At 63.7% G+C, this 53,797-nt stretch carries 60 protein-coding genes, 1 tRNA gene, 2 pseudogenes and 1 riboswitch (2 of these 64 running past the window's edge); of the genes and pseudogenes, 43 read left to right on the plus strand and 20 right to left on the minus strand.

The genetic code is table 11. The annotated features are described in order from the left end of the window. Both FGK64_RS10560 and FGK64_RS10565 read right to left on the minus strand, forming a co-directional pair. Positions 1 to 216: the start of a homoserine dehydrogenase gene (locus tag FGK64_RS10560; protein WP_138863752.1), read on the minus strand. The gene continues 1,071 nt to the left of window position 1, outside the view; only the first 216 of its 1,287 coding nucleotides appear in the window; the start codon lies at positions 214 to 216; its stop codon lies beyond the left edge, outside the window. 83 nt (positions 217 to 299) lie between these two features. Beyond that, positions 300 to 608 carry a hypothetical protein gene (locus tag FGK64_RS10565; RefSeq protein ID WP_138863753.1) on the minus strand — a complete coding sequence of 103 codons (309 nt, stop codon included), beginning with the start codon at positions 606 to 608 and terminating at the stop codon, positions 300 to 302. Between the two features lie 125 nt (positions 609 to 733). Between FGK64_RS10565 and FGK64_RS10570 the strand changes: the two genes are divergently transcribed. Then, positions 734 to 1,324, plus strand: a complete 591-nt coding sequence (locus FGK64_RS10570; RefSeq protein WP_138863754.1) for a TetR/AcrR family transcriptional regulator — start codon at positions 734 to 736, stop codon at positions 1,322 to 1,324. Positions 1,325 to 1,355: 31 nt separating this feature from the next. On the opposite strand, the gene FGK64_RS10575 is transcribed toward FGK64_RS10570, so the two are convergent. After that, positions 1,356 to 2,267 (minus strand): pirin family protein, encoded by a 912-nt coding sequence (locus FGK64_RS10575; protein ID WP_138863755.1) that lies wholly within the window; start codon positions 2,265 to 2,267, stop codon positions 1,356 to 1,358. Positions 2,268 to 2,462: 195 nt separating this feature from the next. Beyond that, complete coding sequence (locus FGK64_RS10580) at positions 2,463 to 3,185, minus strand: Hint domain-containing protein (protein WP_171054032.1); 723 nt, start codon at positions 3,183 to 3,185, stop codon at positions 2,463 to 2,465. Positions 3,186 to 3,523: 338 nt separating this feature from the next. Between FGK64_RS10580 and FGK64_RS10585 the strand changes: the two genes are divergently transcribed. Beyond that, positions 3,524 to 4,003 carry a hypothetical protein gene (locus FGK64_RS10585; RefSeq protein WP_138863757.1) on the plus strand — a complete coding sequence of 160 codons (480 nt, stop codon included), beginning with the start codon at positions 3,524 to 3,526 and terminating at the stop codon, positions 4,001 to 4,003. Here the strand turns inward: FGK64_RS10585 and FGK64_RS10590 are convergent. The 3 genes from FGK64_RS10590 to FGK64_RS10600 are packed head-to-tail and all read right to left on the minus strand — an operon-like array spanning position 4,000 to position 6,725. After that, on the minus strand, positions 4,000 to 4,593 hold the full coding sequence (locus tag FGK64_RS10590) for a TadE/TadG family type IV pilus assembly protein (protein ID WP_246057727.1): 594 nt from the start codon (positions 4,591 to 4,593) through the stop codon (positions 4,000 to 4,002). The two genes, FGK64_RS10585 and FGK64_RS10590, sit on opposite strands and share 4 nt — an antisense overlap. A 3-nt stretch (positions 4,594 to 4,596) precedes the next feature. Beyond that, a complete protein-coding gene (locus tag FGK64_RS10595; RefSeq protein ID WP_138863758.1) occupies positions 4,597 to 5,139 on the minus strand; it encodes a TadE/TadG family type IV pilus assembly protein in 543 nt (180 codons plus the stop codon). After that, the gene (locus FGK64_RS10600) at positions 5,136 to 6,725 is read right to left on the minus strand and encodes a pilus assembly protein (RefSeq protein WP_246057728.1); all 1,590 of its coding nucleotides are present in this window, start codon (positions 6,723 to 6,725) and stop codon (positions 5,136 to 5,138) included. Before FGK64_RS10600 ends, FGK64_RS10595 begins: the two co-directional genes overlap by 4 nt. A 319-nt stretch (positions 6,726 to 7,044) precedes the next feature. Here FGK64_RS10600 and FGK64_RS10605 point away from each other — a divergent pair, with 319 nt between their 5' ends. The 13 genes from FGK64_RS10605 (at position 7,045) to ribD (ending at position 21,273) form a co-directional block, all read left to right on the plus strand. Continuing rightward, positions 7,045 to 8,475 (plus strand): Glu/Leu/Phe/Val family dehydrogenase, encoded by a 1,431-nt coding sequence (locus tag FGK64_RS10605; protein ID WP_138863760.1) that lies wholly within the window; start codon positions 7,045 to 7,047, stop codon positions 8,473 to 8,475. 221 nt (positions 8,476 to 8,696) lie between these two features. After that, positions 8,697 to 9,950 (plus strand): sarcosine oxidase subunit beta family protein, encoded by a 1,254-nt coding sequence (locus tag FGK64_RS10610; protein WP_138863761.1) that lies wholly within the window; start codon positions 8,697 to 8,699, stop codon positions 9,948 to 9,950. Between the two features lie 42 nt (positions 9,951 to 9,992). After that, positions 9,993 to 10,256 carry a sarcosine oxidase subunit delta gene (locus FGK64_RS10615; protein ID WP_138863762.1) on the plus strand — a complete coding sequence of 88 codons (264 nt, stop codon included), beginning with the start codon at positions 9,993 to 9,995 and terminating at the stop codon, positions 10,254 to 10,256. Continuing rightward, positions 10,253 to 13,198 (plus strand): sarcosine oxidase subunit alpha family protein, encoded by a 2,946-nt coding sequence (locus tag FGK64_RS10620; RefSeq protein WP_138863763.1) that lies wholly within the window; start codon positions 10,253 to 10,255, stop codon positions 13,196 to 13,198. Before FGK64_RS10615 ends, FGK64_RS10620 begins: the two co-directional genes overlap by 4 nt. Next, positions 13,191 to 13,721 carry a sarcosine oxidase subunit gamma gene (locus tag FGK64_RS10625; protein WP_138863764.1) on the plus strand — a complete coding sequence of 177 codons (531 nt, stop codon included), beginning with the start codon at positions 13,191 to 13,193 and terminating at the stop codon, positions 13,719 to 13,721. Before FGK64_RS10620 ends, FGK64_RS10625 begins: the two co-directional genes overlap by 8 nt. A gap of 35 nt (positions 13,722 to 13,756) precedes the next feature. Beyond that, complete coding sequence (locus tag FGK64_RS10630; protein WP_138863765.1) at positions 13,757 to 14,053, plus strand: hypothetical protein; 297 nt, start codon at positions 13,757 to 13,759, stop codon at positions 14,051 to 14,053. Positions 14,054 to 14,106: 53 nt separating this feature from the next. Then, positions 14,107 to 16,062, plus strand: coding sequence for a DNA primase (dnaG, locus tag FGK64_RS10635; protein ID WP_138863766.1), 1,956 nt, complete (start codon positions 14,107 to 14,109; stop codon positions 16,060 to 16,062). Between the two features lie 113 nt (positions 16,063 to 16,175). After that, complete coding sequence (gene rpoD, locus FGK64_RS10640; RefSeq protein WP_138863767.1) at positions 16,176 to 18,164, plus strand: RNA polymerase sigma factor RpoD; 1,989 nt, start codon at positions 16,176 to 16,178, stop codon at positions 18,162 to 18,164. 121 nt (positions 18,165 to 18,285) lie between these two features. After that, positions 18,286 to 18,696 (plus strand): hypothetical protein, encoded by a 411-nt coding sequence (locus FGK64_RS10645; RefSeq protein ID WP_138863768.1) that lies wholly within the window; start codon positions 18,286 to 18,288, stop codon positions 18,694 to 18,696. A gap of 20 nt (positions 18,697 to 18,716) precedes the next feature. After that, complete coding sequence (locus FGK64_RS10650; RefSeq protein WP_138863769.1) at positions 18,717 to 19,121, plus strand: hypothetical protein; 405 nt, start codon at positions 18,717 to 18,719, stop codon at positions 19,119 to 19,121. A gap of 6 nt (positions 19,122 to 19,127) precedes the next feature. Then, positions 19,128 to 19,568 carry a secondary thiamine-phosphate synthase enzyme YjbQ gene (locus FGK64_RS10655; protein ID WP_138863770.1) on the plus strand — a complete coding sequence of 147 codons (441 nt, stop codon included), beginning with the start codon at positions 19,128 to 19,130 and terminating at the stop codon, positions 19,566 to 19,568. Between the two features lie 140 nt (positions 19,569 to 19,708). Next, the gene (gene nrdR / locus FGK64_RS10660) at positions 19,709 to 20,176 is read left to right on the plus strand and encodes a transcriptional regulator NrdR (protein WP_138863771.1); all 468 of its coding nucleotides are present in this window, start codon (positions 19,709 to 19,711) and stop codon (positions 20,174 to 20,176) included. Beyond that, positions 20,173 to 21,273 (plus strand): bifunctional diaminohydroxyphosphoribosylaminopyrimidine deaminase/5-amino-6-(5-phosphoribosylamino)uracil reductase RibD, encoded by a 1,101-nt coding sequence (gene ribD, locus FGK64_RS10665; RefSeq protein WP_281280402.1) that lies wholly within the window; start codon positions 20,173 to 20,175, stop codon positions 21,271 to 21,273. Before nrdR ends, ribD begins: the two co-directional genes overlap by 4 nt. A gap of 3 nt (positions 21,274 to 21,276) precedes the next feature. Here the strand turns inward: ribD and FGK64_RS10670 are convergent, their stop codons facing one another. The 3 genes from FGK64_RS10670 to FGK64_RS10680 all read right to left on the minus strand — a co-directional run bounded on the left by FGK64_RS10670 (position 21,277) and on the right by FGK64_RS10680 (position 25,785). Next, a complete protein-coding gene (locus FGK64_RS10670) occupies positions 21,277 to 23,262 on the minus strand; it encodes a capsular polysaccharide biosynthesis protein (RefSeq protein ID WP_138863772.1) in 1,986 nt (661 codons plus the stop codon). A gap of 1 nt (position 23,263) precedes the next feature. Then, positions 23,264 to 24,397, minus strand: a complete 1,134-nt coding sequence (locus FGK64_RS10675) for a polysaccharide biosynthesis/export family protein (RefSeq protein WP_138863773.1) — start codon at positions 24,395 to 24,397, stop codon at positions 23,264 to 23,266. An 86-nt stretch (positions 24,398 to 24,483) separates the two neighbouring features. Beyond that, on the minus strand, positions 24,484 to 25,785 hold the full coding sequence (locus FGK64_RS10680; RefSeq protein WP_138863774.1) for a capsule biosynthesis protein: 1,302 nt from the start codon (positions 25,783 to 25,785) through the stop codon (positions 24,484 to 24,486). 154 nt (positions 25,786 to 25,939) lie between these two features. Here FGK64_RS10680 and FGK64_RS10685 point away from each other — a divergent pair, with 154 nt between their 5' ends. The 5 genes from FGK64_RS10685 to nusB all read left to right on the plus strand — a co-directional run bounded on the left by FGK64_RS10685 (position 25,940) and on the right by nusB (position 29,343). Next, entirely contained in the window at positions 25,940 to 26,527 is a 588-nt protein-coding gene (locus FGK64_RS10685; RefSeq protein WP_138863775.1) for a riboflavin synthase, read from the plus strand. Next, complete coding sequence (locus FGK64_RS10690; protein WP_138863776.1) at positions 26,527 to 27,102, plus strand: hypothetical protein; 576 nt, start codon at positions 26,527 to 26,529, stop codon at positions 27,100 to 27,102. The genes FGK64_RS10685 and FGK64_RS10690 overlap by 1 nt, the downstream gene beginning before the upstream one ends. 90 nt (positions 27,103 to 27,192) lie before the next feature. Continuing rightward, positions 27,193 to 28,314 carry a 3,4-dihydroxy-2-butanone-4-phosphate synthase gene (gene ribB / locus FGK64_RS10695; protein WP_138863777.1) on the plus strand — a complete coding sequence of 374 codons (1,122 nt, stop codon included), beginning with the start codon at positions 27,193 to 27,195 and terminating at the stop codon, positions 28,312 to 28,314. Position 28,315: 1 nt separating this feature from the next. Beyond that, positions 28,316 to 28,867 (plus strand): 6,7-dimethyl-8-ribityllumazine synthase, encoded by a 552-nt coding sequence (locus FGK64_RS10700; RefSeq protein ID WP_138863778.1) that lies wholly within the window; start codon positions 28,316 to 28,318, stop codon positions 28,865 to 28,867. Then, positions 28,864 to 29,343: a transcription antitermination factor NusB gene (gene nusB / locus FGK64_RS10705; protein ID WP_138863779.1), complete on the plus strand. Its 480-nt coding sequence runs from the start codon at positions 28,864 to 28,866 to the stop codon at positions 29,341 to 29,343. Before FGK64_RS10700 ends, nusB begins: the two co-directional genes overlap by 4 nt. Positions 29,344 to 29,350: 7 nt before the next feature. Here nusB and FGK64_RS10710 read toward each other — a convergent pair whose 3' ends face one another. Both FGK64_RS10710 and FGK64_RS10715 read right to left on the minus strand, forming a co-directional pair. Next, a complete protein-coding gene (locus FGK64_RS10710) occupies positions 29,351 to 30,031 on the minus strand; it encodes an anti-sigma factor (RefSeq protein ID WP_138863780.1) in 681 nt (226 codons plus the stop codon). After that, positions 30,028 to 30,567 carry a sigma-70 family RNA polymerase sigma factor gene (locus FGK64_RS10715; RefSeq protein WP_138863781.1) on the minus strand — a complete coding sequence of 180 codons (540 nt, stop codon included), beginning with the start codon at positions 30,565 to 30,567 and terminating at the stop codon, positions 30,028 to 30,030. Before FGK64_RS10715 ends, FGK64_RS10710 begins: the two co-directional genes overlap by 4 nt. 403 nt (positions 30,568 to 30,970) lie before the next feature. On the opposite strand from FGK64_RS10715, the gene FGK64_RS10720 reads away from it, so the two are divergent. Beyond that, positions 30,971 to 31,447: an MmcB family DNA repair protein gene (locus FGK64_RS10720; RefSeq protein WP_138863782.1), complete on the plus strand. Its 477-nt coding sequence runs from the start codon at positions 30,971 to 30,973 to the stop codon at positions 31,445 to 31,447. A 6-nt stretch (positions 31,448 to 31,453) separates the two neighbouring features. Here FGK64_RS10720 and FGK64_RS10725 read toward each other — a convergent pair whose 3' ends face one another. Next, complete coding sequence (locus tag FGK64_RS10725) at positions 31,454 to 31,642, minus strand: DUF6324 family protein (protein WP_138863783.1); 189 nt, start codon at positions 31,640 to 31,642, stop codon at positions 31,454 to 31,456. A gap of 66 nt (positions 31,643 to 31,708) precedes the next feature. On the opposite strand from FGK64_RS10725, the gene FGK64_RS10730 reads away from it, so the two are divergent. Then, the gene (locus FGK64_RS10730) at positions 31,709 to 32,206 is read left to right on the plus strand and encodes a GNAT family N-acetyltransferase (RefSeq protein ID WP_138863784.1); all 498 of its coding nucleotides are present in this window, start codon (positions 31,709 to 31,711) and stop codon (positions 32,204 to 32,206) included. A 90-nt stretch (positions 32,207 to 32,296) separates the two neighbouring features. Next, positions 32,297 to 32,373, plus strand: a tRNA-His gene (locus FGK64_RS10735). 197 nt (positions 32,374 to 32,570) lie between these two features. On the opposite strand, the gene FGK64_RS10740 is transcribed toward FGK64_RS10735, so the two are convergent. Next, positions 32,571 to 32,873, minus strand: a complete 303-nt coding sequence (locus FGK64_RS10740) for a DUF6476 family protein (protein ID WP_171054033.1) — start codon at positions 32,871 to 32,873, stop codon at positions 32,571 to 32,573. Here FGK64_RS10740 and FGK64_RS10745 point away from each other — a divergent pair. From FGK64_RS10745 to FGK64_RS10775, 7 genes are all read left to right on the plus strand, one after another. Then, positions 32,872 to 33,906, plus strand: a complete 1,035-nt coding sequence (locus FGK64_RS10745; RefSeq protein WP_138863785.1) for an RluA family pseudouridine synthase — start codon at positions 32,872 to 32,874, stop codon at positions 33,904 to 33,906. The two genes, FGK64_RS10740 and FGK64_RS10745, sit on opposite strands and share 2 nt — an antisense overlap. A gap of 200 nt (positions 33,907 to 34,106) precedes the next feature. Continuing rightward, entirely contained in the window at positions 34,107 to 35,003 is an 897-nt protein-coding gene (rpoH, locus tag FGK64_RS10750) for an RNA polymerase sigma factor RpoH (protein WP_138863786.1), read from the plus strand. A gap of 146 nt (positions 35,004 to 35,149) precedes the next feature. After that, positions 35,150 to 35,842: a phosphatidylserine decarboxylase gene (locus FGK64_RS10755; protein WP_138863787.1), complete on the plus strand. Its 693-nt coding sequence runs from the start codon at positions 35,150 to 35,152 to the stop codon at positions 35,840 to 35,842. Positions 35,843 to 35,886: 44 nt separating this feature from the next. Further along, positions 35,887 to 36,591 (plus strand): CDP-diacylglycerol--serine O-phosphatidyltransferase, encoded by a 705-nt coding sequence (pssA, locus tag FGK64_RS10760; RefSeq protein ID WP_246057730.1) that lies wholly within the window; start codon positions 35,887 to 35,889, stop codon positions 36,589 to 36,591. A gap of 3 nt (positions 36,592 to 36,594) precedes the next feature. Further along, on the plus strand, positions 36,595 to 37,212 hold the full coding sequence (locus FGK64_RS10765) for a class I SAM-dependent methyltransferase (RefSeq protein ID WP_138863789.1): 618 nt from the start codon (positions 36,595 to 36,597) through the stop codon (positions 37,210 to 37,212). 38 nt (positions 37,213 to 37,250) lie between these two features. Continuing rightward, the gene (locus tag FGK64_RS10770; RefSeq protein ID WP_138863790.1) at positions 37,251 to 38,219 is read left to right on the plus strand and encodes a Gfo/Idh/MocA family protein; all 969 of its coding nucleotides are present in this window, start codon (positions 37,251 to 37,253) and stop codon (positions 38,217 to 38,219) included. A gap of 1 nt (position 38,220) precedes the next feature. After that, on the plus strand, positions 38,221 to 38,490 hold the full coding sequence (locus FGK64_RS10775; protein ID WP_138863791.1) for a DksA/TraR family C4-type zinc finger protein: 270 nt from the start codon (positions 38,221 to 38,223) through the stop codon (positions 38,488 to 38,490). Positions 38,491 to 38,498: 8 nt separating this feature from the next. Here FGK64_RS10775 and thiD read toward each other — a convergent pair whose 3' ends face one another. Further along, positions 38,499 to 39,347, minus strand: a complete 849-nt coding sequence (gene thiD / locus FGK64_RS10780; RefSeq protein ID WP_138863792.1) for a bifunctional hydroxymethylpyrimidine kinase/phosphomethylpyrimidine kinase — start codon at positions 39,345 to 39,347, stop codon at positions 38,499 to 38,501. Positions 39,348 to 39,381: 34 nt separating this feature from the next. Further along, positions 39,382 to 39,508: riboswitch (TPP riboswitch) on the minus strand. A 274-nt stretch (positions 39,509 to 39,782) separates the two neighbouring features. On the opposite strand from thiD, the gene FGK64_RS10785 reads away from it, so the two are divergent. Genes FGK64_RS10785 through FGK64_RS10815 form a run of 7 tightly spaced genes read left to right on the plus strand, consistent with a single transcriptional unit; the run spans position 39,783 to position 46,930 of the window. Further along, positions 39,783 to 40,700 (plus strand): NAD(P)/FAD-dependent oxidoreductase, encoded by a 918-nt coding sequence (locus tag FGK64_RS10785; protein ID WP_138863793.1) that lies wholly within the window; start codon positions 39,783 to 39,785, stop codon positions 40,698 to 40,700. Then, on the plus strand, positions 40,697 to 41,911 hold the full coding sequence (locus tag FGK64_RS10790) for a GTP-binding protein (RefSeq protein WP_138863794.1): 1,215 nt from the start codon (positions 40,697 to 40,699) through the stop codon (positions 41,909 to 41,911). Before FGK64_RS10785 ends, FGK64_RS10790 begins: the two co-directional genes overlap by 4 nt. A 58-nt stretch (positions 41,912 to 41,969) precedes the next feature. Next, positions 41,970 to 42,206, plus strand: a complete 237-nt coding sequence (locus tag FGK64_RS10795) for a DUF6525 family protein (RefSeq protein ID WP_138863795.1) — start codon at positions 41,970 to 41,972, stop codon at positions 42,204 to 42,206. A gap of 50 nt (positions 42,207 to 42,256) precedes the next feature. Continuing rightward, entirely contained in the window at positions 42,257 to 43,756 is a 1,500-nt protein-coding gene (locus FGK64_RS10800; protein ID WP_138863796.1) for an ABC transporter substrate-binding protein, read from the plus strand. After that, a complete protein-coding gene (locus tag FGK64_RS10805) occupies positions 43,753 to 44,682 on the plus strand; it encodes an ABC transporter permease (protein ID WP_138863797.1) in 930 nt (309 codons plus the stop codon). The genes FGK64_RS10800 and FGK64_RS10805 overlap by 4 nt, the downstream gene beginning before the upstream one ends. Beyond that, on the plus strand, positions 44,679 to 45,491 hold the full coding sequence (locus tag FGK64_RS10810; RefSeq protein WP_210236562.1) for an ABC transporter permease: 813 nt from the start codon (positions 44,679 to 44,681) through the stop codon (positions 45,489 to 45,491). Before FGK64_RS10805 ends, FGK64_RS10810 begins: the two co-directional genes overlap by 4 nt. Further along, on the plus strand, positions 45,488 to 46,930 hold the full coding sequence (locus FGK64_RS10815) for an ABC transporter ATP-binding protein (RefSeq protein WP_138863798.1): 1,443 nt from the start codon (positions 45,488 to 45,490) through the stop codon (positions 46,928 to 46,930). The genes FGK64_RS10810 and FGK64_RS10815 overlap by 4 nt, the downstream gene beginning before the upstream one ends. A gap of 163 nt (positions 46,931 to 47,093) precedes the next feature. Here FGK64_RS10815 and FGK64_RS10820 read toward each other — a convergent pair whose 3' ends face one another. From FGK64_RS10820 to FGK64_RS22150, 4 genes are read right to left on the minus strand one after another with little or no spacing between them, the layout of a single operon-like run. Continuing rightward, the gene (locus tag FGK64_RS10820) at positions 47,094 to 47,459 is read right to left on the minus strand and encodes a DoxX family protein (protein WP_138863799.1); all 366 of its coding nucleotides are present in this window, start codon (positions 47,457 to 47,459) and stop codon (positions 47,094 to 47,096) included. 37 nt (positions 47,460 to 47,496) lie between these two features. Further along, complete coding sequence (locus tag FGK64_RS10825) at positions 47,497 to 48,012, minus strand: flavin reductase family protein (protein ID WP_138863800.1); 516 nt, start codon at positions 48,010 to 48,012, stop codon at positions 47,497 to 47,499. Next, positions 48,009 to 48,353 carry a ferredoxin FdxA gene (gene fdxA / locus FGK64_RS10830; protein ID WP_138863801.1) on the minus strand — a complete coding sequence of 115 codons (345 nt, stop codon included), beginning with the start codon at positions 48,351 to 48,353 and terminating at the stop codon, positions 48,009 to 48,011. Before fdxA ends, FGK64_RS10825 begins: the two co-directional genes overlap by 4 nt. A gap of 51 nt (positions 48,354 to 48,404) precedes the next feature. Next, a complete protein-coding gene (locus tag FGK64_RS22150) occupies positions 48,405 to 48,554 on the minus strand; it encodes a hypothetical protein (protein WP_171054034.1) in 150 nt (49 codons plus the stop codon). An 89-nt stretch (positions 48,555 to 48,643) separates the two neighbouring features. Between FGK64_RS22150 and FGK64_RS10835 the strand changes: the two genes are divergently transcribed. From FGK64_RS10835 to dusA, 5 genes and pseudogenes are all read left to right on the plus strand, one after another. Further along, positions 48,644 to 49,309: a helix-turn-helix transcriptional regulator gene (locus FGK64_RS10835; protein WP_138863802.1), complete on the plus strand. Its 666-nt coding sequence runs from the start codon at positions 48,644 to 48,646 to the stop codon at positions 49,307 to 49,309. Next, a complete protein-coding gene (locus tag FGK64_RS10840) occupies positions 49,306 to 49,767 on the plus strand; it encodes a group III truncated hemoglobin (RefSeq protein WP_210236563.1) in 462 nt (153 codons plus the stop codon). The genes FGK64_RS10835 and FGK64_RS10840 overlap by 4 nt, the downstream gene beginning before the upstream one ends. Before the next feature lie 40 nt (positions 49,768 to 49,807). Beyond that, positions 49,808 to 50,013, plus strand: a pseudogene (locus FGK64_RS22825) (FAD-binding protein); the annotation flags it as partial. A 352-nt stretch (positions 50,014 to 50,365) separates the two neighbouring features. Then, positions 50,366 to 50,644 (plus strand): annotated as a pseudogene (locus tag FGK64_RS10850) (hypothetical protein); the annotation flags it as partial. Between the two features lie 352 nt (positions 50,645 to 50,996). Next, positions 50,997 to 52,043: a tRNA dihydrouridine(20/20a) synthase DusA gene (gene dusA / locus FGK64_RS10855; RefSeq protein WP_171054036.1), complete on the plus strand. Its 1,047-nt coding sequence runs from the start codon at positions 50,997 to 50,999 to the stop codon at positions 52,041 to 52,043. 111 nt (positions 52,044 to 52,154) lie between these two features. Here the strand turns inward: dusA and FGK64_RS10860 are convergent, their stop codons facing one another. After that, the gene (locus FGK64_RS10860) at positions 52,155 to 53,342 is read right to left on the minus strand and encodes a multidrug effflux MFS transporter (RefSeq protein WP_138863805.1); all 1,188 of its coding nucleotides are present in this window, start codon (positions 53,340 to 53,342) and stop codon (positions 52,155 to 52,157) included. A 164-nt stretch (positions 53,343 to 53,506) separates the two neighbouring features. On the opposite strand from FGK64_RS10860, the gene FGK64_RS10865 reads away from it, so the two are divergent. After that, on the plus strand, positions 53,507 to 53,797 hold the 5' portion of the coding sequence (locus FGK64_RS10865; protein ID WP_138864293.1) for a sulfite exporter TauE/SafE family protein. Its footprint extends 534 nt past the window's final position; 291 of the gene's 825 nt are visible here — the first part of the coding sequence; it begins with the start codon at positions 53,507 to 53,509; its stop codon lies off the right edge, out of view.

Raw genomic sequence — 53,797 nt, forward strand, 5'->3', positions numbered from 1 at the left:
GTCGCGGCGGGCGAGGGCGACGGGGTCGTCTTCCCATTCGTAGCCCGTCAAAGACACGCCGCGATCCTTGTCACGGTTGCGGGCAGAAACGGCGGTGATGGTGATCTCGCGCCCGGTGCGGGCGCTCAGCATCGCAGCATGGGTTCGCACGATCCGCACAACCCCCGCGCCAACCGTGCCCAAGCCTGCAATCCCAAGGCGCAAAGGTGCCGCCATCTGCCTGTCCTTCCAAAACGTTTTCGGTTTGCCGTGCCTTAGCCGTTTCGCCCGAGCGGCGCAACGCGTCAAAGAACCTTGGGTCAGTTGTCGGTGACGGATGTATTCAACCGCGCGCGGTCATCGGCTGACAGGGGCGGGGCGCCGGCCTGCAGGCGACGGGCCCGGGCCTGCAAAGCGGCGCGGCGGGCGTCAAGCTGACGGGCCAGTTGCGCGCCATCTTCCTTGGGGGTGGCCGGCGTGGTCAGGCTGGCATCAAGGGGAATCAGGGTTGGGAACGGTGCATCGCGCAGATCAGGGGCGATCCGCTCTCCGAGGTCGGGCACATCGATACAGCCCGCGACACTGGCGACCAGCGCCGTACTGGCAAGAACTGCGCGAATCCGGGGCAATGTCTGGGCTCCTTGCGGTGTGCGATGGCATCCTGCACTGCGCCGCGCGGCGGTGCAACCGCGTGGTGCGAAGGGTGGATGATCTTGGGCTTCTATTTGAACGGGTGTTCAGATAGCGTTTGGCCATGGCTCGCACGCAAGGATCCTCGTCTGACATTACCGGCCCGCGCATTCGCCGGGTGGCCGAACGGCTGTTCGCGCAGGCGGGGTACGCAGCCGTGTCGATGCGCCAGATCGCGGCAGAGGTCGGCGTGCAGGCGGGGGCCCTGTATAACTATACGCCGGACAAGCAGTCGCTGCTGTTCTCTCTGATGGAACGCCATCTGCACGAGGTGCTGGAGGGCTGGGACACGCTGAAGAGCACAGGCACGCCGCAAGAGCAGTTGGCGGCGTTTGTGCGGTTCCACATCGGGTTTCACCTTGAACGGCCCGATGCGGTGTTCATCGCCTACATGGAGCTGCGCAATCTCACACCCGAGAATTTCGCCCGCGTCGAGGGCCTGCGTCGCCGGTATGAGACCATTCCGGAGCGAATCCTTCAGGCCGGGATTGACGCAGGGGAATTTGCCGTGCCCGACCCGCGTGTGGCGACACTGGCGGTGATTGCAATGTTGAACGGGGTCAATACCTGGTACAGGCCGGGTGGCCGTCTGACGTTGGAACAGGTGGAAGACCTGTATCTGGACATGGTGCGCAAGTCGCTTTCGGCGGGTTAAAAGCGCCGCCCCGAAGGGCGGCACCAAAGTGTCAATGGGCGGGCTTGATGAAGGTGCCGCTGCGCAACTCGGTCATGGCCTGCATCAGCTCGGCTTTGGTATTCATCACGATCGGACCGTGCCAGGCCACCGGCTCGGCAATCGGCGCGCCCGAGATCAGCAGGAACCGCACGCCCTCTGGCCCGGCCTGCACTGTCACCTCGTCCCCGGTGCCAAAGCGGATCAGAGTGCGGTTGCCCGACATATCGCGAATGTTCACCTCTTGCCCGGCGACTTCCTTTTCCAGCAGCACGCCGGTCGGGGCCGAGGCATCGGCAAAGGCGGCGGCCCCTTCGAAGACATAGGCAAACGCCCGGCGATAGGTGTCGATCCGAAACGTCTTGCGCACCCCGGCGGGGATCGAGATATCAAGATACTGCGGATCGGCGGCGATGCCATCGACCGGGCCCGTCTTGCCCCAGAAGCTGCCCACGATCACGCGCACGCGGGTGCCGTCATCGTCCACGACCTCGGGGATCTCACCCGACGACACATCCTGATAGCGCGGCGCGGTCATTTTCTGCGCGGCGGGCAGGTTGCCCCACAGCTGAAACCCATGCATCTGGCCCTGCGCGTTCCCTTGCGGCATTTCCTGGTGCATGATGCCCGACCCTGCGGTCATCCACTGCACATCTCCGGCGCCAAGCGTGCCGGTGTTGCCAAGGGAATCCCCGTGTTCGACGGTGCCCGACAGCACATAGGTGATGGTCTCGATCCCGCGATGGGGATGCCAGGGAAAACCGCGGAGGAAATCCTCGGGGCGTTCGTTGCGGAAATCGTCGAACAGCAGGAAAGGGTCCAGCTCGGTCGGGTCCTGAAACCCGAAGGCACGGTGCAGTTTGACTCCGGCGCCCTCCATGGTGGGCTGAGCGTGGCGGGTTTCGGTAACGGGACGGATCGACATGGTGTCAGCCTCCTGATGAATGGTTGCTACCAATATAACCGTGCGTGTGTGCAGAACAATGCGCCGCTGCACACGTTTCATGTGCAGCGGCGCGCGGTAAACAGGGTACTCTTTACAAACAACACGTGCGGGAAACAGTCCGCACCGGGGCGAAAACCACGCCCCGAACTCATGCCCCGAACGAGGGGCTCTTATTCAGCCCCTGTCAGGTCCGACGCAAAACCATGCGCCGTCGATACTGATCTTTTCGTCGTTTCCGGTGTGGAACCGATAGTAGGTGATGTCGCCGCGCGGCAGCGTCTGAACGCCCGGCAGCCCGACAAGTCGCGCGGCGGGAACTGCGGTGAACTGGCCCGACACATTCGGCGACCAGATCATTTGTCCCGGCGACACCAGCATGGTGCGCGCAGGATAGGTGCCGCCGATGGCCTTGGCCCGAATGTGGACCGGATGGGCAGCGTGGTGGCGGGCCATGAAATCGGCATCCAGTCGGATTTTGTCGATCCACAGGATCTCGCGGTAGGCGCCGGTGATCGTTTTCACCTTGTCGCGGCGGCGCAGCGCCTCGATCGGCAGGTCGCCAAAGATGGTGGCGATACGGCACTTGCCATCGAAGCCGGGAAGCGTCCATTTGACGGGCGCTGTCCGGTCGGAAGCGGCACGCGTTTCGTCGCGTGTCGGCGCAGCGGATTTCGCCATGACCGAGGCAAGCAGCGCGTCTTCGGCTTTGAGATCAAGGGCGGTGCCACATAGCGGAGCCGGGGCGGCCGGAGTTTCGGCCGCCTCGGTTAGCGGACGCGCCCGGGCCGGAACAGAGGCCGGAACGGAAGCATGGTCCGGCCCAGATAGCGCAACATGCGCCATGGCCGGTGCGGTATCGACACGGCGGAAACGGGATGCGCCGAATGTCTTGAACATGGGGAACTCGTTAAGGTGTTTCATAAAATTGTAGGTATCCCCAGCAGTGTCTCCGCACCAGAAATTTGCCCGATTCAGGTTAATTCGCACGTTTTTCGGGGTGATTTTGGAAACAGTCCTGCAACCAGAGGCTGCGAAATTGCCACTGGGAAAACAGTGACAAAGTTTTGCCGCATTCCGGGTGTGCGACTCGGCCGACTCACTTGGGGGTTGCAGGCGAGAGCGATGCGACGGCTCGGGGGTTGCGCGGCGGCGCGGGGCCGCGCAGAAAGGCCTTTCAGGTGCGTCGATAGGCGGCGACACAGGCAGGCGCGCGCGCAACAAGGGGCAGGGCTGACATGGATGATGAAATTCTGGCCGTGGTCGAAGCCTCGGCGATCCGGCGGTGGATGGGGATCGCGATGCTGGCGTTCGTGGCCTTCCTTGTGCTGTATGTCGCCTTTGCCACGCCGCCCGACCTGCTGTGGCAGATCTTCCTGATGCTGGTGGGCGGCATCGCTTTGTGGACGGCGGAACGTATGCGCCGTGCCACGACCGCGCGTCTGGAGCTGACGCGGACCGAACTGCGCGACAGTGTCGCCGGGACCATCGTGGCGCTGGACGACATCGCCACCGTGGATCGCGGCACATTTGCCTTCAAACCGTCAAACGGGTTTCTGATCCGCACGAAAAAACCCGGCGCGCGTGGGTGGCGGCCGGGTTTGTGGTGGCGCATGGGGCGCCGGATCGGGGTGGGCGGGGTTGCCGCCGCGCATCAGACAAAGGCAATGGCCGAAGCGCTGAGCATGCACCTTCTGGCCCGAGATGGCGCGCCCTAGACGGGATCGTCGGGCGAATTGTCCTCGGGGTAGTCGTCGGGCGTTTCCCAGACCAGCTGCGACACGAAGCGTGGCCGCGTGAAGACGAAGTTGTCGAGGTTGATGTTGTCGAGCCCGACGTTGAACAGCGGCACGAAGACATTGTTGGTTTCCACCAGGATCACGCGCTCGTTGTCGGGCATCACCGGCAGTTGCGATTCAATGTCCGAGATGTTGGCATCGGTCAGTTCGGCCGGGTAACCGCGATTGGCGGACCAGTCGAGGTAATACCGTTCTTCGCCTTCGTCCCAGCGGATCACCGAAATTCGCACATCCACCCGCGAGGTTGCCCGCGTCATCAGGCGCATAACCTCGACCATGCTGTCGATGTAGGCGTCGTTGATGCCTTCGGTCTCGCGCGAGATAAGGTCCGAGATTGTATAGGCGGCCTTCAGGTTCAGCGAGCTTTGCCGGTAGCCATCGAAGAAGACGTAACAGGCCATGAACGTCCAGAACAGGATCGGCATTGCCAGCACGAATTCGATGGTGACGTTGCCCGAGGTGTCACGGGCAAACAGGGACAGGCGGCGTTTCAGGGCGTGCATCAACATGGCTTACCTCGGTTCCTGAACGAAGGCCGAAATCGCGACGAGCGAGAATTGCCCGGCGCCGTCCTTCTTGATGTTCTTACCAAGCCCGGTCGTGGGGAAGATCGGGTCGATTTTGGCGCAGGCGCGCAGGATCATCAGATCGTTCTCCAGCGCATCGTTCTTGAAGTGCACTTTGGGCGCCACCTCTTCCGACTTGTCGGTGCAGGTGGGTGTATCGGAAATACCTTCCCCCCATTCGCGCGGGTTTACTTGGACCATCTCCAGCAGCATGTTCTCGCGGCAGCTGTCGATGAACCCGGCGCGTTCGCACAGAAGATCCTTGATTTCATCGTGCTGTGGCGCGGCGCCGGTGGACAGGCGGATGTCGCGCACCGTCTGGTCCATCGCACGCTCCAGCATCGCGTGTTGCAGGCTGACCATCCCCAGTTCGACCGATGACAGCAGCAGCATCAGCATGGCGGGAAAGGTGATGGCGAATTCGACAACGGCGGCGCCGTCCTCGGCCCGCCCAAAGCGGCGGACCCTGTTCCAAACTGTCGTAATCATTGTGTCAGCCTCAGTTTGCGGATCGAGGTTGCGATGGCCGAGAAGGCATCGGCGATATCAAGCCCTTCGACTTCGAAGAAATGGCTGTCAGAGCTGGCGCAATCCTTCAGCGTGCGCAGGCCTACCTTCGGCGCCTCGAGCCCGATCGTGTAGACGATCACGCCCTTGTCTTTGGTCGCACCGCAAATGTGCTTGGTGTACTGGTTCTTGGCTGAAGATTCGCGCTTTTCATAAGCGGCAGACAACCATTGGCCGCTGGCGCTGTTAGTATAGCTGTACAGATAATTCGCGATCCAGCGCAGCGACGCCTGGTTGAACAGCTCGGTATAAGGCAGGCGCACGGCGTCTCCGGTTTCCTCGTCACCATAGGGGTGATCTTCCCAGCGATTGCGATGCGGCCACCAGAAGTGCGGATTGCCCTGCGAATGGTACACACTGTAGCGATCGGCCACTGCGTTGTACCAAACATTCGAATCGCCAGTGCGCAGCGAGGGGTTCAGGAAATACTGATCGGTGTTTTCGCCATCGGAAATCAGCACGATGATCTTCAGCGTTTCGCCGTTGTCATAGTCCAGCGGGCGACCGACGAACCGGGGATCAACCTCGCCCTCGGCGGCCAGCAGGGCAACCGGGCCGCGCAGGCTCGGATCGAGCATGGCGGCGCCCCATTTCATGCCCAGGTCGATCGAGGTGTTGCCACCGGCTGTCATCGAATCGATATGCGCGTGCAGCTGTTCGCGGTTCCCGCTGAGGGGCAGGATTGCGGTGCCTGCGCGCACCGGGCAAACGGGCAGGTCGATCGAGCCTTCGGAATAGGTGAAGGGATCGAAGTGGGCCGTCCTCTCAAGATCGTCGGTGACCTTGATATCGGTTTTCTTGAACTGTTCGGGGATGAAGTTCACGCAGTGCGAATAGCTGTGTTCGTTCGAGACATTGAACTTGCTCAGCAGTGGCTCGCCCGCGTTGACCTGCGTGGCGTAGGGAATGATTGAGATCGACGAGGCATTGGTCATGCCGCCCAGAAGCGTATCCACGAATTCCTTGGCCGATGTCTTGAGGTTGACCAGACGGTTGTTGCGGCTCATCGAACCGGACACGTCCAGCACCAGCGAAATTTCAACCGAGCTGACCCGCTCTTCGGCGGTGCCCTTCGCGGGCGCCGTCATCGTATCCAGCCCGGTCATGTGCATGAACTGCGTGCGCACCTCGGCATCTGCGGTAGCCGACACGGTGCGATAGCCCAGTCCCTGAGACAGCGACACCGCCCGAAGGTTGCTGCCAAGTCCGGCCTTGTTGAAATAATCCCGAACCACGTCGGCGGGTTCCAGGGTCTGTTCAAGGTCGGCGGCGGCCAGAACGGCGCGGTCCAGCGTGTATTGCAGCTCGGACCGGTCACGCTCGAACCGCATGAGGTCGATCCCGATACCCCCCACCATCAGGATCAACACGAAGATATAGACGCCGAAAATCAGCAGCGTTCCCTCTTCGTCGCGAGCAAATCGTTTTAGTCGTTTCGAAGCTTTTGCATGTGCCGGCGTTGCCGCCGGCATGTCAAATGCAGGAATTCGGTCTTGTGGCACAGTCATTGTCTACCTCTTCTGCCGCCGAGGGGCGCGGCACGCGGGAACGGAATACATCCCGAAACTTGTCGGCGAAAATTCGGGCTGAAATGGGGCAGAACCGGGCGGAATTCGGTGTATTCGAGGCGCGATCTGGCGACGATCCGGGTTAAATCGGGGGGTTGTTCGCGCGAAGGGAACAAAGCCGGATAAATCCATAAACTTGTTGGAATTTCCGTCCGAATTGCGACCACGCTCAAAAAATATGCAACTCGTGTTTGCATATTGTCACGATCTGGCGACTACTAGGGGAACGACCGAGCCGAACGAACGAGGAGATATGTCGATGGCGGTGGCGAACGAACCAAGTTTCCGGGAAAGTGTCGATCTGATGTTCAACCGCGCGGTGGCGCTGATGGACCTGCCGCCGGGGCTGGAGGAGAAAATCCGCGTCTGCAATGCCACATATACGGTGCGTTTCGGGGTGCGGCTGCGCGGGCAGATCCACACGTTTACCGGCTACCGCTCGGTTCATTCCGAACACATGGAGCCGGTCAAGGGCGGCATTCGTTTCGCGATGGGCGTGAACCAGGATGAGGTCGAGGCGCTGGCCGCGCTGATGACCTATAAGTGCGCGCTGGTTGAAGCGCCATTTGGCGGGTCCAAGGGCGGATTGCGGATTGATCCGCGCCAGTATGACGAACACGAGCTGGAACAGATCACGCGCCGCTTCGCGTACGAGCTGATCAAGCGCGACCTGATAAACCCCAGTCAGAACGTACCCGCCCCCGACATGGGCACGGGCGAACGTGAAATGGCGTGGATCGCCGACCAATACGCGCGCATGAACACGACCGATATCAACTCGCGCGCCTGCGTGACCGGCAAGCCGATCAATGCCGGTGGTATCCAGGGCAGAACAGAAGCAACGGGGCGGGGTGTGCAATACGCCCTGCGCGAATTCTTCCGCGATCCACGCGATGTGGAGATGGCCGGGCTGTCGGGAGAGTTGGATGGCAAGACTGTGATCGTTCAGGGCCTTGGCAACGTGGGCTATCACGCGGCCAAGTTCCTGTCGGAAGAAGACGGTTGCAAGATCGTCGGCATCATCGAACGCGATGGCGCGCTGGTCAGCAAGGATGGCCTGAACGTCGAGGCGGTGCATCACTGGATCGCGAACCACGGCGGGGTGACGGGCTACCCCGATGCGCAGCATGTGGCAGACGGCGCGACGGTTCTGGAAGAACCCTGCGACATCCTGATCCCGGCGGCGATGGAGGGTGTCATCAACCTTGGCAATGCCGAGCGGATTCAGGCCCCGTTGATCATCGAGGCCGCGAATGGCCCCGTCACCGCCGGAGCCGACGATATCCTGCGCAAGAAGGGAACGGTGATCATTCCCGACATGTACGCCAACGCGGGCGGTGTGACCGTTTCCTACTTCGAGTGGGTCAAGAACCTGAGCCACATCCGCTTTGGCCGCATGGGCCGTCGGCAGGAGGAATCGCGCCACCAGTTGATCGTCGAAGAACTGGAGCGCCTGTCTGCCGACCGCGATCTTGGCTGGACGCTCAGCCCCGGGTTCAAGGAAAAGTACCTGCGTGGCGCGGGCGAACTTGAACTCGTGCGCTCGGGTCTGGATGACACGATGCGCATTGCCTACCAGTCCATGCGCGAAGTCTGGCATGGCCGCGGGGATGTGGATGACCTGCGCACCGCTGCCTATCTGGTCAGCATTGGCAAGGTGGCGGCCAGCTATCGCGCCAAGGGGCTGTAGCACGCAAGCGCGGTCCGCCGGCCTTATCGGCGGACCGACCAAGCTGCGACCCCGGTTGCAAAAACGACCGATCTGGTCGCGCATAGACATGTTCCTGTCGAAAACCCGCGCGGCGCGCGGCGGCTCCCATTGCTAGTACTGGGGCGATCTGGTTCTATCCCGGCGCAGGCAACGGCCCCGTCGCGAACGGGGCCACGCGCGTTTCGGGAGTATGTAAGAAGATGCGGTTTTCCGGGCTCCGGGTTCTGAAGGAAGGGCTGACTGGCAACAAGGGCTGGGGGCCGCACTGGCGCGATCCGGAACCAAAGGCGGAATACGATATCGTCATCATCGGCGGCGGCGGGCACGGTCTGTCGACCGCCTATTATCTGGCGCGCGAGCATGGGTTGAAGAACATCGCCGTGCTGGAAAAGGGCTATATCGGCGGCGGCAACGTGGGTCGAAACACCACCATCGTGCGCGCCAATTACTTCCTGCCCGGCAACAGCGAATTCTATTCCCATTCGCTGAAGCTGTGGGAAGGGCTGGAAGAAGATCTGAACTATAACGTGATGCACAGCCAGCGCGGGCTGATCAACCTGTTCCACTCCGACGGGCAGCGCGATGCTTTTGCACGGCGTGGCAATGCGATGATCAACCAGGGCGACGACGCGATCCTGCTGTCGCGCGAGGGCGTGCGCAAACATCTGCCGTACCTCGATTTCGACAATGTGCGCTTTCCGATCTATGGCGGGCTGTATCATCCGCGCGGGGGCACGGCGCGCCACGATGCCGTGGCCTGGGGCTATGCGCGCGGGGCGTCGGACCGGGGCGTGGACATCATCCAGAATTGCGAAGTGACGGGGATCGACCGTGAGGGTGGGCGCGTCACCGGGGTGCAAACTTCGCGCGGGGGGATCCGGGCCAAGAAGGTTGCCATCGTGGTGGCGGGCCGATCCGGTCAGGTGGCGGCGATGGCGGGGATGCGCCTGCCGATCGAGAGCCACGTCCTCCAGGCCTTCGTGACCGAGGGGCTGAAGCCGGTGATCGACCATGTCATCAGCTTTGGCATGGGGCATTTCTATATCAGCCAGTCCGACAAGGGCGGGCTGGTGTTTGGCGGTGACCTAGACATGTACGCCTCTTACGCGCAGCGCGGGAACCTGCCTCTGGTCGAACATGTGATGGAGGCGGGGATGACGCTGATGCCGATGATCGGCAAGGCGCGCGTGTTGCGCTCATGGGGCGGGATCATGGACATGACGCCCGATGGGTCCCCCATCATCGACAAGACTGATATCGACGGGCTCTATATCGATTGCGGCTGGTGTTACGGCGGGTTCAAGGCGGTGCCGGCCTCGGGCAATTGTTTCGCGCATCTGGTGGCCACCGACAGGCCCCACCCGGCGGCCGAGAGGTTCCGGCTGGACCGGTTCCGCACCGGCAACGGGCTGATGGATGAAGAAGGGACCGGTTCCCAGCACAACCTGCACTAGCGGCAGTTTGGCGGTGACACCGATGAAACGGAAAGCAACGACATGAGACTGACCTGCCCGATCTGTGGCGAACGCGACCGTCGCGAGTTCTACTATAAAGGCGACGCCGTCGCCGAACACCGGCCCGACCCCGACGCGGGGGAAGCGGCCTGGGACGATTACGTGCATCTGCGCGACAACCCGGCCGGGGTGACACGCGACCTGTGGTATCACGAAATGGGCTGCAACGCCTGGGTCGTCGTCACCCGCAACACGCTGACGCATGAGGTGATCGAGACGCGGCTTGCGACAGGAGGCGGCGCATGAGGATCGCGGGCAAGGGGCTGATCGACCGCACCGACGCGGTGCAGTTCAGCTTTGACGGGCGCATGTTCCAGGGCTACCGGGGTGATACGCTGGCCTCGGCCCTGCTGGCCAACGGGCAGCACCTTGTGGGGCGGTCGTTCAAGTATCACCGCCCGCGCGGCATCTTGACCTCGGGCAGCGAGGAACCCAACGCGCTGGTCACCGTGGGGCGGGGCGGGCGGCAATCGCCCAATGTGCGCGCCACGGTCCAGGAAATCCACGACGGGCTTGAGGCGCGCAGCCAGAATCGCTGGCCCTCGCTGAATTTCGACGTGATGGCGGTGAACGATCTGGCGTCGCCCTTCCTTGGGGCGGGGTTCTACTACAAGACCTTCATGTATCCGCGCGCCTTCTGGGAAAAGCTGTATGAGCCGGTGATCCGCCGCGCCGCCGGGCTGGGCGCGCTGTCGGGGGCCAACAACACCGACCGCTATGACCGGGCGTTCGCTTTCTGCGACCTGCTGGTGATCGGGGCCGGGCCAACGGGCCTTATGGCCGCGCTGACGGCGGCACGCGCGGGTGCCGACGTGATCCTCGCGGACGAGGATTTCCGCATGGGCGGCCGTCTGCTGGCGGAAACCGACCAGATCGACGGCCAGCCCGCCCACGACTGGGCGCGCGACATCCTCGAAGAGCTGGCCGAGATGGACAACGTGCGCCTGATGCCGCGCACCAACGTCTTTGGCGCCTATGACCAGGGCACCTATGGCGCGCTGGAGCGGCTGGAACATCACACCGCGACCCGTCGCGCGGGCGCGCCGGTCGAATGCTACTGGCGCATCGTGGCGCGGCAGGCGGTGCTGGCGGCCGGGTCCATCGAACGGCCCATCGCGTTTCGCAACAACGACCGCCCCGGCATCATGACCGCGGGTGCCGTGCGCTCCTATCTGAACCGCTGGGGCGTGGCGCCGGGCAAACGGGTTGCCGTGTTTTCCAACAACGACGACGGGCTGCGCACCGCGCGCGATCTGGTGGCCGCCGGGGTGCATGTGTCCGCGCTGATCGACAGCCGCCATGACGCGCCCGACCTGCCGGCCGAGCTGCGCGGACTGCGCTATGTCAAGGGTGCCAAGGTCTGCGACAGCGGCGGGCGCCTGCGGGTGGATCGCGTGACCTATCGCTCGGTCAGTGGCGAAGACAGCGTGCAGGCCGATTGCCTTGCCATGGCGGGCGGCTGGAACCCCACGGTGCACCTGACCTGCCACATGAACGGACGGCCCGTCTGGAACGAAGATATCCAAAGCTTTGTGCCCGCGCAGGGCGCTGTTCCGGGGTTGCACCCGGCGGGGGCCTGCAATGGCGTGTTTTCCACGCTGGCCTGTCTGCGCGACGGGCAGCGCGCGGCGATCGACGCGCTGGGCGCCATCGGCATCACCGCCACGGCGGGCGATCTGCCGCGGGCCGAGGATGCGCCGTACCGGATCACGCCGCTGTGGGCGGTTCCGGGGAAAGGGCGCGCCTGGCTCGATTTCCAGAACGACGTGACCGTGAAGGACGTGAAACAGGCCGCCACGGAAAACTTCCGCTCGGTCGAGCATATGAAACGCTACACCACACAGGGCATGGCGACCGATCAGGGCAAGAATTCCAACGTCGCGGCGCTGGCGGTTCTGGCCGATGTCACCGGGCGCGGCATTCCCGAAACCGGTACGACCACCTTCCGCCCGCCGTTTTCACCGGTCAGCATTGCCGCGCTGGGCGGACCCGGTCAGGGCAAAGGCTTTGCGCCGCAACGATTTACCACCAGCCATAAGGCCAGCGTCGAGGCGAGCGCCCCGATGATTGAGGCCGGGTTGTGGTATCGCCCCAGCTACTTCCCCGCGCCGGGGGAAACCACATGGCGGCAATCCTGCGACCGCGAGGTCGGGATGGTGCGCAACACAGTCGGTGTCTGCGATGTCTCGACCCTGGGCAAGATCGATATCCAAGGCAAGGATGCGGGCGCCTTCCTTGATTTCGTCTATACCAACACCTTCTCGACGCTGAAGGTGGGGCGCGTGCGCTATGGTCTGATGCTGCGCGAAGACGGCTTCGTCATGGATGACGGCACCACCGCGCGGCTGGGCGAAACCCACTATGTGATGACCACCACCACCGCCGCCGCGGGCGAGGTGATGCGCCACCTTGAATTCGCCCGACAGGCGCTGCTACCCGACATGGACGTGACGCTGATGTCGGTCACCGAGCAATGGGCACAGTTCGCCATCGCCGGTCCGAAGTCGCGCGCGCTGCTGGATGATCTGCTGGACGATCCGCTGGCCGAGGGCGACTGGCCCTTCATGGCCTGCGGTCCAGTGACGGTCTCGGGCGTGCAGGGGCGGCTGTTCCGCATCTCGTTCTCGGGCGAACACGCCTATGAACTGGCGGTGCCCGCGCGCTATGGCGACAGCCTGTTCCGGGCGCTGGTGGACCAGGCCAAGGCGCTGGGCGGTGGTGCTTACGGGATGGAGGCGCTGAACGTGCTGCGCATCGAAAAGGGCTTCATCACCCACGCCGAGATTCACGGCCGTATCACGGCCGACGATCTGGGCATGGGCGGGATGGTGTCGCAGAAAAAGGATTGTATCGGCAAGACGATGTCGGAACGGCCAGGCCTGTCGGGGCCGTCGCGCGAACAGCTGGTTGGCCTGCGCCCCGTGGGCGAAGTCAAACAGCTGACCGCAGGCGCCCACCTGTTCGAGCCCGAGGCCGAAGCCACGCGCGAGAACGATCAGGGCTATGTCACCTCGGTCTGCTATTCGCCGACGCTGGGGACCATGCTGGGCATGGGGTTCCTGAAGAACGGCATCGCGCGGATCGGGGAAAAGGTGCGCATGGTCGATCACCTGCGCGATGTGGAAGCGATTTGCGAAGTCACCCACCCGGTGGTCTTCGACCCGGAAGGAGGGCGCGTACGTGGTTGATCTGGTTGCCAAATCCCCCTGTGACGGCCTGCTGCCGCCTGAAATCGCCGGTCTGCGCCTTGTCGAACCTGCGCCGCAGCGCCTGACATCCATCGCGCCGCTGCGCGGGCAGGAAACAGCCGTGGCCGAGTCGCTGGGCGTCACGCTGCCCGTACCGGGGCAGTCGGCCAAGGCCGGTGGGGTCGAGCTGGTCTGGTTCGGCATGGGCACTTATCTCGCGCTTGGCGAGATCACGACCGACCTGTCGGGCAAAGCCGCGCTGACTGATCAAAGCGATGCCTGGACGGTCGTGGAACTGACAGGTCCAAGGGCCGAAGACGTGCTGGCCCGCCTTGCGCCGGTGGATTTCCGCCTGTCGCAGTTTGCCGTGGGCGCCACCGCACGCACCGAGATTGCGCATATGATGGGGTCGATCACGCGGCTGGCACAGGATCGGTTCCGCGTGATGGTGTTCCGGTCCATGGCGAAAACGCTCGTTCACGATTTCACCTTGGCAATGGAAGCTGTCGGCGCACGCGGTTAAACTGTGCGCTGACCCATGATTCCGGAGTAGCCTACATGATCCGCCTTGCCATCGCCGCCATCCTTCTTGCCGCCCCCGTCCAGGCCGAGGTCAGCAAGGCCGAAAGCTGCCTGTATCAGGCGCAGGTGGTTGCGGCGATCCAGAAGGCGCGGCTGGACCGCGTGAAGGAACGTGATGTCCCTGCCGCCATTGCGAAAACATCGCCCACTTGGCCTGAAAGCTATAACGCAGCGATCCCGCTGATCGCGCCCTGGGTTTACGAAAAGAAGATGCGCGTGGTGCGCAACAACGACCTGTCTGAGGCTTGGAACGAGGTGTGCCTGGCCAATTGACCCGATGGCGCGGCGGGGTCTTACACCCCGCCGCGCCCGTGGTATGATCTGGAATGAGCCTCCCACCCGGTTTCCTTGACGAACTGCGCAACCGTGCCAGCCTCTCGCAGGTGGCGGGCCGCAAAGTCATGTGGGACAGCCGGAAATCGAATCAGGGCAAGGGCGACATGTGGGCGCCGTGCCCGTTCCACCAGGAAAAATCGGCCTCGTTCCATGTCGATGACCGCAAGGGGTTCTATTACTGCTTCGGCTGTCACGCCAAGGGCGACGTGCTGACCTTCATCCGCGAGACCGAGAACGTCGGCTTCATGGAAGCGGTCGAGATCCTGGCCCGCGAGGTTGGCATGGAAATGCCCGCCCGCGATCCGCGCGCCCAGCAGAAGGCCGACCGCCGCAGCGAACTGGCCGAGGTGATGGAGGACGCGGTGCGCTTCTTCCGCCGCAACCTCAGCACCGGCAACGGGCAGGACGCGCGCGAGTACCTGGCCCGCCGTGGGCTAAGCGACAAGGCGCTGGACCGCTGGGAAATCGGGTTCGCGCCCGATGGCTGGCAGGGGCTGTTCGACCACCTGACCGGCAAGGGCGTGCCCGAGGACCGGATCATCGACGCGGGTCTGGCGCGCGCCTCGACCAAGGGCAAGCGGCCCTATGACGTGTTCCGCAACCGGATCATGTTTCCGATCCGCGATGCGCGCGGGCGCTGCATTGCCTTCGGGGGCCGCGCGATGGACCCGAACGACAACGCCAAGTATCTGAATTCGCCCGAAACCCTGCTGTTCGACAAAGGGCAGAGCCTGTTCAACCACGGTCCCGCGCGCGAGGCTGCGGGCAAGGGCCAGCCGCTGATCGTGGCCGAGGGTTACATGGACGTGATCGCCCTGGCCGAGGCCGGGTTCACCGCCGCCGTCGCGCCGCTGGGCACCGCCGTGACCGAGGGCCAGTTGCAGATGATGTGGCGCATGGCGCCCGAACCGATCATCGCGCTGGATGGCGACAAGGCGGGGCTGAACGCCGCGCGGCGGCTGATTGACCTGTCGCTGCCGCTGCTGGAAGCCGGGCAATCGCTGAGATTCGCCATCATGCCCGAGGGCCAGGACCCCGACGACCTGATCCGCGCCAAGGGGCCGGGTGCAGTGCAGGAGGTGCTGGACACCGCGATGCCGATGGTCCGCCTGCTGTGGCAGCGCGAAACCGAGGGCCGCGAGTATGACAGCCCCGAGCGCAAGGCCGCGCTCGACAAGGCGCTGCGCGAAAAGATCAAGACGATCCGCGACCCCTCGATCCGCCTGCACTACGGCGAGGAGATCAAGGCGTTGCGGCAGGAGTTGTTCAACCCGCGCCGGGGCGGGCAGGGCGGTAGCGGCTTTCGCCCGCGTGGCGGGTTTGCCAAACCGCCCGCAACGGCGCGGCTGACCACGCGCGCCTCGATGCTGGTGGCGGCGGGTGACGGGGTGGAAACCCGGAACCGCATTGCCGTGATCCTGGCCGCGCTGATCGGCACGCCGCGCGTCGCTGAACGGTTTGAACGCGGGCTGGAAATGATGGATTGCACCGACCCGGATCACCGCGCGATCCGCGACATCATCCTGCGCCGCTATCACGACGAAACTTGCGATATGCGGGGCGAGATTGTCGCGGAAATCGGGCCGCACGCTCTTGAAAACCTGTTTGCGCTTCGCCATGTGGCGATCAACCCGGCGGTACGACAGCCCGGCGACGAAGAGGTCGCGGGCATGACACTGGCCGAGGAACTGGCCAAACTTGACGCGCAACGCGGCTGGTCGGCCGAAATCGCCGAGGCGGTCGAGGATCTGGCCCATGGCGAGGATGAGGCGCTGACCTGGCGGCTAAGCCAGGCGGCACAGGCCCGAAACACCGCGATGCGATCCGAGCATGAGGACAGGGCCGAATACGACACAGCCGAGAACGGCGCCCGAATCAATCGTGACGAACGCAACGCCCTGAATGCGCTGCTGGACCGAATCGGGCACTCCAAACGGCAACACTAAGCTGTTTTCGTAAGGAAAAACGAAAGAAATCTGGGTAAACGGGTGGCCGAATCGACGAATCACGCTATTGATTCGGATCACCAGCGAATCGCCCGTACCGTCAGGAGCATTGAATGGCCGCCAAAGACAACGACGACTCAAAGACCGAAGATCAGGACGCCGAAATCTCGCTCGATATGAGCCAGGCCGCCGTCAAGAAGATGATCGGCGAGGCGCGTGAAAAAGGCTATATCACCTACGATCAGCTGAACCAGGTGCTGCCGCCCGATCAGGTCAGTTCCGAGCAGATCGAGGATGTGATGTCGATGCTGTCCGAAATGGGCATCAACATCATCGAGGACGAAGAAGCCGAAGAGGAAGAGCAAAAGGGCTCGACCGATGTGGTCGCGCAGAACGACGCGCGCGAGATCACGCTAGGCTCTGGCACCCAGGAAAAACTTGACCGTACCGATGACCCGGTGCGCATGTACCTGCGCGAGATGGGCAGCGTCGAACTGCTGAGCCGCGAGGGCGAGATTGCCATCGCCAAGCGGATCGAAGCCGGTCGCAACACGATGATCGCCGGGCTGTGCGAAAGCCCGCTGACCTTTCAGGCGATCACCATCTGGCGCGACGAACTTCTGTCAGAAGACATTCTGCTGCGCGACGTGATCGATCTGGAAACCACCTTTGGCAACCAGATGGGTGAAGACGGCGACGTGGAAGAGCCGCTGGTTGCCGGGGCTTCCACCTCGGAGACGGCGAAGGAAAAGACCGAGGATTCCCCCGAGTTGGACGCCGACGGCAACCCGATTGCCCGCGACGACGACGAGGACGAGGACGATCAGGCCAATATGTCGCTTGCCGCGATGGAGGCCGCGCTGAAGGATCAGGTGCTGACCACGCTCGAGGTTATCGCCAACAACTATGCGCAGCTGTCCGAAATGCAGGACAGCCGTATCTCGGCCACGCTGAACGAAGACGGGTCGTTTTCGGATCAGGACGAAAGCACCTACCAGTCGCTGCGCTCGGAAATCGTTGAACTGGTGAACGGGCTTCACCTGCACAACAACCGGATCGAGGCGCTGATCGACCAGCTGTACGGCATCAACCGCCGCGTGATGTCGATTGACAGCTCGATGGTCAAACTGGCCGACCAGGCGCGCATCAACCGTCGTGAATTCGTCGATGAATACCGCGGGCGTGAACTCGACCCGAACTGGCTTTCGGATATGGCCGACAAACCCGGTCGGGGCTGGCAGATGTTCATCGAACGCTCGACTGACAAGGTCGAGGAGCTGCGCGCGGACATGGCGCAGGTCGGTCAATACGTCGGCCTTGATATCAGCGAATTCCGCCGCATCGTGCAGCAGGTTCAGAAGGGCGAGAAAGAGGCCCGCCAGGCCAAGAAGGAAATGGTCGAGGCGAACCTGCGTCTGGTGATCTCCATCGCCAAGAAGTACACCAACCGCGGCTTGCAATTCCTTGATCTTATTCAGGAAGGCAACATCGGCCTGATGAAGGCGGTGGACAAGTTCGAATACCGTCGCGGGTATAAGTTCAGCACCTACGCCACATGGTGGATTCGTCAGGCGATCACCCGCTCGATCGCCGATCAGGCGCGCACCATCCGTATTCCGGTTCACATGATCGAGACGATCAACAAGCTGGTCCGCACCGGGCGCCAGATGCTGCACGAGATCGGCCGCGAACCGACGCCGGAAGAACTGGCCGAAAAGCTGCAAATGCCGCTGGAGAAGGTTCGCAAGGTGATGAAGATCGCCAAGGAACCGATTTCGCTGGAAACGCCGATCGGCGACGAGGAAGACAGCCAGCTTGGCGATTTCATCGAGGACAAGAACGCAGTCCTGCCGCTGGATTCCGCGATTCAGGAAAACCTGAAGGAAACCACGACCCGCGTTCTGGCCAGCCTCACCCCACGCGAAGAACGGGTTCTTCGGATGCGGTTTGGCATCGGCATGAACACCGACCACACGCTGGAAGAGGTCGGCCAGCAGTTCAGCGTGACACGCGAGCGGATTCGCCAGATCGAGGCGAAGGCGCTCCGCAAGCTGAAGCACCCCAGCCGAAGCCGCAAACTGCGCAGCTTCCTCGATCAGTAAGCGCATTGGCGGGGCCCTTGGCCCCGCTGCTAGCGGCTATGTGATCCATGTCATATTGTCTTTGCGCGGCATCGCGATAGGTTTCATTGAGGGACGGGCCAGTTCAGGAAAGGCTCATCAGATGAAACATATCCTTTTGCTTGCCGCGCTTGCGTCCGTGCCGTCATCAGCCTCGGCGTGGCGCGCGTTCAATAGCCATGATGTCTATCCGCTATCGGATGGCGTGTTCGAAGTGGTGTCCGAAGTTGGGTCGGGCGCGGCCGACTACTGGTGCGGCGCGGGCGATTTCGCCTATCGCGGCGTTGGCGCTGCGGCGGCGCAGCGGGTTTATATCTGGCGCGCGATCGGCCCCAGCGTCACACGGCCCGGGCGTAAGGCGGTGCAGTTTTCATTAACCCCACCACCGGGTGCGGATACTGATCCTAAGCTGACACTGTCGGTGCGCGCAGTCGGGGATAACCTCCGCGCCGCAGCTGCGCAGCAATACTGCTTTGGGAATGATCCAGAGGACGGGTTTCCCTATCGTCCGTAATAAATTCAAGAGAGGCCAGCATGTTCAACGCTTTCCTTAAAGTCGCCGCCGTGGGGTTGGCCTGTGCGCCCGTCGCAGCATCGGCCTGGACCGCCGACAATCGGCTGGATGTGAACCCGCTGCCAAACGGTGATTTCGAAGTCATAGGTGACCCGGGTTCAGGCGGCTCGGACTACTGGTGCGCGGCAGGCGATTACGCAATGGTTGTCCTTGGTGCCCAAGGCACGGATCGCGTGTACATCACCCGTGGGCGCGGCACACCGGAAACCAGCAACCGCAAGTCTGGCGTCCAGTTTTCGCTGACTGCTCCTGCAACGGCGCCTCAGGGTCTGCAACTGTTCATGGATATGCGCCGCGTGGGCGACAATTTGGGCGTGACCTTTGCGCGGAACTACTGCCTTGATCGCAAGGTGCACGAATTCTGAGTGCCCATGCGTATTGAGTCTGACCAGACCGAGCTGGAAATCGCCACCCGTGGCCCCGGCCTGTACGAGTTCACCGATCATGTTACGCGATGGTTGTCTTCGCAGCCGGGCCAAGGGCGCGGGGGTCTGTTGACCGTATTCGTGCGTCACACGTCCTGTTCGCTGCTGATACAGGAAAATGCGGATCCTGACGTGCAGCGTGATCTGCTGGCGTGGCTGAAACGGTTCGTGCCGTCTGCCGACGACCCTTCGCTGGGGTATCTCCGTCATCGCGCGGAAGGCCCGGATGACATGCCTGCCCATATCAAGGCCGCCGTCCTGCCGGTGTCTCTTTCGATTCCCGTCGCGCAGGGGCGGATGGTTCTGGGCACGTGGCAGGGCATTTACCTGTTCGAACATCGCGATCACCCGCACCGCCGCCGGGTTTTCCTGCATCTGTCTGGCTGAGCGACCAAAAGCGTGGCTTTTTCCCCACCGCATGTAGTGGCGACCAAAAGGCACTACACAAGCGTTTTGCGCCGTCCTATAGTCGCTGTGGATAAAGGGGGGCGAACCCCCACGAGCGGGATAATTCAAGGGGGATCGCCATGCGCTGTCCGTTTTGCGGAAACATCGACACTCAGGTCAAAGACAGTCGCCCGGCCGAGGATCACGTGTCGATTCGTCGGCGCCGGTTCTGTCCGGCCTGTGGCGGGCGATTCACCACCTATGAACGCGTGCAGCTGCGCGATCTGGTCGTGATCAAATCCAGTGGCAAGCGCGAGGATTTCGACCGGGACAAGCTGGAGCGCTCGATCCGCATTTCGATGCAGAAACGCCCGATTGAACCGGAACGCATCGACCAGATGATCTCGGGCATCGTGCGCCGGCTGGAAAGCATGGGCGAAACCGATATCCCCAGCCACAAGATTGGCGAGATCGTGATGGAGGCGCTGGCCCGGATCGACACGGTTGCCTACGTGCGCTTTGCCAGCGTTTACAAGAACTTCCAGGCTGCTGACGATTTCGAAGATTTCGTGCACGAGCTGCGCCCGCCCAGCCCGACGGAAGAGTGAGCGCGCAAGACACACGGTTCATGGCCCTTGCGCTGTCGCTGGGGCGCCGCGGGATGGGCCAATGCTGGCCCAACCCGGCCGTGGGCTGCGTGATCGTTAAGGATGGCCGGATAGTCGGGCGCGGCTGGACCCAGCCGGGCGGTCGGCCCCACGCGGAAACCGAAGCACTGGCGCAGGCCGGGGCATTGGCGCGTGGCGCTACGGCCTATGTCACGCTGGAGCCTTGCGCCCATCACGGCAAGACTCCGCCCTGCGCTGACGCGCTGATTTCGGCCGGTATCGCCCGCGTTGTGGCCCCGATCGAAGACAGCGATACCCGCGTGTCCGGGCAGGGATTTGCCCGCCTGCGCGAGGCCGGGGTGACGGTGAAAACCGGCGTTCTGGCCGATCAGGCCGCGCGCGATCATGCTGGCTTTCTGCAACGCTGCGAAGTGGGGCGGCCCTTCGTCACCCTGAAACTGGCCAGCAGCTTTGACGGCCGTATCGCCACCGCTACGGGACAAAGCCAGTGGATCACCGGGCCCGAAGCGCGGCGCTTTGTGCACGGGATGCGCATGCGCCACGATGCGGTGATGGTGGGGGCAGGCACCGCGCGGGCCGACGACCCGTCGCTGACAGTGCGCGACATGGGCGTGTCCCGGCAGCCGGTGCGCGTGGTCGTGTCGCGCCGGTTGGAATTGCCGCTGATCGGCACGCTGGCGCGCACGGCGAAAGACGTGCCCGTCTGGCTGTGCCACGGGGCTGATGTGGATGCGAAACGGCGCGAGACGTGGCAAGGCCTTGGCGCGCGGATGTTTTCCTGTGGTCTCTCGGGGGCGCAGCTGGATCCGGCCGATGTGTTGTTTCACTTGGGGCAGGCCGGTCTGACCCGGGTGTTCTGCGAAGGCGGCAGTGCGCTGGCGGCCTCGCTTCTGGCGGCTGATCTGGTGGACGAGCTGGTGGGCTTCAGCGCCGGGCTGGTGATCGGGGCCGAGGGCCTGCCCGCCATCGGGGCCATGGGGCTGGCCAACCTGTCCGAGGCCGCGCGGTTCGATCTGGTCGAGGTGCGTGATCTGGGCGGCGATGTGGTGCACCGCTGGCGGCGGCGTCTGGCCTGAGGCCTAGCGCCACAGGTGCGCCCAAGTGGCGAGCATTCCCTGTAGCTTTGACAGCCCACGCAGCATTGGCGGCTGGTGCGTGTGCCCAGCCGCAAGTCGCGCCACCGCCACTTCGACCGGGCAGGGCTGGCCTGTCACCGGGTCAAGGTAGCGCGGGTAATCGATCAGCGTCGCATGAACCAGCCCGGCGAGTGTTGGCCGTGCCACGCGCCGCGTAGGCGGTTGTCCCAAGTCGCGCGTCAGCCCCCAGCCGGCATAAAACGGTGCGCCCAGCGTGGTGACAGGGATTTTGCGCAACAGCGCTTCAAATCCCATCAGCGAGGTAAGTGTGAACAGCTCGTCGCAGGCCTCGATCAGCGCAACTGGGTCGGCGTTGTCGGCGACCACATCGGCCAGATCGCGCGCGTCGATTGCACCGGGGCGCAGCCCGGCTTCGACGTCAGGGTGCGGTTTGTAAACAATCACAGCCGCAGGCCGCGCCGCACGTACGGCGCGCAGCAGGTCGGCGTTCGTACAAATGTCGCTTGCGCCGGTCAGGACCGAGGCATCGTTTTCCACCTGTCCCGGCACCAGCACAAGGTGCTTGTCGGGAAGATCGGGCAGGGTGCCGCCAAGATTGTACTTGGTCAGGCGGCCCTTGGTCAGTGTTGCGATCAACCGCTCGGCGCGCATCAGTTGCGCGCCAGTCAGGCTGGCACGCCGGGCGATCCAATGTTCTAGATCGCTGGGGCGCGACGGATCGTAATAGATGCCCGCGCTGTCGGCCACCAGCGACAACGGCGGCACAAGTTGCGCGCCCAGCCCGCGCGAGCGCAGGAACCCGTCCTCGACCCGCGTCACGCCCGGCTCGCTCGCCTGGCGTGCGCTGGACCAAGCCAAGCGGGCACGGCCCTGCACGGGCGAGTCACGAAAGATTACCCGTTTTTCGCGGCCAAAGAACCGTTGCATATGCGGGCGTTTCCACAGGCGGATGCCGTGCGCGACCCAGCCATGCCTGTCCTGCCGCCAGGCGCGCACCTGCGCGTCAAGATTGTCCAGAACAGTTTCGATTTCGCACAATGTATCGGTGAATGGGTCGTACCACGTGGGGTAGAGGATCATCGCGGCGGCGAACAGCTGGGCGGTGGTCAATTGTCTTTCGCGGCGCGGCACCGGGGTTTCATCCTGCGTGCGGCCCCAACCGACATAGAACGGCTGGCCAAACACACGCGGGCGATGCCCGGCCAGGATCGCTTCGAACCCCAGATGAGACGATACGGTGTAAACGCCCACTGCGCCTTCCAGCAGGGTCCAGGGGCTGATGTTGGATTCGTCCAGCGAGATACGGCGGTTGGTATCGGCCTCGGAGAAATAGCCGGGCCGATACCCGTTCCGCGTTTCCGGGTGGGTCTTGATGACGATGCGGGCGCCGGGGTGTTCTTCCTGCGCAAACACCAGCATTTCGCGGAACAGCGCGTCATTGCCGCCGCTGGCGCGGACCGAGGCATCGTCGCGCGTCTGATCGACCACCAGCACATAGCCGGGTTCGGGCGGCGTCGCGGTGGGATCGGTAGCGCTGTATTTGCTCAGATGCCCCTCGCGCATCCGGGCGATGGCGTCGCGGGCGCGGTTCAGCAGGGCGGTATCGTCCAGCGGCGCAGTCGCCAGCAGGGTTTCCAGATCGCTGGGCGTGGCCGGGTCGAAATGCACGCCGGACCGGTCAAGGCACAGGCCCATCGGCGGCTCGCCCGTGCGGCCCGGATGCAACGAGCGCAGAAACGCATCCTCGACCCGGAGCAGGGGCGCGCCTATGCGTTCGGCAACGGCACGGCCCCGGTGGGCGGTCGGGCTGTTGCCCCAGATCGCCACGGCATCGCCATCACCCGGCCGGCCCAGCCGCACGTCGTACCCGGCAAGGTGCAGGATGCGGCGCAGCCGCCGCTGCATCACGAACCCGCCGTTGTAGACAAGGACCCGCTGGCGCGGGCCGTCTGCCCCGGCGGGGATCATACTAGCCGCCTGTCAGGGTTTGCACATCCGCCACCGGCGTGATCGCGCCCAGAACCAGTGAAATCGTCTTGGTCCACTGGGCATAGGGGGCCTCGGTCACGTAGAGCGTGTCATCGTCGCGGATCACGAAGTCGCGGGCCAGGAACAGCCCGTTGGGCTCTTTCAGGTTCAGCACATAAATCAGCCGCTGCGCGCCTTGCAGATCGGTTCGGCCCAGAACCTGATTGGCGATCTCGGCCGGTTCGTTGCGGAAGACGAACACGCCGGTCGGGTCGGAACTGGTGGCGACCAGCCCGCCGACTTGCGCGATGGCCTCCAGCGCCGAGAGGTTCTGCGATTCAAATGGCACGCGGGCCTGCTGGCTCATCGCGCCAAGGGCGGTGAACGAGCGTGTGTCTTCCTCGACCAGAATGCGGTCGCCCGCGCGCAGGGCGATGTCCAGCGCCGGGTTGTCGTAAAGGTCCTGGAACCAGACCTTGCCGCGATGGCCGCCCCGGATCACGGTGATCTGGGCGATCTCGGGTTCGATCGTCACGCCGCCCGCCTTGGCCAGCATCGCCGAGAGCGTGCGCGTCGGCCGCTCGATCGGATAGACGCCCTGACCGCCGACCGCACCCACCAGCGACACGGTCGAGCCGTCCCCGGCGACACGGCGCACCTCGACCTGCGGGTCGGGGGTCTGATCGTCCAGGCGCGAGGTGATGAGCTCGCGCAGCTGGTTTGGCGTGTTCCCGGCGGCGCGCACACGGCCTGCGTAGGGCACAAAGATGAACCCGGCGCTGTCGACCTGCACCTCTTCCAGAACGGTGGAATTGCCGGTCTGCCCGGCCAGCAGCCCGTCTTGCACGTTTTCCCAGATGGTCAGCCCCAGCACGTCGCCGGGGCGGATGGTGTCGGATGTCAGCTGGGCCGCGTTCACGAAGCCCGAGGAAAAACCAAGCGCGGGCACCACGGCGGTGGCGCGGGTCACGCGGTCGTTGACGGCAACCACGAATGCATCGCCTTCGCGCTGTACCGACCCCGAGAAGATTTGCCGCTTGTTCGGGCCCAGCTGCGGCAGGCCGCAACCCGCCACAATGCCCAGAATCGCCAAAGCCGCGACGGGGCTGGCCCATCGGCTGGTAAGGGGTTTCACTGCTCGGTCTCCTCGACCCGTTATTGTTCTGCCGTCTTTTTCCGGTGAATCTAGCGGGGTTTGCGCGGAAAATCCAGCGAAACGAATCAGCTGGCCCGGTCGATCAGCCGCAACTGTTGCCGCGGCGCCGCTGCGCCCGATTTCAGCGCGTCATACGGATCGGTCGGGGCCAGCATCATATCGACGGCCAGCCGGAGCAGTTGCCGGCGCCCCTTGGCCGAGTAGAACCCGCCCGGAACCTGACTGGTTTCCAGCAGGAAGCGGCGAAAATCCTTGTAGGCGCGGCTGTCTGGCCGTGGCGCACCGGCAAAGAAGTCGGCAAGCGGCAGGTCGCTGACGAATTCCGGCTTGGCATAGACCGCGCGGCCAAACACCTTCAGCGGAATGCCGCGCCACAGCACCTGCTGACCGGCGGTGGAATTCACCGTCACCGCGCTGCGGGCGTCGTTCAGCAGCGTGGCCAGCTTGCCGCCGCGCACGTAATGCACCCGGCCCAGCAAGCCGTGTTGCCGCGCCAAGCGGCGCACGGTGGCGGGCAGGGGCGCGCGCCCGTCCTCCAGCGGATGGGCCTTGATGACAAGGTGATGATGGCGCGGAGCACCGCTGGCAAAACCCTGGAACACCTCGGCCAGGAAATCTGTCATCGAGGGAAACGGCGAATGTTCCCTGAACGAGGCGTCGTGTTCCAGTTGCAGCAGCGCAAGGTGATAGGGAAAGCCGCCGCGCCGGATACGCCAAGTGGCGATGCGCCGGTCCAGCGCGTGAAACGGCATCAGTAGCAGCCGTTTCAGATGCAGGCGGAATTCCTGCTTCACGGACAGCTCGCGATGCGGGCGAAAGTTTCGGAACCGTCCGTTTCGAAACATCACGAACCAATGATACAGCGCGCCATAAAACACGTGGTGGCGCATGTCGCCCCAATGCGACGGCGGCAGCGGGGTATCCAGATCGCATCGCTCCATCGCCGCTTGCATCTGGGTCAGTGTCATCTCCATCAGCCGCGAGTGCCCGTTCGATCCGCCGCGTTCATAGGTCACCCAATAGGGGCGCAGGTATCCTTCCTCGAACACATGCACCGTCAGCCCCCGGGCGCGGGCCAACGCCACCGCCTGCGCGTGAATGGGGCGCGTGTCGCCGTATAACACGATGTCGGTAACGCCGTGGGTCTCCAGCATATCGGCCAGCCGGTCGGGCCAGAGTTCGGGCGCATCCTCATAGGGCAGGAATGTTGCGCGAGCAGGCCAGAACGCCGCATCGCCCGCGTTGAACCCGACACGCCAGACCCGCGCGCCCGCCCGCACCAGCATCCGCCCCAGCGCGCCGAAGAACGGCCCGTGCGGCCCCTGAAGAAACAGGAACACCCGCTGGTCGATTGCATCTGGCGTCATGCGCCGATCCTTCTGCCCGTCGTGCCGTGTTGCCCTGTGCCGGGCAATCTGGACGAACTATGGCCCCGTGCGGACCGTGGGGCAAGCGCCGGGGCTTGCCCACGCCGAACGGGGTGGTTACCTCTGTGACGGAAAAGCATTAAGGAGCGGTTGCATGTTTACCGGGATCATCACCGATGTGGGCCGGATCGCGGCGCTGGAACAGCAGGGCGATCTGCGGGCGCGCATCGAAACCGCATATGACACATCCGGCATCGACATCGGCGCGTCGATCGCGTCGGACGGGGTGTGCCTGACGGTGATCGACCTTGGGCCGAACTGGTATGACGTTCAGATCAGCGCGGAAACCGTGTCGAAAACCAACATCGGCGCCTGGGCCGTGGGCAGCCGCGTGAATCTGGAACGCGCGCTGCGCGTGGGGGACGAGCTGGGCGGCCATATCGTGTCGGGCCATGTCGATGGCGTGGCCGAGGTGATCGCCGTGACGCCCGAGGGCGACAGCACCCGCATCATCCTGCGCGCGCCCGATGCGCTGGCGCGCTTCATCGCGGCCAAGGGATCGGTCGCGCTGAACGGCACCTCGCTTACGGTGAACGATGTGGCGGGAACCGAATTCGGCATCAACGTTATTCCCCACACGCAGGCTGAAACCACATGGGGCGGGGTCACGGTGGGCGACCGCGTGAACCTGGAAATCGACACGCTGGCGCGCTATGTCGCCCGGCTGGCAGAGGTGGCGTGATGACAGCCGGTATCGGACACAACAACGGCCCCGTGATGGAAGCGGGGCAGACCTATCGCGCCTATCAGTGGCGGCAGGCGCAGCGCGCCCTGATGCCCGAGGCGATTCCGCTGCAGATTGTTCGGATGCGGATGCGCCGCGCGACCGAACTGGGGATGAGTTACAAGGCCTATGCCAGCGTGCGCCGCACCAGCGGGCATGACATCCTTGGCCTGCTGTTTTCGTCGAATGCGCTGCGCATCATTGGCAATGGCGCCCGGATGCCGGAAGACGAACGCGCAAGGCTGGAGGCGGTGGTGAAAGCCAGCAAGCTGGCGATGGTGCATCGCCCCAATCACCCCGGCGTGGTGCTGGCCCAGAACCCCGAGCTGGATGCGACCGACGCCGCCCCGCTGTTCACCGACAGTTGGAGCGCCATGCGCGCGCGGCTGGAACAGTTCGTGCAGACCCAGCAGTTGCCGGGCAACCGCGTGCTGGTGGTGGGTGACGCGCCGCTGGAATCGGAATGGGCCACGGCCGCGCGGGCGGCAGGCTATCTGCCGGCGGATGCCTACTTCGCACAGCCCTTGCGCTAGAACGCGAAGAAAACGCGGCGCGCTTCGTCTGGTAATGCGCGCCGGTTGCGGCTATCTGCTTGGCAAACGTACCAAGGAAAGCTGCCGTTCATGAGCTTTGAGACACCCGGCCCCGTCGAAGCGGGTCTGAGCGATGCGATTTCACCGATCACCGACATCATCGCGGCGGCCCGCCGTGGCGAGATGTTCATTCTGGTCGATCACGAAGACCGCGAGAACGAAGGCGATCTGGTGATCGCGGCGGAATTCGCCGATGCCAAGGCGATCAACTTCATGGCGACGCATGGGCGCGGGCTGATCTGTCTGCCCATGACGGCCGAACGGGTCGACCGGCTGGGCCTGCCGATGATGGCGGTCAACAACTCGTCGCGGCATGAAACGCCGTTCACCGTGTCGATCGAGGCGCGCGAAGGCGTGAGCACCGGCATCTCTGCCGCCGACCGCGCGCTGACCATCGCCACAGCGATCAATGAACAGAATACGATGGCCAGCCTTGCGACGCCGGGCCATATCTTCCCGCTGCGCGCGCGCCGCGGTGGCGTGCTTGTGCGCGCCGGCCATACCGAGGCAGCGGTGGATATCGCCCGCCTTGCCGGGTTGAAGCCCGCCGGTGTGATCTGCGAGATCATGCGCGAAGACGGCACCATGGCGCGGCTGCCCGATCTGGTTGAATTTGCCAAGCAGCATGGCCTGCTGATCGGCACGATTTCCGATCTGATCGCCTATCGCAGCCGCAACGATAACCTTGTCGACGAAACCGGCCGCGAAACGGTCGTGTCTGAATTCGGTGGCGAATGGGATATGCGGCTGTTCACCGACCAAACCCACAACATCGAACACGTCGTGCTGATCAAGGGCGACATCACCACGCCCGAGCCGGTGCTGACCCGGACGCACGCCATGCACGAAGCCTCGGACATTCTGGGTATCGGGCAGAAATCGGCGCGCGAGTTGCCCCGCGCGATGGAGATCATCGCCGAGGAGGGGCGCGGTGTCGTCTGCCTGTTCCGCCAACCGCGCCGCACGCTTTACGCGCAGGACGAAGAGGGCGTGCGCACGATCAAGCATACCGGCCTTGGCGCGCAGATCCTGTCGAAACTTGGCGTCCATAAATTGGTGCTACTGACGGATTCGCCCGAAACCCGCTATGTCGGGCTTGACGCCTATGACATCACCATCGCCGGCACCCGCCGCATCCTGTCCGGAGACTGACATGGCCCAAAGCGAAACCCACTATTCCCTGCCGCGCCCCGAATTCGATGCGCCGGTAAAGCTGTTGATCGTCGTCGCGCCCTATTACAAGGACATCGCCGACCAGCTGGTGGCGGGCGCCAAGGCGGAAATTGAAGCCGCGGGCGGCACTTGGGATCTGGTCGAGGTGCCCGGCGCGCTGGAAGTGCCCAGCGCCATAGCGCTGGCCGACCGGCTGTCGAATTTTGACGGCTATGTCGCGCTTGGCTGCGTGATCCGGGGCGAGACGACGCACTACGACACGGTCTGCAATGATTCCAGCCGCGCGCTGCAATTGATGGGGTTGCAGGGTCTGGCGATCGGCAACGGCATCCTGACCGTGGAAAACCGCAAACAGGCCGAGGTGCGCGCCGAAGCGGCTGGCCAGAACAAGGGCGGCGGCGCGGCGGCGGCGGCCTTGCATCTGATCGCACTCGCCCGTAAGTGGGGCGCCCAGCGCAAGGGCATCGGGTTCAAACCCGAGTCCGGCAGCTATCGGATTGCAGGCGACGACAACGGAACCCCCACAGCATGACCAGCGACGCGCCCGTTTCGGGCAACCAGAAACGCAAGATGAAATCGGCGGCGCGGCTGTATGCCGTGCAGGCGCTGTTCCAGATGGAAGCCGCGCAGCAATCCACCACATCGGTGGTGCGCGAATTCCTCGATCACCGGTTCGGCGCCACCTATGACGGCGACGAGATGGCCGAGGGCGATGCCGATCTGTTCCGCGACTTGATCGAACAGGCGGTGAACCATCAGGCGAAGATCGACCAGATGACCGACCGGGCGTTGGTGGCGAAATGGCCGATCGACCGGATCGACCCGACACTGCGCGCGCTGTTCCGCGCCTCGGGGGCCGAAATCGTACTGGCGCAAACGCCGCCCAAGGTGGTGATTTCCGAATTCGTCGATGTGGCGCGCGCCTTCTTCCCTGAAGGGCGCGAACCGAAATTCGTGAACGCGGTACTGGATCACATGGCCCGCGAGGCCCGGCCCGAGGCGTTTTAAGCCCACGCTACAGCGCGTGGGCAGTTCCTAATGCCAATACATCGCCCGTGGGCGCGCCGGAGGTGGAGCCGCCAACCGGTTCGTCGCTGATCGCCAGTGTCAGACCCTCGGGCGCGCGCAGGTGGTCGGGCAGGGCAATGGTGGCCTGCGCGCTCTCGGGCAGCACGCCCAGGGATTGTGGCGGCTGATCGCCCTGAATCGCCCACAACTCCAACACGCGGCCCGGCCGCGCGGCACCTTCAACGCGGGTCAGGCGCAGGCTGCCGTCTGACGGTTCATACACCGCAAGGATCTGCGGCGCGCCGGCCTCGCCTGCCAGATGCGATACATAGCCAACGCCCGGGTCTGGCCCGACCAGCGATTGGACGCCCAGAAAGGCCGCCAACGCCAGGGCGGCCAGGCTGACCCCTTGCCACAGCCACAAAGCCTGCCACCAAGGCCGACGCGGGGCCGGCTCGCCGAACAGGCGGGCGATCAAGGCTTTCTTCACCGCCGCACGCGGTGCGCGTTCGGGGAACTCGTGGTTCATCTGCGCAAAATGCTGCACCCATGTCAGAACCCGCCCGCGCAGTACAGGATCGCGGGCAAGCGCCGCCTCGAATGCGGCCTCTTCCGACGGCTCAAGCAGGCGCAGCACGTATTCGGCGCTTTGCATGTCGTGTTCTTCTGGGGTGGCGGACTCTGTCATCGCTGCATACAGGCCTGAAGCGCGATAAGAGATCGCCGCAGCCAGGTACGCACTGTGTTCAGCGGTACACTCAGCTTGTCGGCCAGCTCCGCATAGCTCAGCCCCTCAAGGTAAGCCCCTCGCACGGCGGCGGCGCGCGTGTCGTCCAGCTCGCGCAGGCAGGCCACGATCCGCTCGGCTTCCGACCGCGCAACGGCATTGGCTTCGGGGGTGGGGGCGCTGTCGGCAACGTGCTCGATCACGTCGTCCGACCCGGCCGCACGGCGCCGCCGCAGGCGGTCAATGGCGGTATTCCGTGCAATTGTGATCAGCCATGTCATCGGGCTCATCCCGTTCGAGCGATAGCGGTCAGCATTGCGCCAGACCTTCATGAAACTTTCCTGCAAGGCATCCTCGGCACTTGCGCGGTTATTCAAGATACGCAGGCACACCCCGAAAAGTTTCGCCGAGGTGGCGTCATAGAGACGGGAAAACGCCACGCGGTCGCCAAGTGCCACACGCGCGATCCAGTCTTCCAGTTTTGCAGTGTCGGCCAGCCCCGCGATGATCGCCCCCGGTCCGGGCGCTTTGCGGCCCGCGTTGAAATTCCAGCTTCAACCTAGCCAACCCGCAGGCAGTTTCAAAACAAAATTAACGATTACGCAGGGAGTGAAGTGGCGGGACCACCAGTCAACCGTGTGGTTTTGATTCCCGAGGACCTGTATATACAGGTGGGCGCCAGGTACCTGGACCAGGATCCAGACAGAGCCAGCTCCCTCGGATTTGCTTAAGGCCACCGGAATGCAACCGTTCACAAGAAGGGCAGAACCCGCCACGCCCTGAGATAGGCCGGGCCGGGCGTCGGGGCAAGGGGGATCGCGGCAAATCTTTGCCGCGCGGCAGGGAAGGGTGGACCGTCGCGGGGTTGATTTTTGTTCACCTATTGTTCATGCTTGACCTATGACCCTGGCCTTCACAGAACCACCCAGTCCGAAACCCGGCCAGTTGCTGGCCCGAGGCGTCTGCCGGATGCTGGCGGCGCATGGCTTCGTCACGGTCGAGGAAATGGTGCCAAGCCGCGGCCTGCGGGTGGATGTGATGGCGCTTGGCCCCAAGGGCGAGATCTGGATTGTCGAATGCAAATCCTGCCGCGCTGATTTCCAGGGAGACGCGAAATGGCATGGCTACCTGGAGTGGTGCGACAGGTACTTCTGGGCCGTGGATCAGGAATTTCCGACCGATCTGTTGCCCGACACCAGCGGGCTGATCGTGGCCGACGCCTATGACGGCGAGATCCTCCGCATGGCGCCCGAGACGAAACTCGCCCCGGCCCGCCGCAAGGTGATGATCCAAAAATTCGCCACCCACGCTGCGCGTCGCCTTCAGGCGCTGCGCGATCCCGGCGTGGCTGCAATCTACGGACCGGACCCGGCCTAAGACGCCTTAGCGTTTGACCGATTGTGCCGCCTTCGCGGCAGCCCTGATTTCCTCGGCAATTTCCTCGGCTTCCTCGGGGTCGAAGTCCATCGGAATCTCGACGCCCTGAGCCTCGACAAAAATGCGGACCATGCCCGAGTCGGTCGGCCCGATCTGAAGGTTCGCCTCGACGTCGCGCTGTGTATTAATGCCCATGATCTGTCTCCGTGAAGAAGACCTGTGCTAGCTTGGACCACGTTGGGAATCAAGGGAGGAAACCGGATGGCCGACACGCCCGGCGACGCGCTGCACCTGAGGCGATTCCGGCCCGAAGACGCCGCATGGCTGATCGAACGTCACGACACTCTGTATCGGCGCGACGAAGGGTTCGATGCCAGCTTTGGCGAATTGGTGGCGAAGATTATCAACGATTTCCTTGCCGAACACGACGCGACGCGTGAAGCCGGTTGGGTCGCCGAAGAAAACGGCCAACGCCTTGGCAGCATCTTCTGCGTCTCGGCGGAAAAGACAACGGCCAAGCTGCGCCTGTTTCTGCTGGACCCGGGCGCACGCGGCAAAGGGCTTGGCAAGCATATGTTGCGCCATTGCATGGCGTTCGCCCGTGCAGCCGGTTATCGCGACATGGTTCTCTGGACCCATGAAAGCCACCGCGCGGCCTGCGCGCTTTATGCGGCAACAGGCTGGCAGTTGATCGAGAGCCGTCCGGTCCATTCTTTCGGAGTCGATCTCGTGGAGCAGAACTGGACGATCACCCTCTAGGCCGCTTTATTTCGATCAAACAGTTTGTCGGGAAAACTCCGGCAAGACCCCTTGCATTCATTTCGGCCCTTGGGTACATCCGCCGCCAGTGCCGCCTTAGCTCAGTTGGTTAGAGCGCTGGATTGTGGATCCAGAGGTCCCCTGTTCAAGCCAGGGAGGCGGTACCATCTTCCAAGAGTTGGCTTGAAGGCAATTGCGTTCCGGTTGCTTTACAACGTCGCCGGGGGCTCTGCCCCCGTCCCTGCGGGACTCCCCCGGAGTATTTGCGGAATAATGAAGTGGGAAAGGTCCCTGCTTCTTTGGGCTCTAAATATCCCCGCCGGAGGCTATCGCGCGAAGCGCGATAAATGCGCAACGGCGGACCCTAGTTCGCGACGTCGATGGTTTGGATCATCTGGCCGTCCGCGCGGCTGAAGATCAGGATGCGTCGCCCCTTATCGGTGACGACGGCATACCAGTCGGGGGTCATGGTGAAGGCCTCGGCGGTGATGCCACCCGGCAGGGAGATCGTGTCAGGAACGACTTGGCGCTGTGTCGAGAAACGGATGACAAGCAGGGCCACGATAAGTAAAAGCCCGCCAATCATCACAGCCGTCAGCACGGTTACAAGGCGCCGGAGAAACCGCAGGTTTGCCGGTTCGGGCGCGTCATTCAGGGGATCGTTCATGGCGCTTCGCCTTGTGGAATTCAGTATCGCGGATAATCCGCCGTCGCGTCTTGATAAGGCGCTTTCGCGGGATGTGCCAGACGATGCGGCGTTGTCCCGGTCTCGGCTGGCGCGGTTGATCGCAGAGGGCGCGGTGTCCGTGGATGGCTCGGTTGTAACCGATACGCGGGCCCCGGTTGCAGAGGGGGCCGCCATTGCGATCACGGTACAAGAGGCCGAGGACAGCCATATCGCCCCGGAACCGATTCCCCTGACAATTGTCCACGAGGATGACGATCTTCTGGTGGTGGACAAGCCCGTTGGCATGGTGGTGCACCCGGCACCGGGCAGCCCATCGGGAACGCTGGTCAACGCGTTGCTCCATCATTTTGGCGGCGACCTGTCTGGCGTGGGTGGGGTGCGCCGGCCGGGCATTGTGCACCGGATCGACAAGGATACGTCGGGTCTGTTGGTCGTGGCCAAGAGCGATGCGGCGCATCACGGCCTGGCGGCGCAATTCGCGCGCCATACGGTCGAACGCTATTATCGCGCCTTCTGTTACGGGATTCCCGATGCGGGGGATGCGCGGTTGCGCGGCGTGCGCGGTGTCGGGTTCGAGCCGGGCAATATCCTGCGCATCACCTCGCAACTGGCACGGCACAGAACCGACCGGCAGCGGCAGGCCGTTGTATTTCAGGGCGGACGCCACGCCGTGACCCGGGCGCGGGTGGTCGATACGTTTGGCACGCCGCCGTGCCTGGCCGAGGTGGAGTGCTGGCTGGAAACCGGGCGCACGCATCAGATTCGCGTGCATCTGGCCCACGCCGGCCACGCGTTGATCGGCGATCCGGTTTATGGCGGCCGTCGCAAAGTGCCCGCGCGGGCGTTGTCCAAGGCCGGGCAGGCCGCGGTGCAGCAGTTTCCGCGGCAGGCGCTGCATGCGGCCGTTCTGGGCTTTCACCATCCGGTGACCGGGGATGCGTTACGCTTCGAGTCGCTGCTGCCAGATGATATGGTGGCTCTGCGGGATGACCTGGCCCTGTCTCACGATTGAGTGACGGAACACGCGTGCCTGTGCGTGCGTCATTTCTTTGAACCGCGGTGCGGGGGTGACGCTGATGCTGTGCGAATGCGCACATCACGAGGGTCTTTTCCGGTGACGTGTTCTTGACGATATGAAGTTGACGCTTGAAACCTGCTGTTTGCGCTCCCATATGGCATGTTAAGAGTATAAACATAAGAAGGGACGGGCCCATGGCAAACTACGCAAATCTTCCGGCGCCGACACCCGAAGGCGGGCTGAACCGGTACATGCAGGAAATTCGCAAATTTCCGCTGCTGGAACCGGAAGAGGAATACATGCTCGCCAAGCGGTGGGTGGAAGAACAGGACACTGAAGCTGCGCATAAGATGGTTACCAGCCACCTGCGTCTGGCGGCCAAGATCGCTATGGGATATCGCGGCTATGGTCTGCCGCAGGCCGAAGTGATTTCCGAAGCGAACGTGGGCTTGATGCAGGCGGTCAAGCGGTTTGACCCTGAAAAGGGCTTTCGTCTTGCGACCTATGCGATGTGGTGGATCCGCGCCTCGATTCAGGAATATATCCTGCGATCGTGGAGCCTTGTGAAGCTGGGTACGACCAGCGCGCAGAAAAAGCTGTTCTTCAACCTGCGCAAGGCCAAGGCGCGCATCGGCGCACTGGAAGAGGGCGATCTGCACCCCGATAACGTCAAGCAGATCGCAACCGATCTGGGCGTGACCGAGGATGAGGTCATCAGCATGAACCGGCGCATGTCGGGCGGGGATGCGTCGCTGAATGCCACCGTTGGGGCCGAAGGCGAAGGCACCATGCAGTGGCAGGATTGGCTGGAAGATGAGGATGCCGATCAGGCCAGCGACTACGAGGCGCGCGACGAACTCGAGGCGCGGCGCGATCTGCTGGTGCAGTCCTTCGATGTTCTGAACGACCGCGAAAAGGACATTCTGACCCAGCGGCGTCTGACCGAAGAGGCGGTGACGCTGGAAGACTTGAGCGGCCAGTACAACGTCAGCCGGGAACGGATCCGCCAGATCGAGGTGCGCGCGTTTGAGAAGCTTCAGAAGCGGATGCGCGAACTGGCCTCCGAACGCGGCATGATTGGCGCGGCCTGACGGTCTGAACACGAAAAAACCGGGGGCAGGCGAACTTTCGCCGGCCCCTTTTTACGTGCGGGTCCGGGCCAATCCGCGGGATTGCCGTTGATTGCCACTTGCCGCCGCGTTACCCCGGTCTAGATCGCGCAAGGAAAGGCCGCCGCATGAAGATGCACGAAACGTTCATTAAGCCGATGCATCCCGAAGGCATCAAATTCGTGGCCATCTTTGCTGCGATTGCCTTGGTGCTGTTTTGGCTGTGGGAACCGTTGGGCTGGCTTGGGTTTGGTCTAACAGTCTGGTGTTACTATTTTTTCCGAGATCCGAAACGGAGCGTTCCGGACCGGGAAGGGCTGATCGTCTCTCCTGCCGACGGGGTTGTTTCACTGATCGAACCTGCAGCACCGCCGCCAGAGTTGGGGATGGGTGACGCGCCACTCACGCGGGTCAGCGTGTTCATGTCGGTGTTTAACTGCCATGTGAACCGCGCGCCGATTGCGGGCCAGGTCGACAAGATGGTGTACCGCCCGGGCAAGTTTCTGAACGCCTCGCTCGACAAGGCCAGCGAAGACAATGAACGCAACAGCCTTGCCCTGCTGTTGCCCGATGGACGGCGTATCGCGGTGGTGCAGATTGCCGGTCTGGTGGCGCGGCGCATCGTGCCGTTCGTCGAGGAAGGCCAGAGCCTGCGCACCGGAGAACGGTTCGGGCTGATCCGGTTCGGCTCGCGACTGGATGTGTACCTGCCCGAAGGCGTGTCGCCTCTGGTGGCGCTGGGGCAGACGATGGTGGCCGGTGAAAGCATCATCGCCGATCTGAATTCGCCCGAGCTGCGCCGGTTGGCGCAGAGTATCTGAGCATGTCCCGTCGCGCCCCCCTTCGGTCCATGCGACCCATTCAGATGTTGCCCAATCTGATGACACTGGGCGCGATTTGTGCGGGGCTCACCTCGGTCCGGTTTGCGTTCGACGGCAATGCCGGGCTGTCCATGTCACTGATCGTTCTGGCGGCTGTGCTGGACGGGCTTGATGGCACCGTGGCGCGGCTTCTGAAAAGCGAAAGCGAGATCGGGGCCGAGTTGGACAGCCTTGCCGATTTCGTGAATTTCGGCGTGGCGCCGGGGCTGCTGCTGTATCTGTGGGCGCTGCAAAGCGGGCGCAGCGCGGGATGGATCGCGGTTCTGATCTTTGCGATCTGCTGCGCGATGCGGTTGGCGCGCTACAACGTCATGTCGCGCAAGGAGCCGGGCAAGAAGCAGATGTATTTCTCAGGCGTCCCAGCCCCTGGCGGCGCGCTGTTGGTTCTGATGCCGCTGGTTCTTGCCCGCGTCCTGCCCGAAATATTCCAGCCTGTTCTGCACACCTTTGCCGGTATCTGGCTGGTTCTGGTGGGCATGATGATGATTTCGACGATTCCGACACCGTCGCCCAAGCTGCTGAAGGTGTCGCGCGACAAGGCGGCGTATGTGATGGTGGCGTCGGTGGGTCTTATCGCGGCCTTCTTTACCTATCCCTGGCCCGTCGTTCTGGCCGTTGAGCTGGGCTACCTCGCGATCCTGGCCAGGTTCGCTTTGCGTCGCAAGCACTTGATACCCGAGGAGAATTGAGCAGTGAAGGCAAGCAATGTCGCCACGTCCTACCGTCGGTGGGCGCCGATATACGACCGCACGTTCGGTGCCGTGACCAATGCCGGTCGCAAGCGCGCCGCAGCTCACGCCAGTGCGCGGGGCGGAGCCCTTCTCGAAGTGGGAGTCGGCACTGGCCTGGCTTTGCCGGAATATGGGTCCAACGTCGATGTCACGGGGGTGGATTACTCGCCCGAGATGCTGGCCAAGGCCAAGGCGCGGGTGGCAAATCAACGCCTGCACAACGTGCGTGAGCTCCGTCAGATGGATGCGCGTGAGTTGGATTTTCCCGACGAAACCTTCGATTTCGTCGCCGCGATGCACGTGTTGTCGGTGGTGCCCGAACCGCGCCGGGTGATGTCGGAAATTGCCCGGGTCTGCAAGCCGGGCGGCGATGTTCTGATCGTTAACCACTTCGCCCGCGAAAAGGGATTTCTCTCGGTCGCAGAACGGGTTACGGCGCCTCTTGAAAGTGTTCTGGGTTGGCATTCGGATTTCGAGATAACGGACGTTCTGAATGAACCAACCCTTTCGGAAACCGCGCGTGAAAGCCTGCCGCCGATTGGCCTGATGACCTGGCTGGTCTTGACGAAAACGCATTAGGCCGGGCAGCATCGCAGAAAAGCCAGGTCGGAGGCTGGATGACGCTGCGTTGGGGAATACTGGGCGCTTCGAACTTTGCCAGAGCCTTTATGGGTCCGGCCATTCACGCAGCGCGACAGTCGGCCTTGGTGGCGCTGGCGACATCAAGCGCCAAAAAGGCCATTGGGTTCAGCGCCTTTTGCCCCGATCTTCGTGTGCATTCCGACTATGACGCGCTGCTTTCCGATCCTGACATTGACGCGGTGTATATCCCGCTGCCCAATACGCTGCATGTCGACTGGACGCTGAAGGCATTGGATGCGGGCAAGCATGTCCTGTGCGAAAAGCCGATCGCAATGGCGGCGTCCGACATCGACCGGCTGATCGCCAAACGCGACGAAACCGGATTGCTGGCGGCCGAGGCTTATATGATCGTGCATCACCCGCAATGGCTGCGCGCGCGCGAAATGCTGCGCGATGGCGCCATCGGCCGACTGGCCCATGTCGAAGGTACGTTTACCTACAATAACCCGGACGCGGCCAACATCCGCAACAAGGCCGAGATGGGCGGCGGTGGCATCGCTGATATCGGGGTCTACACCTACGGTGCGACCCGTTGGATGACTGGGCAAGAGCCAGAGGCGATCACCCACGCCGATTTGACTTATGAAAACGGTGTCGATGTGGTCGCCCGCGTGTCCGCCCGGTTCCCGGGGTTCACGGCGCAGTGGATGAATTCGACCCGGATGCATCCGATGCAGCAGATGACGTTTATCGGCGATGCCGGTGCGATCCGTCTGACCGCGCCCTTCAACGCCAATGTCTATGGCGAGGCGCGCGTCGAACTGCATCAGCCCGATCTGGGCCTGCGCGTGGAACGGTTTCCGGCGGCAAACCATTATATCCTGCAGGTCGAGGCATTTTCCCGCTCGGTGCGTGACGGCGAGCCGTTTGGCTGGCCGCTGGAACAGGCGCGCGGCACGCAGGCGATGATCGACGCGATTCATACGCACGCGAAAGGGGTGTGACATGGCTGGAGGATGGTCGCGTGATGGCGCTGTGGGCGAACAGATCGAAGCGTCGATCAAGGACGAGTTGGACCGCATGAGGGCCCGCCGCGCGCCTGTGGGCGAGTCGGCCGCGCATTGCGCCGAATGCGAGGAGCCGATCCCCGAAAAGCGCCGCGCCGCAATCCCCGGAGTCAAGCTGTGCATCGACTGCCAGTCCGAGCGCGATGGCCGCGCGGTACAGCGCGGCGGCATCAACCGGCGCGGCAGCAAGGATAGCCAGTTGAAGTAAAGGGCCACTCACGCAACGGGTGCGGGCCAGAGCGCATGGAAATGGTGCACCGGCCCGTGGCCGCCGCCCACATCCAATTGATCGGCAGCCGCCAGGGAAAGGGTCAGATAATCTTTGGCGCTTGCCACGGCGCCGGGCACTTGCCGCCCCGGCAATAGGGCTGCAATCGCCGCAGACAGGGTGCAGCCGGTGCCATGATCATTCGTCGTCGTGATGCGCGGCGCGGGCAGGGCGGTAACGTGGCCATTGCGCCCCGCCAACAGGTCGGTGCTGTCGGCGCTGTTCTCGAGATGCCCGCCCTTCAGCAGCACCCATTCAGCTCCAAGCGCCAGCAGATCGGGCAGGGCATCCTGCATGGCTGCGCCGTTCCACGCGTCAGCGCGGTCCAGCAGCACGGCAGCTTCGGGCAGGTTCGGCGTGATGATGGTGGCCAGCGGCAGCAGCTCGTCGCGCAGGGCGGTGACTGCCTCGGGCGCCAGCAAGGCATGGCCGCTTTTCGCCACCATCACCGGATCCAGCACGATATTGCGGGCTTTATGGGCACGCAGCCGATCGGCCACTACTCGAGCGATCCCGGCATTCGCGATCATCCCGATCTTCACGGCGTCGATGCGCACGTCTTCCAGCACCGCGTCGATCTGCTCGGCCACGAAACCCGGGTCCAGCGCCACGAACTGCCGCACTCCGCGCGTGTTTTGGGCCACCACCGCCGTGATCGCCGAGCAGGCATAGGCGCCGAGGGCTGAAAACGCCTTGATGTCGGCCTGTATCCCGGCGCCACCCGACGGATCGGTGCCCGCGATGGTTAGAACATTGGCAATATGCCCGGTGGGCGCTGGGATGGTTTGGGGGTGCATGGGCGGCCTCGCATATTGAGGCCGGCTAGGGCAGAAAGCGTATCGGTCCTGTCCCTTCGCCGGCATGATCCGGATCAGGTTCAAAGGGTCACCGCGCCGCCCCGGTTTCGCCGGGCCTAGCGGACTCTCAGCCCCTTGTCAGGGCTCCCCTCGGTGACGACACGATAGCAGGCCGCTGGGCATGTGCAACGCGAATGCCCCGAGCCGGACGGTTTGGGCCGGTCCGCTGGGCCTTTCTGCAAGGGAACGATCATGCTCGATGAAAATCGGGCTTGCACCTTTCTTGTGTTATAAGATATCGCATTTGATACGTTATAACATTACGGAAGTCGGGGTGTTCGCGTGCAGTGTCTGACCGGGTTCAGCCGCTGTTGAAATCACTCCTGCAATTCATCACCCCGGCAGCCTGCTGACCGGAACCGGAGAGGATATGCCATGTTGGATGTGGTTGTGATCGGAGGGAGCTTTGCCGGCTTGAGTGCCGCCCTGCAACTTGCGCGGGCCAGCCGCTCGGTGCTCGTCATAGACGCGGGAGAGCCGCGAAACCGCGCCTCTGCCGCTGCGCATGGCGTGCCCGGGTGGGATGGTGTTCCGCCCGCAGATATCCTCGCGCGGTTTCGGGCGGATCTGGCCGGGTATCCTACCGTTCGTGTTCTGGAAAACCGGGCAGAGCACATCACGGGCGAGATCGACGCCTATCACGTGATCACCGCGAGCGGACAGAGCTTTGATGCCCGCCGGATCATACTTGCACATGGTGTGCGGGATATCCTGCCCGATCTGCCGGGCCTTTCCGGGGCCTGGGGGCGGACCGTCCTGCATTGTCCCTATTGCCATGGCTACGAAGTGAAGGGCCAGCCGCTGGCCGTTCTGGCGACCGGGCCGATGGCGGCACATCAGGCGCATATGCTTCGTGCCGACTGGAGCGATGACGTGACCGTTCTGGTCAATGGGGCCGAGGGGCTGGACGAATCCGGCCTCATCGCGGCGGGTCTCAAGATCGAGCATCGCGCTCCTGTTCGGGTCGCGCGGGCAGAGGGCATTGGTGTTTGGTTCCACGATGGGACGGAGACCCAATTTGCTGCGGTCTTCACGGCGCCGAAGGTCAGTCTGGCACAGTCTCCGGCCGACGGACTTGGCCTGGGCATGTCCGACGGGCCGATGGGTCCCTATGTGCGCACCGGTCCGATGCAGCAAACCGATATGCCCGGTGTCTTCGCGGCGGGCGACCTCGCAACGCCGATGTGGAACGTCAACTTCGCCGTCGGTGATGGCGCCCGCGCCGGTACGGGCTGCCACCAGTCGCTTCTCTTCCCCGATTTCATTCCCGCTCTCGAAAAGGACGCCACATGACACATGCTCTTGATCCCCGCCTTCCCGTCACTGTCCTGTCGGGATTTCTTGGCGCAGGCAAAACGACGCTGCTGAACCGCGTGCTGAACAATCGCGACGGGCGCCGCGTGGCCGTGATCGTCAATGATATGTCCGAGCTCAACATCGACGCCGATCTGGTCCGTGCCGACACCGAGTTGTCGCGCACCGACGAAACGCTTGTTGAAATGTCCAACGGCTGCATTTGCTGCACCCTGCGCGACGACCTGCTGCAAGAAGTCCGCAAGCTGGCCGGGGAAGAACGGTTTGACTACCTGCTGATCGAATCGACCGGAATTTCCGAGCCGCTGCCCGTGGCGGCCACTTTCGATTTTCGGGACGAGGCGGGAGAAAGCCTGTCGGATGTCGCGCGGCTCGACACGATGGTGACAGTGGTCGATGCAGTCAACCTGCTGAACGACTACGCCAGCCACGATTTTCTGCACGACCGGGGCGAAACCCTCGGCGACGAGGACGAGCGCACGCTGGTTCACCTGCTGACCGATCAGATCGAATTCGCCGATGTGGTTGTTCTGAACAAGGTGACGGATGCAGGCCCGGCAAAGGTGGACGCCGCCCGCAAGATCATCCGCAGCCTCAATGCCGACGCGAAGATCATCGAGGTTGACCGCTCGGATGTTCCGGCGGACGTGATCCTGAATACGGGTCTTTTCGATTTCGGACGCGCGCACGAGCATCCGATGTGGGCGAAAGAGCTCTATGGCTTTGCCGACCATGTGCCTGAAACCGAGGAATACGGCGTTGCCTCTTATGTCTATCGCGCGCGTCAGCCTTTCGACCCGTCCAAGGTTCTCGAGGTTCTGAATGGCGATCTGCCCGGCGTCATCCGCGCCAAGGGCCATTTCTGGGTCGCGACGCGGCCCGATTGGGTGGCCGAATTCTCGCTTGCCGGAGCGCTTTCGTCGGTGACGCCGCTGGGCCAGTGGTGGGCCACCGTGCCGCGCGAACGTCACCCCGACACCGATAGCGCCCGCGCCTATCTGGCGCAGCATTGGGTCGACCCTTGGGGCGACCGGCGGCAAGAGATCGTGTTTATCGGCGCAGGCATCGACTGGCCGTTGCTGAAAACGCGGCTGGACGCGGCCTTGGTTCCCCAGAGGATCGCCCCCGGCCCGGACGCGCTGCCCGACTTGCCAGACCCGTTTCCGATCTGGCGGAGGGCGGCTGCGTGACGGTGGTCCGCGTACCCCAATGTATCCATGCCTCGCTCCACGACGTGGGGGCAGAGGTATGAGGCGCAATGTTTCCACCACGTTGCGCCGTCGCCTCAGGGGCGATCCAATGCAGGCCTATGATGCCCTGCCGCGACCCTTGCGGCTGTGGCTGGCGCAGGCCGCTTTGCCGTGGTCGCCGGTGTCGTGCCGCCGGATCTGGGCCAGGGCCCGGGCCGAGGGCGCAAGCCACGACGACATTCTCGACCGGCTCGATCGGGCCGAACAGATGACCCTTTCCCGCGATCGGCTTTAGCTACCTGCCATAAGCCGCGCAATCCCCGACGTTCAACAGGATCAAAGACCATGAAGCATACCCTGGCAGTTCTTGCCGCCGCTCTGATCACCACGGCATCGCCCGTGCTGGCCGACAACACGCTCGACGTTGTTGCGCAATTCGAAATCCAATCGCCCGAGCCCTCGACCTCGGGCTATATCTTCACCCGCATGGGCGTGGCCGAGACGCTGACCAATGCCGATCCCAAGGGCGCGCTAACGCCCGGTCTCGCGACCGAGTGGGCGGCGTCCGAGGACGGTCTGAGCTGGACTTTCACCCTGCGCGACGGGGTGCAGTTCCATGATGGCTCTGCGATGACGGCAGACACCGTGGCCAGCGCGCTGGACATCGCCCGAGCCAAGCCCGGTCCGCTTGCGAAGACCCCTGTAACGGGGATGGAGGCCGGGGAAGGCGCCGTTGTCATGACCCTGTCCGAACCCTTTGCCGCGCTCCCGGCTTACCTCGCCCACTACAGCGCGCAGATTCTCGCACCCGCCGCCTATGGCGCGGATGGCGCTGGGGTCCGTGTCATCGGTACCGGGCCTTACAGGATCACCGATCTGGCCCCGCCACTAGGCCTGAAAGCCGAAGCCTTCGCCGACTATTGGGGCAGCGCGCCGCATGTGCCGATGGTCAGCTACGCCGCCGTCAGCCGGGTCGAGACGCGCGCGCTGATGGCCGAATCCGGCGAGGCGGACTTTGTATTCGGTCTGGATCCCGCCTCGGTCGCGCGACTGGGCATGTCGGATGCGGCCACCGTGCATTCCGTCGCGATACCGCGCACGCTGCTGATCAAGGTGAACGCAAGCCATCCCGCCTTGTCGGAACCTGAGGCGCGGCAAGCGCTGTCGCTGGCCATCGACCGGGAGGCCATCGCCAAAGCTGTTCTGCGCTATCCCGAAGGGGCGACCCAGCTGTTCCCGCCGTCAGTCGGGGACTGGCACGACGATAGCCTTGCCCCCTTGGCCTATGACCCCGAGGCGGCCAAGGCACTGCTGGCCGATCTGGGCTGGGCCACTGGCAACGACGGCATCCTGACCCGGGATGGTGGGCGATTTGCCGTGACCCTGACCACCTATCCCGACCGGCCCGAACTGCCGCTCGTGGCATCGGTTCTGGAACAGCAGTTTCGCGCCATCGGGGTAGAGCTGACGATCAACACCACCAATTCCTCCGAGATCAGCTCGGGCCATCAGGACGGATCGCTCGATCTCGGTCTGATCGCGCGGAACTTTGGTCTGATCCCGAACCCTGTGGGCACGGTTCTTTCCGACTACGCGCCGACCGGCGACTGGGGGGCCATGGGTTGGCAGAATGACGAGATCGTGGAGCTGGCCCGCGCCGTCGGGCGTGGCGACGGCGGAGATAAGGAGCGTGCCCGGATCGCCGAAATCCTGCAAACCGAGCTGCCGATCATCCCGATCGCCTGGTATCGTCAGACGCTGGCCGTGGCCACGGGCGTCGAGGGCACGGTGATCGACCCATGGGAACGGAGCTTTGGCCTGTCGGATCTGACGCTGGCGCAATGAACACGTTGATAACACGGGGCATTCAGGCCCTTATGGTGGCGGTCCTGATCGGGGCCGCTACATTTGCTATGATGCGCGCCCTGCCAGGTGATGCGGCCTATCGGATCGCCGCCGGTCGGTATGGTTACGACAATGTCGACACCGCTGCCGCCGATGCGGTGCGCGATGAACTCGGGCTTGGCGGTCCGGCGCTGCCCGCCTTTCTGAGCTGGCTGGGTGATCTGCTGCGACTGGATTTCGGCACCTCTCTGGTCACCGGCAACCCGGTGATTGAAGAGATCGGGCATCAGCTGGGCGCGTCGATGGCGCTGGCCGGGGTCGCCGTGCTTTTGTCGCTGGTCCTCGGGCCGCCACTGGGCATCCTTGCCGGGCTCCGGCCCGGTGGCGTGCTCGACCGGCTGCTTCTGGTCGTATCCACCGGGCTGAAGGCTGTGCCGCAGTTCCTGATGGCCCTGATCCTTATCCTGATCCTGTCGGTGCAGTTCCGTCTGCTGCCCGCCGCCGGGCATGGCGAGGCGCGGCACTTCATCCTGCCTGCCCTGGCGCTGGCACTTGGACTGGCCGCCGTCAACGCACGGATCGCGCGGGACGCCATGGCGCGGATCGGCGCAATGCCATTTTACAGCTTTGCCCAGTGGAAGGGGCTGAGTCCGCATCAGACGCTGTGGCGGCACGGGCTGCGCAACGTCTCGGTGCCGCTGCTGACCTATCTCGGGCTTCAGTTCGTGACGCTTGTCGAGGGCGTCGTGGTGGTCGAGGCGGTCTTTGGCTGGCCCGGCATTGGCCATGCACTGGTGCACGCGATCTTTTCCCGCGATGTGCCGATGGTGCAGGGCACGGCGCTGTGCCTGGGGCTGAGCTTTGTTCTCATCAACGCCGTCATCGACGTTCTCACGCAGCGCATCGATCCAAGGAGAGCCACATGAGTGACGCCGTGATGATCCCGCGTCCCGCGGGCCATGCCACGCGCTGGATCGGCGCCACGCTGGTGGCCACCGTGCTGGTCTTTTCCCTGATCGGTCCGCTGGCCGTGCCGGGTGATCCTTTCGCGCAATCACTGATGAAGGCGCTCTCGGGGCCGGAGCCGGGGGCGCCGCTTGGCTATGACCACCTTGGGCGGTCGATCTTTCACCGGCTGGCGCATGCTCTGCGCCTGTCACCTGCCATCGCGATAGCCGCGGTGCTGAGCGCCGGGCTTGCCGGCTTGGTCCTTGGCACCGTGGCAGCCGCGCGAGGCGGCTGGACCGACCGAATCCTGACCACCCTGGCTGACGCATTGCTGGCGCTGCCGGGGCTTCTGCTGGTGCTCATCGTGCTGGCCATCTTGCCCGGCACGGCATTTGGCTTCTGGGCTGGCTTGTCGCTTGTGCTGTGGGTCGAGTTCTTCCGCCTGACCCGTGCGGCCACGCGCGAGGTGTTGGTCTCGCCCGCAGTGCAGGCGACGCGGCTGCTGGGCTTCGGGCCAATCTACATCTTCCGCACCCACATCTGGCCGGAAATCGCGCCCATGATGCTGACGGCGGCGGCGTTTGGCACCGCAACCGCGATCATGGCCATCGCCGCGCTTGGCTTCGTGCACGTGGGCATGCGCGCTCCGACGCCGGAACTGGGCCTGATGATGGTGGAACTGCTGCCCTACTGGCGCGAGGCACCTATGGCGTTGCTGTCGCCCGTGATCGCCACCTTCGCCCTGCTTCTGAGCCTGACCCTTCTGGCCGGGAGCCGCGAGACATGACCCTATTGAACGCCGAAGACATTACGGTGTCGCAGGGCGGAACGCCGATCCTGCACCCCGTATCGCTGCATCTGGAACCCGGCGAGCCGCTGGTCATTCTGGGCGAAACCGGGTCGGGCAAATCGCTTCTGGCACAAGCCATCATGGGCACCCTGCCGCGGGACCTGACGGCGCGGGGCCGGGTGGCCTTGGGCGATCACCTGCTGGATGCGGCACGGCCCAACGGGTTCCGCCCGCTCTGGGGCCGCCAGATCGCGGTGCTGCCGCAGGAGCCCTGGCTGTCACTCGATCCGCTGATGCGCGCCTCTGGCCAAGTGGCCGAGGCGCATCGGCTGGTGCGAGGTCTGGGGAAAGGGGAGGCGCGGGCACAGGCGACCAGCGACCTTGACCGGCTAGGCCTGAGCGGCGCTGGTGCCCGCTACCCGCACGAGTTGTCGGGCGGCATGGCGCAGCGCGTTGCCATCGCTGCCGCACGGGCCGGGGGCGCACGGGTCGTCATCGCGGATGAACCGACCAAGGGTCTGGACGCCGCAAGGCGGGACGAGGTGGCGGACCTGCTGCTCGCCGAACTGGCGCGCGGCGGCGGGTTGCTGGTCATCACCCACGATCTGGCACTGGCGAGGCGTGTTGGCGGGCGGATGATCGTTCTGCGCGAAGGTCGCGTCGTTGAGACCGGCGCGACCGCGTCCGTGATGGGCGCACCGACGCAGGCCTATACCCGTGATCTGATTGCCGCCGATCCGGAAAACTGGGCGCTGCGGACACCAGCGGCGCCCGGGGCGCCCGTGCTGACCGCGACCGGGCTGGCAGCGGACCGGGGCGGGGCGCGGCTCTTCTCGGGACTGTCGTTTGACCTGGCCGAGGGTCGCATCCTTGGTGTCACCGGGCCGTCCGGTTGTGGCAAATCCACACTTGGCGATGTGGTGCTGGGGCTGCTCCGTGCTTCCGAAGGCCGTGTGGACAAGGCCAAAGGTCTGACCGCCACGGCGTTCCAGAAGCTCTACCAGGATCCCGTCGCGGCCTTTCCCCGCCACCGGACCCTTGAGCCAACGCTCCTCGACGTCGCCCGCCGCCACGGCCAGTCGCAAGCGCGGATCGACGCGCTGATGCCGCGCCTCGGTCTTGCCCCCGTGCTGCTGACACGCAGGCCCGATGCCGTGTCGGGAGGAGAGCTTCAGCGGCTGGCCCTGCTGCGCCTGCTGCTCGTCCGGCCGAAGTTCATCTTTGCGGACGAACCGACCTCGCGCCTCGATCCCATCACGCAGAAGCAGGTGATCGACCTGCTCTGCGATATGGCCGAGACCGAGGGCTGTGCCATCATGCTGGTCAGCCATGATCCGGCGCTGGTAGCCCGGACGGCGGACCATGTGCTGTCGCTTGGACCCGATGCGGCAAACGTGGATGTGACCCCGCCGCGTGTCGCGCGGGCGTTGCAATGACGCCGTGGACCTATCGGCAATGACAGAACGTATCACGGAACGGCTGGTTTTGGCTTTTGCCGCCGTGGTCCTGACCTGAGGCTGGCGTGTTCCTTGCGCCCTGTCTGTCGCAGGCAGGGCGCAAGGAAATTTCAGTCAGGTTGGAGCCGGTCACCCGGGAATGTCAGACCGGGGCTGCCAGCCGGTTGTTGGCGCGCCAGGTAACCCAGAAATTGATCGCGACGATCACCAGCACGACCAGCGGCGCGATGGCGTGGCTGAATTCGCCGTTCAGCAGAACCGTGCCAGCCGCCGATGCCATCACACCGGCTGCAAGAAGGCTGCCAATCAGGCGCGTTGCAGGCAGTGCGATCAGCACCGCCGCAGTCCACTCCAGAATGCCGGTGAGGTAATGGAACCAGCCCGGATACCCCCAACGGGTATAATCCGCCTGAATTTGCTCGGAGGCGAAGATGTTCATGGTGCCGCCAAGAACAAAAAAGGCAGCAATCAGGGCTGCGAAAATGTGGCGCCAAGGAATTGATTTCATAAGGTGTTCTCCGGTCTTATGGCGTCAGGCCGCTTCATCAGAGGGGCTGGACAGTGTTGAAGGTTCGATCGTGCCAGATAAGGGGGCGGACTTTGCCATCTAGCGTTATGTTCTGCGGGTGACCGACAAAGAGGATGTGGCCACTGGTTTCCAAATGTTTCCCGAGGGTACAATCCATCGCCGCGACAGCGCCGCTTAGTCGGGGCATACCAGAGGGCCAACTTCCCCAGTCTCCGTGCTGGAAGCGCTCGGCGCGCGCGACCTTGCCTGCGAAGGCGTCGGCCACCGCGTGCTGGGACTCCGAGAGCATGGCAAAGGAGAAACCGGCGGTTCGGCAGATCATATCCGCAAGTTCCGAGTCGGCACGGATCGACACGAGGATCGCCGGCGGTTCGACCGCAAGTGAGAAGACGGCCGTGACCGTTCGTCCCCACCGTGCGCCGTTTTCGTGGCACGTGACGACACAGGTGGTTGCGGCGAGCGCCGCCATCGCATCGCGAAAATCCTGCTGGATTCCGGCACTGGAAACCGCTGGAGTGGTGTGGAGTGTCATGATCCGCTTCCCTGTCCCGCGTTCGGCGAGAAATGTGTCTTCAGCTTGTCGGCCTCGCCGTCCATGGAGTCTGCATTCGCGGGCGGTTCGCGCGCTTCGATGATGACGGGCCAAATCTCGGCGTATCTGCGATTGAATTCGACCCAGCTCCCTGCCTCGGCGTCGGTGTCGGGGCGGATCGCGTCAGCTGGGCATTCGGGTTCGCAGACGCCGCAGTCAATGCACTCCTCGGGGTGTATCACCAGCATGTTCTCGCCCTCGTAAAAGCAATCCACGGGGCAAACATCGACGCAGTCGGTGTACTTGCAGGCGATGCAGTTCTCGGTAACGACGTATGTCATGGGGTCCCGGAATTATTCCGCCGCGCGTTAAAGCGCACGGCGTGCCCGCGATCAGGCAAGGTTGGGTTTGTCGAAGGCGTTCAGCGCGGTGATATCGGTCAGCTGATGCCTATCATACTGAGGTTCCAGCGGTTTCTGGCTCTTGCCGAGATCGGCCAAGGCAGGGTTGCCATAGGTCAGACTGAGCAGGACAAAGGCCATTCGCTGTCTCCGTTTACAGGCGCGGTTGCATCGCGCGGTGCATTTCGATATTTAATCAAGTTAATGCTTTGAAAAACATTGGAGGCATTATGTCAAGCGATGACTTGGATAAACACGGCTGGTCGCCACGGGCCCCTGCCGAGCGGATCCTGATGGTGCTGAAGATGCGCGGCGCGCTGACCTCTGCGCAGGTGGGCGAGCGCCTTGGGATCACCGGAGAGGCCGCGCGACAGCAACTGCTGAAACTCGCCGAAGACGGTCTTGTTTCGGATGAGCGTCGCGCCGCCGGACGGGGGCGTCCTTCTGTCTATTGGCACCTGACCGACGCGGGGCAGGCGCGGTTTCCCGACAGCCACGCAGCGCTGACCGTGGACATCCTGCGCAGCATTTCAGAGGTTCTGGGCGAGGATGCGTTAAATCGCATCATCAGCGCGCGCGAGTTGACCACTCAGGCGCTGTACAAGGAGGCGATGTCGGATTGCGCCAGTCTGAAAGACCGCGTTGCCCGGCTGGCCGAATTGCGCACAGCCGAGGGCTACATGGCCAGCGCCGAAGAGGGGCAGGCCGGAGAACTGCTATTGGTCGAAAACCATTGCCCCATTTGCGCGGCAGCGACGTTTTGTCAGGGCTTTTGCCGGGCCGAAAAGGCTGTGTTCCAGAACGTGCTGGGCACAGGTGCCTCGGTCGAACGGGTGCAACACATCGTCAGCGGCGGTCGCCGCTGCACCTATGTCATCCGCGAGGCCACGGAATGAGCGAACAGCCCCGGGCGCCTGTGCCACGGTCGCCGGAGGCCGTCGACGAGGGGTTGGACGAGGCGATGATCCACGACGTCGTTCACCACTTTTACGCCACAGCCCGTGAGGATCCGGTGATCGGCCCGGTTTTCCGGGCGCATGTCCCGGATGCCCAGTGGCACCATCACCTGGCCCGGATTGAAACCTTCTGGTGTTCGACCCTTTTGGGAACGCGCACCTACGACGGGCGTCCTATGCCCAAGCACCTTGCGATCCCAGAACTGTCGGACGTCCATTTCCGCCGCTGGCTGGCCCTGTTCCGGCACACCGTCGAAATGCTTTGCCCGCCGAAAACGGCACAGCTCTTCGTCGCGCGCTCCGAGCGCATTGCCGAGGCGTTCCGGATCAACATCGCGATGCACCGAAAGAAGGACCTGGTTTTTCACGCACCCTTGACGCGTGAGCCCTATCCTTGAGGCCATTGCCTTCGCGCGACAGGCCGGCCTGCCGTTTCACATGCTTGGGGGCGGCAGCAATGTGGTGCTTGCCCCGGATGTCAGGGCTGTCGTCGGCCTGATGCACTTGCGCGGGCGCCGAATTCAGGAATTACCCGATAGCTTCCGCGTGACCGCCCGGGCAGGGGAACCTGGGGCGATCTTGTGCGCTGGACCGTCGCGCAGGGCGTGGGGGGCTTGGAAAACCTTGCCGGCAATCCCGGGACTGTCGGGGCTGCGCCGGTTCAGAATATTGGCGCTTACGGGGTGAACCGGAGCGATGTCTTCGAGGCACTGGTGGCTATCGGCATTACGACCGGGTGCAATGTCCGGTTTGCCAAGTCGGACTGTGCCTTCGGGTCTCGCGGAAGCCCTTTCAAGGCCGAGCCGGGCCACTGCATTGTGCTTGAAGTGTCGCTTCTGTTGCCGCGTCCTTGGCAAGCCGTCCGCAGCTATGCGGGCTTGCGGACCCTTCCAAAAAGAAGCGACCCGGCAGACGTCATGCAGGCTGTTCTGACGCGCCGCGGATCGCGGATACCAGACTGGCGCTTGACGGGTAACGCCGGATTTTTTTACCAATCCGGTCGTGTCCGCTCAGCTTGCAGACACATGCCCAACGATGCCGGCGCATCCCGTCGATGGCGGCGTGAAACTCTCGGCTGGTTGGCTGCTCGATGCCTGTGGCTTCAAAGGTGCCCATCTGGGCGGCGCCGGGTTTTATGAGCGACACGCCCTCGTCCTTGTGAACCAGCGTGACGCCAGCTTTGACGATGTGACGATCTTCGCCGCGCAGGCCCGCACCGCGGTCCAGGCTCGTTACGGTGTCAGACTGGAGCAAGAGCCAAAGACAATGTATTAGCGGCGGACGCCTGTGCCGCGGTACTGGTGCGCGAAGTCTGCGAGCGAGCAGCTTCTTACATGCAATTCGGTCGCCGGTTGGCCAGAGCAGACCCGCTTAGCAGATCCTGGAAAGCAGACGCTGGCCACCCCGCGATACGGCACCCAAGCGCGGCTATGTGGAGTCAGTCGGGGTGTTCTGGAGAAGTGGACAACCTTGACGCCCCCGTGGCAATGCCCCTCCGTCTGGGTAACCGGGCCAAACCCGGGATGAGGCAAATTACGGTGCAATAATTCGGGATCAAGGCATCATTGGGTTGCACCAGCCCCGAAAACGGGGCCAAAAGGCCCACAACTCAAGGACGTCAGGTCGGATGACAATGCGCGAAGAGCCGGTAAGGCAAAGGGTTTCTAAGGTCCGAAGTGCTGCACGCCTGAGCGTGGCGCCGATGATGGATTGGACGGATCGCCACTGCCGGTTCCTGCACCGCCAGTTCAGCGCGCGGACGTTGCTCTATACCGAAATGGTGACGGCCCCGGCGCTGGTTCGGGGCGGTGCAACACATCTGCTGGATCATGACGCGCGGGAACAGCCAGTGGCGTTGCAACTCGGCGGCTCCGATCCCGGCGAACTGGCCGAGGCGGCCGCCCTTGGCGCAGACGCCGGCTATCCCGAAATCAACCTCAATTGCGGTTGCCCGTCCGACCGGGTGAAATCCGGGCTTTTCGGCGCGGTGTTGATGGCTGACCCGGCCCGCGTGGCCGCCTGTGTCTCCGCCATGGCGCAGTCGGTCGGCGACAGGGCCGAGATCACCGTAAAATGCCGCATTGGCATCGACGATCAGACACCGGCAACCGTGCTGCCCGATTTCCTGCAGCAGATCGCGGATGCCGGTGTGTCCCGGGTCACGGTGCACGCGCGCAAAGCCTGGCTTCAGGGGCTCAGCCCCAAGGAAAACCGCGATATTCCGCCACTGGACTATGATCTTGTCCTGCGCATGAAAGATCGCTTTCCAAACTTGCACCTGTCGGTCAACGGCGGCATCACCACGCTCGATCAGGCGCAGGGCTTCCTCGATCGTGGCATCGACGGTGTGATGATCGGGCGCGCGGCCTATCATGACCCGGCCTCGGTTCTCTCACGGGCCGATCCGGAGATTTACGGCCAGGGTACGGCAGCCGATCCTGACAAGGTGGTCACCGCAATGCGCCCCTATATCGCGGCGCACCTGGAACAAGGCGGGAAATTGCACCAGATCAGCCGCCACATGCTGGGCCTGTTCACGGGCCGTCCCGGCGCCCGCATCTGGCGCCGCCACCTGTCCGAAGGGGCGCATCGCCCTGGCGCCGGGCTCGAGGTGGTCGATGCAGCCCAAACGGCCCGCACCGAAGCAGAAGCCACAACGGCCGAAACCCTCTGATCGCCCTTTCAATATTCCGGAAATACTCCGGGGGAGTCCCGTAGGGACGGGGGCAGAGCCCCCTTTTGTCCATTTCCGCCTCCCGTCGGCAGAGGCAGATGTCCTACCCCGTTACGACCCTTGCACCGCTTCAATCCGTCCCGGCAGCATGGCCAGCGTCAGACACAACGCGATCACCGCGCAAAGGGCAATCGCCCCGATCATCGGCAGCGCGGTGCCGTCAAAGAACGGCCCCGCCAGCGCGATCATCAAACCGCCCGCCAGCATCTGCAACGTTCCCCCAAGGGACGAGGCAAGCCCGGCGTGTTCGCCATGGTCATCCAGTGCCAGAACCATCGTGGTGGGAATGACAACGCCAAGGCACGCATTGGCCAGAAACAACAGCACCGCAATCGCGATCAAGGTCGCCTGACCGGCCAGCGCCGCTCCCAGCAGAGCCAAAGCAAAACCCGAGAATCCGAAAATCCCGAACCGCACCAGCCGTCGCATCCCCAGCTTTTCGCCCAGGTATCCAGCCATTTGCGAGGCGGTGAAGAAGCCGATCGCATTCACCGCGAAGGCGATGGAAAAGCCGGTCGGCGTCAGCCCGAACTGCGTGACATAAACAAAGGGAGCCGAGGCGATGAAGACGAAAAAGCTCGCCATGCCAAAGCCGCCGATCAGTGTCAGGCCCATGAAGCCGCCATCGCGCAGCAGATGGGCCGATCCGTGCAGCAAGGCGCGCGGAGAAATCGGGGTGCGCCGCTCGGCCGGCAGGGTTTCGGGTTGCAGCGTCACCGTCAGGATCAGCGCCAGCACAGCCAGAACGCAGAGCACGGCAAACACCATGCGCCAGCCCGACACGGCGATCACGCCGCTGCCCGCCAGCGGGGCCAGCATCGGCGAGACCGCGATCACCAGCATGATCATCGCCATCAGCTTGGTCGCCTCGGGGCCGGTGTACATGTCGCGTACAATGGCGCGCGGCACCACCATCAGCGCGGCGCCTCCCAACCCCTGGAACGCGCGCCATGCGACCAGCGATTCTACCGACCCAGCCAGCGTCGCGCCAAGCGAGCCAAGCGTGAACACGGCCAGACCCAGAAGGATGGGCAAGCGGCGGCCATAACGGTCGGCCATCGGTCCATAGATCATCTGCGCCAGGCCGAAAGCGATGAAATAGCCGGTCAGCGTCATCTGCACAGCTGTCTCGGACGTGCCGAAATCCTCGGCGATGCGGGGCAGGGCGGGCAGGTACATGTCAATGGCGAAGGGGCCGACCAATGCCAGCAGGCCCAGAACAAGTCCGGTGCGGAGCATGAGATATTCCTTGAGGTATAGGCGTCAGAGGGCAAAAGCCGGGCGACTCGGTGGCGACCATAGCCTGCTCGCAGACATATGCCAATAGCACACGTTTGGCGCTTGCCGACCGCCCCGCCCATGCGCTTTATGGCGCCAAACCGACACGCAGCGAAAGCACCGCCATGCCCGATACCACCTTGTTGATCGAAATGCTGATCCTTTTGCTGGTGATCGGTGCCATCGCCGGGGTTCTGGCCGGATTGCTGGGCGTGGGCGGCGGTATCGTTCTGGTTCCCGCCTTTTTCTATGCCTTTCAGACGCTGGGCTATGGCGGGCCGCAACTGATGCAGTTGTGTCTTGCCACCTCGCTTGCCACGATCATCGTGACTTCGGTGCGCTCAGTGCTCAGCCACAACCGCAAAGGTGCCGTGGATTGGGAGATTTTGCGCACCTGGGCGCCCGGTATTGCGATT

The organism is Arenibacterium halophilum (assembly GCF_005938225.1).
Classification (GTDB): Bacteria; Pseudomonadota; Alphaproteobacteria; order Rhodobacterales; family Rhodobacteraceae; genus Arenibacterium; species Arenibacterium halophilum.

Excerpts from the sequence above, each read along its gene's own strand:
- FGK64_RS10570 (WP_138863754.1), top strand. The coding sequence starts at position 734 with ATGGCTCGCACGCAAGGATCCTCGTCTGACATTACCGGCCCGCGCATT.
- FGK64_RS10575 (WP_138863755.1), bottom strand. The coding sequence starts at position 2,267 with ATGTCGATCCGTCCCGTTACCGAAACCCGCCACGCTCAGCCCACCATG.
- FGK64_RS10580 (WP_171054032.1), bottom strand. The coding sequence starts at position 3,185 with ATGTTCAAGACATTCGGCGCATCCCGTTTCCGCCGTGTCGATACCGCA.
- FGK64_RS10585 (WP_138863757.1), top strand. The coding sequence starts at position 3,524 with ATGGATGATGAAATTCTGGCCGTGGTCGAAGCCTCGGCGATCCGGCGG.
- FGK64_RS10590 (WP_246057727.1), bottom strand. The coding sequence starts at position 4,593 with ATGTTGATGCACGCCCTGAAACGCCGCCTGTCCCTGTTTGCCCGTGAC.
- FGK64_RS10595 (WP_138863758.1), bottom strand. The coding sequence starts at position 5,139 with ATGATTACGACAGTTTGGAACAGGGTCCGCCGCTTTGGGCGGGCCGAG.
- FGK64_RS10600 (WP_246057728.1), bottom strand. The coding sequence starts at position 6,725 with ATGACTGTGCCACAAGACCGAATTCCTGCATTTGACATGCCGGCGGCA.
- FGK64_RS10605 (WP_138863760.1), top strand. The coding sequence starts at position 7,045 with ATGGCGGTGGCGAACGAACCAAGTTTCCGGGAAAGTGTCGATCTGATG.
- FGK64_RS10610 (WP_138863761.1), top strand. The coding sequence starts at position 8,697 with ATGCGGTTTTCCGGGCTCCGGGTTCTGAAGGAAGGGCTGACTGGCAAC.
- FGK64_RS10615 (WP_138863762.1), top strand. The coding sequence starts at position 9,993 with ATGAGACTGACCTGCCCGATCTGTGGCGAACGCGACCGTCGCGAGTTC.
- FGK64_RS10620 (WP_138863763.1), top strand. The coding sequence starts at position 10,253 with ATGAGGATCGCGGGCAAGGGGCTGATCGACCGCACCGACGCGGTGCAG.
- FGK64_RS10630 (WP_138863765.1), top strand. The coding sequence starts at position 13,757 with ATGATCCGCCTTGCCATCGCCGCCATCCTTCTTGCCGCCCCCGTCCAG.
- dnaG (WP_138863766.1), top strand. The coding sequence starts at position 14,107 with ATGAGCCTCCCACCCGGTTTCCTTGACGAACTGCGCAACCGTGCCAGC.
- rpoD (WP_138863767.1), top strand. The coding sequence starts at position 16,176 with ATGGCCGCCAAAGACAACGACGACTCAAAGACCGAAGATCAGGACGCC.
- FGK64_RS10645 (WP_138863768.1), top strand. The coding sequence starts at position 18,286 with ATGAAACATATCCTTTTGCTTGCCGCGCTTGCGTCCGTGCCGTCATCA.
- FGK64_RS10650 (WP_138863769.1), top strand. The coding sequence starts at position 18,717 with ATGTTCAACGCTTTCCTTAAAGTCGCCGCCGTGGGGTTGGCCTGTGCG.
- FGK64_RS10655 (WP_138863770.1), top strand. The coding sequence starts at position 19,128 with ATGCGTATTGAGTCTGACCAGACCGAGCTGGAAATCGCCACCCGTGGC.
- nrdR (WP_138863771.1), top strand. The coding sequence starts at position 19,709 with ATGCGCTGTCCGTTTTGCGGAAACATCGACACTCAGGTCAAAGACAGT.
- FGK64_RS10670 (WP_138863772.1), bottom strand. The coding sequence starts at position 23,262 with ATGATCCCCGCCGGGGCAGACGGCCCGCGCCAGCGGGTCCTTGTCTAC.
- FGK64_RS10680 (WP_138863774.1), bottom strand. The coding sequence starts at position 25,785 with ATGACGCCAGATGCAATCGACCAGCGGGTGTTCCTGTTTCTTCAGGGG.
- FGK64_RS10685 (WP_138863775.1), top strand. The coding sequence starts at position 25,940 with ATGTTTACCGGGATCATCACCGATGTGGGCCGGATCGCGGCGCTGGAA.
- FGK64_RS10690 (WP_138863776.1), top strand. The coding sequence starts at position 26,527 with ATGACAGCCGGTATCGGACACAACAACGGCCCCGTGATGGAAGCGGGG.
- ribB (WP_138863777.1), top strand. The coding sequence starts at position 27,193 with ATGAGCTTTGAGACACCCGGCCCCGTCGAAGCGGGTCTGAGCGATGCG.
- FGK64_RS10700 (WP_138863778.1), top strand. The coding sequence starts at position 28,316 with ATGGCCCAAAGCGAAACCCACTATTCCCTGCCGCGCCCCGAATTCGAT.
- nusB (WP_138863779.1), top strand. The coding sequence starts at position 28,864 with ATGACCAGCGACGCGCCCGTTTCGGGCAACCAGAAACGCAAGATGAAA.
- FGK64_RS10710 (WP_138863780.1), bottom strand. The coding sequence starts at position 30,031 with ATGACAGAGTCCGCCACCCCAGAAGAACACGACATGCAAAGCGCCGAA.
- FGK64_RS10720 (WP_138863782.1), top strand. The coding sequence starts at position 30,971 with ATGACCCTGGCCTTCACAGAACCACCCAGTCCGAAACCCGGCCAGTTG.
- FGK64_RS10725 (WP_138863783.1), bottom strand. The coding sequence starts at position 31,642 with ATGGGCATTAATACACAGCGCGACGTCGAGGCGAACCTTCAGATCGGG.
- FGK64_RS10730 (WP_138863784.1), top strand. The coding sequence starts at position 31,709 with ATGGCCGACACGCCCGGCGACGCGCTGCACCTGAGGCGATTCCGGCCC.
- FGK64_RS10745 (WP_138863785.1), top strand. The coding sequence starts at position 32,872 with ATGGCGCTTCGCCTTGTGGAATTCAGTATCGCGGATAATCCGCCGTCG.
- FGK64_RS10740 (WP_171054033.1), bottom strand. The coding sequence starts at position 32,873 with ATGAACGATCCCCTGAATGACGCGCCCGAACCGGCAAACCTGCGGTTT.
- rpoH (WP_138863786.1), top strand. The coding sequence starts at position 34,107 with ATGGCAAACTACGCAAATCTTCCGGCGCCGACACCCGAAGGCGGGCTG.
- FGK64_RS10755 (WP_138863787.1), top strand. The coding sequence starts at position 35,150 with ATGAAGATGCACGAAACGTTCATTAAGCCGATGCATCCCGAAGGCATC.
- pssA (WP_246057730.1), top strand. The coding sequence starts at position 35,887 with ATGTTGCCCAATCTGATGACACTGGGCGCGATTTGTGCGGGGCTCACC.
- FGK64_RS10770 (WP_138863790.1), top strand. The coding sequence starts at position 37,251 with ATGACGCTGCGTTGGGGAATACTGGGCGCTTCGAACTTTGCCAGAGCC.
- FGK64_RS10775 (WP_138863791.1), top strand. The coding sequence starts at position 38,221 with ATGGCTGGAGGATGGTCGCGTGATGGCGCTGTGGGCGAACAGATCGAA.
- thiD (WP_138863792.1), bottom strand. The coding sequence starts at position 39,347 with ATGCACCCCCAAACCATCCCAGCGCCCACCGGGCATATTGCCAATGTT.
- FGK64_RS10785 (WP_138863793.1), top strand. The coding sequence starts at position 39,783 with ATGTTGGATGTGGTTGTGATCGGAGGGAGCTTTGCCGGCTTGAGTGCC.
- FGK64_RS10790 (WP_138863794.1), top strand. The coding sequence starts at position 40,697 with ATGACACATGCTCTTGATCCCCGCCTTCCCGTCACTGTCCTGTCGGGA.
- FGK64_RS10795 (WP_138863795.1), top strand. The coding sequence starts at position 41,970 with ATGAGGCGCAATGTTTCCACCACGTTGCGCCGTCGCCTCAGGGGCGAT.
- FGK64_RS10800 (WP_138863796.1), top strand. The coding sequence starts at position 42,257 with ATGAAGCATACCCTGGCAGTTCTTGCCGCCGCTCTGATCACCACGGCA.
- FGK64_RS10805 (WP_138863797.1), top strand. The coding sequence starts at position 43,753 with ATGAACACGTTGATAACACGGGGCATTCAGGCCCTTATGGTGGCGGTC.
- FGK64_RS10810 (WP_210236562.1), top strand. The coding sequence starts at position 44,679 with ATGAGTGACGCCGTGATGATCCCGCGTCCCGCGGGCCATGCCACGCGC.
- FGK64_RS10815 (WP_138863798.1), top strand. The coding sequence starts at position 45,488 with ATGACCCTATTGAACGCCGAAGACATTACGGTGTCGCAGGGCGGAACG.
- FGK64_RS10820 (WP_138863799.1), bottom strand. The coding sequence starts at position 47,459 with ATGAAATCAATTCCTTGGCGCCACATTTTCGCAGCCCTGATTGCTGCC.
- FGK64_RS10825 (WP_138863800.1), bottom strand. The coding sequence starts at position 48,012 with ATGACACTCCACACCACTCCAGCGGTTTCCAGTGCCGGAATCCAGCAG.
- fdxA (WP_138863801.1), bottom strand. The coding sequence starts at position 48,353 with ATGACATACGTCGTTACCGAGAACTGCATCGCCTGCAAGTACACCGAC.
- FGK64_RS22150 (WP_171054034.1), bottom strand. The coding sequence starts at position 48,554 with ATGGCCTTTGTCCTGCTCAGTCTGACCTATGGCAACCCTGCCTTGGCC.
- FGK64_RS10835 (WP_138863802.1), top strand. The coding sequence starts at position 48,644 with ATGTCAAGCGATGACTTGGATAAACACGGCTGGTCGCCACGGGCCCCT.
- FGK64_RS10840 (WP_210236563.1), top strand. The coding sequence starts at position 49,306 with ATGAGCGAACAGCCCCGGGCGCCTGTGCCACGGTCGCCGGAGGCCGTC.
- dusA (WP_171054036.1), top strand. The coding sequence starts at position 50,997 with ATGACAATGCGCGAAGAGCCGGTAAGGCAAAGGGTTTCTAAGGTCCGA.
- FGK64_RS10860 (WP_138863805.1), bottom strand. The coding sequence starts at position 53,342 with ATGCTCCGCACCGGACTTGTTCTGGGCCTGCTGGCATTGGTCGGCCCC.